The following is a 57671-nucleotide window of genomic DNA, read 5'->3' as shown; positions in this document are numbered from 1 at the left end:
AATATCCGAAGGAAAATAGAAGTAAATCCCGGTGCCCCTAAATATATCCTTACAGAAATGGGAGTTGGATATCGGATGGTGGAGGAGCTATCTGAATAAATCCTGCCATCCTTAAATCAAGTACGTACGATTCCTGCTTGTTTTATGAACTTCGTACCATCTGCATATTTCTCGCATAAAAAGACTCAACCGAATGATTCGGTTGAGTCTTTCAAGCAGGGCTACAAGGATTCGAACCTTGAGATGACGGAGTCAGAGTCCGTTGCCTTACCGTTTGGCGATAGCCCTATATCATTTAGCAGCGCGTTATTTATACGCTACATTTTGGTATTATACACGAATCATTTTCATATTGCAAGACTTATTTCGAATTTTTTGTAGTTTTATTGTAGGATTATTTTATAATTACTAATAGACTATATTCGCTCTAGGCTTGCAGGGAGAAATTGACAGAAAACAAACATTTTATATCCACCTTTCCGAAAGAATCCAAATGCTTCAGAATTCAATATATCTTCTGTGGCAAAGTATTTCCTATAATATAACAATAAGAGACCGGCCAATGCTTACAAAGCTGATCTGCCAGTCTCTTGTTTATTTATTCTTTAACCCTACATATTGAGCCCTTATACTTCAAACAGCAAATCCGCATAAGTCGGAATGGGCCAAACCTCTTTATCCACAAGCTTCTCCAACTCATCAGCCGGCACTCTTAAGGCTTCCATAGCCTCCACCACCTGGTCCTTGTAGAAAAATGCCTGCTCCTTGCCCTCCGGCATAGCACTTGCCTGCTGTTCGATTTCCTCCAGCTTTGCCAACGCCGCTTTCATTTCGACTAATTTCTTAGAGATGCTGCCTAACAGCTCCGACTGAACAGATGCATCCGCACCTGCTTCCTTTACTGCAATCACGGTATCCGCAAGGGTCTTCGTGTATCTCATAACTGCCGGAATAATCTGCTTGGAAGCCATATCGATCATGGTAAGAGCCTCAATATTAATTGTCTTCGCATATGTTTCATAGAGAACCTCTTCTCTGGATTCCAGTTCAGCCTTCGTGAAGATTGCGAATCTTTCAAATAGCTTCACCGACTTCTCCGTAGTCAGAGTATCTACAGCCTCCACCATGCTCTTAATATTGGGAAGCCCTCTTCTCTCAGCCTCTTTTACCCATTCCTCGGAATATCCGTCGCCGTTGAAGATAATTCTCTGATGCTTGTTCATGTATTCCTTTATTAAATCATGTACTGCCAAATCGAAGTCATCAGCCTTCTCCAGTATATCCGCCGCTTCGCAGAATACCTCAGCCACAATTGCATTAAGAGTAGTATTCGGACTGGCTACGGAATCAGCAGAGCCTACCATACGGAACTCAAACTTATTTCCCGTAAATGCGAAGGGTGACGTTCTGTTTCTGTCTGTAGCGTCCTTTACAAGATCAGGAAGATAGGACACGCCTGTCTTCAATACACCGCCTTCCTTGCACGTTTCCGCAATGCCTGTCTCTACAAGCTGCCTTACCACATCCTCAAGCTGTTCCCCGAGAAAAATAGAAATAATTGCCGGAGGCGCTTCATTGGCTCCAAGCCTATGGTCGTTTCCTACATCCGACGCACTCTGGCGAAGCAAATCACCGTGAGTGTCCACAGCCTTCATAATGCAGGCCAGCACCAGCAAGAACTGAATGTTCTCGTTGGGGGTATCGCCGGGATCGAGCAAATTCACGCCGTTATCTGTACCGAGAGACCAGTTATTGTGCTTACCGGAACCGTTCACTCCCGCAAAGGGTTTCTCATGGAGCAGACACCTGAGGTCATGGTGAATCGCCACCCTCTTCATGGTCTCCATAACAACCTGGTTATGGTCTACTGCAATATTGGCAGTTTCATAAACGGGAGCCAGCTCATGCTGCGCAGGCGCAACCTCATTGTGCTGTGTCTTAGCCGTTACTCCAAGCTTCCAAAGCTCTTCGTTCAAATCCTTCATGTACGCGCCGATGCGCTCTCTGATTACACCGAAATAGTGATCCTCCATCTCCTGTCCTTTAGGAGCCGGTGCGCCGAATAAAGTACGTCCCGCGAAGATAAGATCAGGTCTTTGTAAATATTTATCTTTATCCACAAGGAAATATTCCTGCTCCGCACCCACGCTGGCAACTACCTTCTTCGCCTGCGTATTGCCGAAAAGTCTGACGATACGAAGTGCCTGCTCACTAACCGCTTCCATTGACCTCAAAAGGGGAGTTTTCTTATCCAAAGCTTCTCCTTTATAGGAACAAAATGCCGTAGGGATACAAAGAATTACACCCGTTCCCGCTTCTTTCAAAAAGGCCGGAGAGGTAATATCCCATGCGGTATAGCCTCTCGCTTCAAAGGTAGAACGAAGTCCTCCTGAAGGAAAAGAAGATGCATCAGGCTCTCCCTTGATCAGCTCTTTGCCGGAGAATTCCATGAGCATTCTGCCCTCTTCATCCGGATGTGTCACAAAAGAATCGTGCTTTTCAGCCGTAATGCCCGTAAGCGGCTGAAACCAATGTGTATAGTGAGTGGCGCCGTTCTCCACTGCCCAGTCCTTCATCGCCTTAGCTACGACATCTGCCGCTGAGAGAGAGAGCTCCTCACCCTGCTCCATAACCTTCTTTACTTCCTTGAACACATTTTTTGGTAAACGCTCTTTCATTTTACCGAGAGTAAATACATTTTCTGCAAAAATCTTTTCCACATTAAAAACTTCGCTCATTTTTTTGCTCCCTTTCGTTTTTCATAGTTCGCCTCTCACCACCTGCGACACAACAAGGTCTCTATGGTATAAAAAAAATGCCCCAAAAAAACCTTTGGAACATCCTCGTTCAAGATACCTTATACCGGAAGGTTTCCCTTCGTTTTCTATAAGATACTCTATTGTCTGCAAAATTGCAACCCCCTATTTTCAACTTTATTGAATATTGTAAAAAACAAGTCATTTTCCGTCGGTTTACTGTTCACATTGTACAATATGAAAGAATTGCGAGTCAATCCTTTTTTTGACCGGCTTTTTACGTTACTGTTCACTCCGTTCTCAGCAACGCATGATTTCTATATGTAAATTAGCTCCGCGAAGCAGAAATCATCTCTTGCATTACGTTCTTACGTAGCTTAACAGTAAGTGTTAAGCTACTGTGCGAACAATAACTTTTTTACAGACGGTCCTTTTCTTCTTTAGGCGCTTCTATTCTAAGAATATCGTTTTTCTCTGCCATGCCCGTCAGCTCTACGTATAACACCTGCTTCGAATGAGGCGCACTCTCCACTGCTTCCCCGTCCTGCGTGGTAAGGGACAACACCGTAACCGGTACATTTGTGCCATCCGGCTTCATTATTTCAATAGCATCGCCTACACAGAACTTATTGCGCTGCGTAATGCGGACACGACTCCTATCATCTACTTCTTCCACAGTTCCTAAATAGATATATTCGTTCACATACGTATTGGAATCATAAATCTGAGTATTTTCATCCGTCTTACCAAAATAAAAGCCGGTGGTAAACTGGCGGTAGGTACATTTGGCGATTTCCGCCTTATACCATTCCATATTGGTAAGATATTTTTCCTCCGACTCCAGATAATCGTCAATCGCCTTCCGATATGTCCTCGCTACCGTTGCCACATAGAGCGCTGTTTTCATTCTTCCTTCTATCTTAAAGCTGTCGATACCCGCCTCTATCATTTCAGGAATATGCTCTATCATACACAAATCCTTGGAGTTAAAAATGTAGGTACCCCTTTCATTTTCATATACCGGCATGTATTCCCCCGGCCTTTTTTCCTCCACTATCGAATATTTCCAGCGGCACGGATGGGTACAGGCTCCCCGGTTAGCGTCCCTGCCCGTAAAATAGCTGCTGAGCAGGCATCTGCCCGAATAAGAAATGCACATCGCTCCATGAATAAAGCTTTCTATTTCCAACTCCGCCGGAACCTTATTTCTTATTTCTCTTATCTCCGCCAAAGAAAGCTCTCTTGCTGAAACGACACGCTTTGCTCCTTGTGCATACCAATATTTAAAGGTTTCATAATTGGTATTATTGGCCTGCGTAGAAACATGAATATCTATCTCAGGACAAATTTCCCTCGCCATCATAAAAACGCCCGGATCCGCAATAATGAGCGCGTCCGGTCTTATCTTTTTAAGCTCATGAAAATATTCTCTTACACCATCCAAGTCCTCATTGTGCGCCAGTATATTAGCCGTAACATGGACCTTCGCTCCATGAGCATGAGCAAACTTTATCCCTTCTGCCATGTCCTCCATACTGAAGTTCTTTGCTTTAGCACGAAGCCCGAAGGCCTCTCCACCGATATATACGGCATCGGCGCCATAAGCAACCGCCGTTTTCAGCACTTCCAGACTCCCTGCCGGAATCAAAAGCTCTGGTTTTTTCATTAAATAATCAATCCTTTCTTCCTTGCGCCACACACAATGCTTCATCTTTTTCGCAATGTGTTCTCCGCACTTACATACATCTACAATTTCACACTTACGGTAACGCCGTCTCCCACTTGAAGAATCGCTGTTTCAAGCTGCTCGTTATGCTTCAGTTCATAAAGGTACTCCCGCATTCTGGAATGAATCGTTCTATCCCTTCTAGTCACCGCAAAGCGCGACTCGATAATGTCCCCATCCTGCAGGACGTTATCCGAGACCAGCAGCCCGCCCGTCTTCAGCAACCGCAATATATCAGGCAAAAAATGAATATACTGCCCCTTTGCAGCATCCATAAAAATAAAATCATAGCTTCCCTCAAGCTCTCGTAAAATCTCCGTCGCGTCACCCTCCAGCAACGTAATAGCGTCTTCTTTCCCCGCCCTTTTGAAATTTTCCTTCGCTATAGGAATCCTCTTCTCATACTTTTCTATCGTCGTTATCTTACAGCCTTCCGGCGCATATTCGCTCATAAGAAGTGCGGAAAAACCGATTGCCGTCCCCACCTCCAGAATATCCTGCGGCCTGTTCACCGCCAATAGTAACCGAAGCAGGCTCTGCATCTGTGTACGGATTACCGGCACATTCGTCTTCTTACACTCATCCTCTATTTCATTCAAAAGCTCCGTATTTCCTCTGTCAAAAGAGTTAATAAAAGTGCTGATTCTTTCATCTGTAATCATTTCTTCACTTACTCCGCATCCGTGGCATCTTCCGGAGTCTCCGAACCTTCTGCACCTGCATCCCCCGCTGTTCCTTCCGGCGTGTCAGCTTCCGAAGCTCCTTCTGCAGCGGAAACTCCCGATGAAGCCTCTTCAGATTTATCTCCGGCAGACATGATTTCCAGCATCTCCTTAACCGTCATATCGCTGCTCAGCTCATAAATTCCCGGTTTGAGTTCCCCATGATACTCAGAAATCAATTCCTGTGCATAGAACACTTTCGAGTCATTAATCAGACCCTTCTCTTCCAGCACCTCTCCGATATCCATGGTACCGGCTTCTTCCGTAATAGCTATACTAATAACTTTCGCATTCCCCTCCGCCGCTACCGGCTCTTCAGTAAAAATACGATATCCAAAGTTATAAGCATCCGTCGCATATTTATAAGTGAACATAACCACCACTATTATAATGACTATCTTCAATGCCGTATCAAATACAGTCCCTATCAATTGTTTGGTATTCATATTTATAACTATGCTCCTTTCAAACCGCTCCACAGCTTAGACAGTTGCGAAACTCGTAACCCTTGCCAATTTTATGTACCAGTTTCGCAACCGCCGCCTTGCCAAAGCCTTATTGAAAATCCAGTTCTTTTACTATCAGCTCGGTGGCCTCCTGCATCATTCTGCAGAAGGAGGTCTCCGCCGCCAAAAAATCCGACACAAGCGGAATCTCCCTCAGGCTCTCATACTCTTTATCCAATTCCTCCATGCGCTCTAAAAGATCTTCCGCTTCCTCTTCGTTCTGAAACATAAAATTCTTACGCCTGAACTCATTGACCTTCAAATACAGCTCCGGCTGCATCTTTATCTTTTTAAGCTGCATAACATATTCACAGTATTCAGTTGATTCTCTGACCGCACCCACAAATTCCATGGCTGCGCCCTGCATACTGTTATCCGTCATCTCTTCTCACACTCCATACTTAAACTTCCATAATAATCGGAAGAATCATCGGCCTGCGCTTCGTCTTTTTCCAAACGTAGTCGCTGAGGGAATCCTTAATATTAGACTTAATTTTCCCCCAATCGCTGACTCCTCTGCCCAGACAGCCGTGAACTGCATCGTCCACCACCTTCCTAGCCTCTTCCATCAGTTGATCGGATTCTCTCACATATACGAATCCTCTCGAAACGATATCCGGTCCCGATACCAGTTGATCGGAATGCTGATCCAGCGCTAAAACAACGATGAGAATGCCGTCCTCCGCAAGATGCTGACGGTCTCTCAGCACAATATTTCCTACGTCTCCGACGCCCAATCCATCTACAAGGACCTCTCCTACCGGAACTTTTCCGCTTACCTTCGCTTCATCCTTATCCATCTCCAGCACATCGCCGGAACGCAAAATGAATATATTTTCCTTCGCAATACCAAGCTCACTTGCAATCTTGGCCTGCGCCTTCAAATGTTTGTATTCACCATGAACAGGAATAGCATATTGGGGATGTACCAAGGTATAAATAAGCTTGATTTCTTCTCTGCAGGCATGTCCTGATACATGGACATCTTGGAAAATTACATCAGCTCCTTTTACAAGCAGCTCATTGATAACATTTGTTACTGCCTTCTCATTTCCCGGAATCGGGTTGGATGAGAAGATAACCGTATCGCCGGGGCAAATAGATATCTTCTTATGAATATTTCCCGCCATTCGGCTCAACGCCGCCATGCTTTCTCCCTGACTTCCCGTAGTGATGATAACTGTCTTCTCCGCAGGATAGTTCTTAAGCTGCTCGATGTCGATCAGCGTCTTATCCGGAATATCCAAATAACCAAGAGTGGTCGCCGTCTCGATGATATTTACCATACTTCGGCCTTCCACTACAACTTTTCTGTCAAATTTGTACGCAGAATTGATGATCTGCTGCACGCGGTCTACATTGGAAGCAAAGGTAGCGACGATAATACGCGTATCCATATGCTCTGTAAAAATCGTATCGAAAGTTTTTCCCACCGTCTTTTCGGATTGGGTAAACCCCGGACGCTCCGCGTTGGTACTGTCGCACATAAGCGCCAGAACACCTTTTTTCCCTATTTCTGCAAATCTCTGCAAATCGATAGCATCCCCGAATACCGGAGTATAATCTACTTTAAAGTCTCCCGTATGCACTACGATTCCCGCAGGAGAATAAATAGCAAGTGCAGCGGCATCTACAATGCTATGGTTCGTTTTAATAAATTCTATACGGAACTGTCCTAAATTGATGGATTGACCAAATTTAACGACTTTTCTTTTGGTGTTTCCAACGAGGTTATGCTCCTTTAGCTTATTTTCTATAATACCCATGGTCAGTTTCGTCGCATAGATAGGAACGTTGACTTCACGCAGCACATAAGGCAGCGCACCAATATGGTCCTCATGCCCGTGGGTAATCATAAAGCCTTTTACTTTATCGATATTATCCTTCAAATAGGTGGTATCCGGTATTACCAAATCGATTCCCAGCATATCATCGTCCGGGAACGAAAGACCGCAGTCCACCACAACAATACTGTCTTCATATTCGAAGGCAGTAATATTCATACCAATCTGCTCCAAGCCACCTAACGGAATTATCTTTAGCTTGGAAACATTCACATTTTCACTTTTTTTCAATCAATTTTTCCTCCACATTCTGCACAGTACCCGTAGAGTTTTACTTCATGATCTACCACATGGAATCCGGTCGTCCTTGTAATCTTTTCTTCCAATTCCTCGAGTAAGTCGTCCTCAAAGGAATTCACTTTACCACAATTTATGCAAATCAAATGATGGTGATGGTGTTTTGCCGTACCCCTTCCCACATTTCCGATTTCATAACGAACAAAACCGTCGTCCAAATTGATGCGATCAATTAAATGCAGCTCTAAAAGTATCTGTATCGTTCTATAAACAGTAGCAAGCCCTATCTCGGGATAGTCTGCTTTTACCATTTCATAAATTTCTTCCGCGGTCAGATGTCTGTCGGGGCATGCAGCAAGAGCTTCCAATACAAGAAGCCTCTGGGTAGTTACCTTTAAACCTTTATCCTTCAACAACTGTTTAAACTGCTCTCTATCCACTCCCATTTGCTATCATCCCTTGTAACTGTCCAGTACCGTCACAGTTACCCTCCCCTTTACAACTGTCTTAAGACAGCTTTCTGCCTCGGTCGCCTTTCCTTATTTTTCCATCAGGAAAGTTCAATATCCTCCAGTATATTTTCAAAAACTGCTGCAACGGCATTAAGCTCCGTATCATCTTCCACGATTTCATAAATCGCCTCGGGCTCCTCCGGTGCAGAGATATCTTTCAAAATCAATGCGTCACTGTCTCCCTCTTCCTGCTCTGTCACAAGAATGTACTGACAGCCTCCTATCTTCGTCTGTTCCAACACATAAAATTCAACCGGCTCCTCGTTCTCCGGTTTAAAAATTATTTTATCCACTACTTGTTCTCCTCGTTCTTACGGTAATCCAAATACCCTTGCAATATAAAGCATGCAGCAATTCTATCCACATGCTCCTTCCTATGCTCCCGCCGTATTCCGGCTTCCTTCATTACTCTGTCTGCCGCAACGGTAGTGAGCCTCTCGTCCCACATCTTGACAGGCAGCCCTGTTCTGCGTTCCAGCATATCCTTGAAATCCATGGAAAGCTCCACACGTACGCCCAGCGTATCGTTCATATTCTTTGGAAGCCCCAGCACGATTTCTTCTACTTCATATTCTGCAATCAGCTCCTCTATGCGAGCCAATGTCCTTCGTAATTTATTCTCTTCTTTTCTCTCTATGATTTCAATGCCCTGAGCAGTGAGAAGCAAAGCGTCGCTGATTGCCACTCCTACCGTCTTCGACCCGAAATCCAAGCCCATGATACGCATGGATTCACCCTTTTATATCCTTCCACAAATGTTCTTTACTCGTTTTTCCAGTGTTTCGCCTCGATATATTTCGTAAGCAGCTCTTCTACCAGCTCGTCTCTTTCTACTTTCATGATAAGGCTTCTCGCACTTCTATGGCTTGTAATATATGTGGGGTCTCCGGACATAATATACCCTACGATCTGATTCACCGGATTATATCCTTTTTCCGTCAATGCTTCATATACCGTGGCCAAGACTACTTCCACGCCTGTCTCCGGCTCGGTCTCCACGCTAAAAAATTGTGTATTTCCAAAATCCTGCATATAATCACGCCCTTATCTATTGTCGCCAGTTAACTCTTTCTAATCACCATATTACCCTATTCGTTCAGAAAATTCAATCAATTTACATTAATTTAATGATTGCTTATTTATTTTATCGGATGTTTTTCCGTGTTTTCTACTCAATGAACAGCATGTCCTCCTGCAAGAAGCCTGCAGCTTTTCCCTTTATCAATCGGTTAGACAGGCCGGCCTCACCCCGCTTCGCCACTTTAACATATTGCCTGGTATGTCCCGTCTGATAGCATACTCCGTCTATCACTTTTTCTTCCTCGAACAGCACCTCTACTTCTTCTCCTATGTAGTCGGTCCTATAATCCTGAGAATATTCCTTTTCCATGGAAAGCAGAAGGTTGCTCCTTCTTGTCTTTTCTTCATCCGGCACCTGCTCCTTCATTTCTGCCGCACGGGTACCTTTCCTTTTGGAATATTTGAAAATGTGCATTTCATAAAGCTTTATTTTTTCCAGGTATTTTCTTGTGATATCAAATTCTTCCTGCGTTTCTCCGGGAAAACCTACAATGACGTCCGTGGTAATGGCCGGACGGTCGAATATTTGGCGCAGCAGCTCCACTTTTTCGTAGTATTCCCCCGAGGTGTATTTCCTATTCATCCTTTTGAGAGTCTCGTCGCAGCCGCTTTGAAGGGATAGATGGAAATGCGGGCAGAATTTGGGAAGCGCTCTTAGCCTGGCAGCAAACTCCTGCGTAACGATTCCTGGCTCCAGCGAGCCTAAACGGATTCTTTCGATTCCGTCCACTCCGTGGATGCTCTCTATAAGCGCAAGCAGGGCCGGTTCACCGAAATCTGTTCCATAGGAACTGATATGAATCCCGGTCAGCACCACCTCTTTATATCCTCTTCCGGCAAGTCCGGTTATTTCCTCCAGAATATCCTCTTCTTTTCTGCTTCTTACCCTGCCTCTCGCATAAGGGATAATGCAATAGGAACAAAATTGGTTGCACCCGTCCTGAATCTTAATATAGGCTCGGGTATTTCCAGAAGTCTGTTTTAGCTGCATATTTTCAAATTCTTTTGTTTTTCCTATGTCAATTATCGTTGTATCGTCAAGGGTCTTAAAGCTGGTGCTCGTTTTTTCGTTTGTTTCTCCGCTTTTTTCTTCCAGGAATTTTTCCAGAATGGGAAGCAGTTCTTTTTTCTTATTATTTCCGATTGCCAAGTCTACGCCTACGTCCTTCAGCACGTCTTCTTTCCCCGTTTGCACGTAACAGCCCGCCGCAACGACCACGGCCTCAGGGTTCAATTTACGCGCTTTATGAAGCATTTGTCTGCTTTTTCGATCCGCGATATTGGTAACTGTACACGTATTTACGATATATATATCCGCCCATTCATCAAATGATACAATTTTGTATCCTTTTTCTTGTAACATTTGTTGCATTACGTCCATTTCATATCCGTTGACTTTACAGCCCAGGTTATGTAATGCTACACATTTCATATTATTCCTCACTTTTTTTGTATTGTTTTAGCATTGACTTTTACCGGCTCACCCGTTAGTATAATAAACAGAAGGTATGAAAACATCAAGGAGGTAGAAACCAATGAAAACAGTTCAGATTTCTTTAAATTCTATTGATAAGGTAAAATCTTTTGTAAATGATATCACAAAATTCGATTATGATTTTGATTTAGTATCCGGCAGATATGTTATTGACGCAAAGTCCATTATGGGCATCTTCAGCTTGGATCTGTCAAAACCGATCGACCTGAATGTTCATGCAGAAGACAATGCAGAAGAAGTACTCAATGCATTAAAGCCTTACATGATTTAATAATTGCTGGTATCAAACTTAGCAATTACTCAGCATAAGCTGAACAATATGACAAAGTAATGAAGAGCATTCGGAAATTAATCCGAATGCTTTTTTATGTAATAGGAAAGCGCTCCTATCACATAAACAATACATGCGCTCCTACGCGCGCGGAACAAAAGCTGTGCTGCCAAGGTACTTGACCACTGGCGTGAACGAAGCACACTTTTGTTCACGTTTTTCATTTCTATCTTACAATGATCAGTTCGTCATTCTTAAGCGCAGTCTCCACCAGCTCGGCAATTTTCTCTTCCAGATTTTCTTCATGCTTCTTTATAATATTCAGATTCGGCTTAGTCACCGGATGCTTTGCCACAAAAATCGTGCAACAGTCCTCGTAGGGAAGTATGGAGGTCTCATACGTATTGATTTTCTCCGATAGTTCTACGATTTCCATCTTATCGAAGCCGATAAGCGGCCGGTATACCGGCATTGTGCATACTTCGTTGGTCGCCGCAAGGCTTTGCATTGTCTGGGAAGCGACTTGTCCGATGCTCTCACCTGTAATCAGTCCCAAACATCCCGTATCCTGCGCGATTTTTTCTGCGATGCGCATCATATAACGGCGCATGATAATCGTCAGCTCGTCATGAGGGCATTTTTCATAAATATAAAGCTGTATATCGGTGAAGTTGATAACATGCAGATATATAGGACCGGTATAGCGAGAAACCAGCCTTGCCAGATCTACTACCTTCTGCTTCGCTCTTTCGCTCGTATACGGAGGCGCATGGAAATATACCGCGTCGATTTTCACACCGCGCTTCGCTATCATATAGCCTGCTACCGGAGAATCGATGCCGCCCGATAAAAGAAGCATCGCTTTCCCCCCCGTGCCTACGGGCATTCCGCCGGGACCGGGAATGATATTGGAGTAAATGTATATTTTCTCTCTGATTTCAATGTGCAGCATAATATCGGGCTTATGCACGTCCACCCGCATCTTGGGGCAATTATCCAGAATTATGCCGCCCATTTCGCTGTTGATTTCCATTGAGGTCAAAGGATAATTCTTCCTCGCCCTTCTGGCGCATACCTTAAAGGTCTTATCCTTTTCGGGATACACTTCCCCGATGTATTTTAAAACATCCTCACCAAGCTTTTCAAATCCTTCGTCTTCCACATAGACAACAGGGCATATGCCTGAAATTCCAAATACCGTCTTTAGGTTGTCCACTACTTCGTCGAAGTCAAATTCGGATAAGGCCTCTACATATATTCTTCCCTCCGTACGGTAGACTTTAAATTCACCGTCACATCTTTTTACCGCATATTTTATTTGCTGCACGAGAGCATCTTCAAAAATATATCGGTTTTTTCCTTTTACACCTATTTCAGCATATTTTATTAAAAAAGCTGTAAACATAAGTATTCCTCCATAAACATTCTTTACTCATTCCTGTCACCGCCTGAAAATCGGGGAAACCGAACAAATGGGACAATTGGAAATCTTTTGTTTCCAATCTTTCTGCCCGCGGCCGTTATGCCGCGGGTCCTATATCTTCACTGTCAATGCCTCGTATATTTGCGAAGCATCGGTATTATATCATACATCGCCTGTAAAGTATAATCGATTTCCTCCGCAGTTGTAAAGACCGAAAAACTGAAACGTAAGGTGGATTCCAACAATTCTTTTTCCAACCCGATAGCTTTGAGCGTCGCAGAGGGCTGTGGCTTGCGTGCCGAGCACGCACTTCCCGCCGACACGTAGATTCCCCTGTCCTCCAAGGCATGCAAAAGCACCTCACTTCTAATTCCTCTCACCGATACGCTGACCACGTGGGGCGCACTGTCCCTTCCTGTCAATCCGTTGACGGTGACATTATCCAGCTTCGTAACTCCGTCTGTGAATAGCTGCTTCAGACCATACAGCTTATTCACTTCTGCTTCCAAATCAGTATAAATCATTTCTACAGCTTTCCCAAGACCTGCGATTCCCGGTACGTTCTCCGTCCCGGAACGAATGCCGCTTTGCTGTCCGCCTCCAAAAATAATCGGTTTTATTTTGATGTTTTCCTGAATATATAAAAATCCCACGCCTTTCGGACCATGAATTTTATGTCCGCTGGCGGAAAGCATATCGATATTCATCTTCTTGGGATAAATACGGAATTTACCGAAGCCCTGAACCGCATCCACATGGAACAGCGCATTAGGATTTACTTTCTTAATGAGAGCTCCCGCCTCCTCTATTGGCTGCAATGCACCGATCTCATTATTCGTATGCATGATAGATACGAGTATCGTATCTTTCGTCAACGCTCTGCGCAAATCCTCCAAGCTTATGACTCCATTTTGATCCACCGGCAGATAGGTCACATGGAAGCCTTGTTCTTCCAAATGTTTCATCGCCTGCATAATTCCGGGATGCTCTATCTCCGTGGTTATCAGCCGCCTGCCCGCTCTATGGTTTGCAAGAGCGCTTCCTATAAGGGCGATGTTGTCGGATTCCGTTCCTCCTGAAGTAAAGTAGATTTCCTTTTCATTCACCTTCAAGGCTTTCGCAATAGTTTCTTTGGCATACCGGATATAAGTTTCCGCCTGTACTCCCTTCAAATGCAGGCTGGACGGGTTCCCGTAGTCCCTGCACATCGCTTGCGTCATCAAGGCCGCCACATCGTCAAAGCATCTTGTCGTAGCCGAATTATCTAAATATACTTCCATAATGTCTGCTATCTCCTCACGTACTATTATATGCTAAAGCCTATAAACTCGGCTTTATACCTATACTATATGCCTATTCCTCCAATTGGTACATTATCCACGCGAGGACTGTGAACCCTGCGGTCTCCGTCCGAAGAATGCGTTTGCCCAGAGTAACAGGGACGATTCCGCTTTCCACCGCTTCTCCTATCTCGCTTTCCTCGAAGCCTCCTTCGGGGCCGATAAATATCGCTACGGACTGTTCCTTTTTCAACGAAGAAATGATGTCCTTGGTTTTTTGCATCCCTTCCGCCAGCTCATAAGGAATGAGGCGCACCTCTATATCTGCGGCGTAACGGACCGCCTCCTTCATCGTCATGACCTCCTTGACCTGAGGGACGATGCTCCTTTTACTCTGCTTCGCTGCGGACTCCGCAATTGCCTGCCAGCGCTCCCTTTTTGCCTTCGCCTTCTTTTCATCCAGCTTTACCACCGCACGTTTGGCAGATACGGGTATTATCTCATGTACACCGAGCTCCACTGCTTTTTGTATGATGAGCTCCATTTTATCCGCTTTGGGAAGTCCTTGAAAAAGGTATACCTTGGAGGGAAGCTCCATGCCCTCCTCCTTTACGAAACGAAGCCTGCATACAATCTGCTCTTCCTCCATCGCCTCGATTCCACAGCGATATTCCCTTTCATCCACGCCGCTTCGCACAGAAAGCTCTTCTCCCACCTTCATACGCAGGACGTTTTTGATATGCTTTACATCGTTTCCCGTTATGATTATCGTATTCCCTTGTATTTGCGATGGGTCTACAAAAAAACTATACATATAAAAACCATGCCTTTCCCGGTTTATCCATTATTGCTTTTATTCTTGCTGTTACTGCGGGACGTTTGACTTTTGTGCGGTTACCGACACCCATTCCCCCTGGTAGGTAACCTCCAGAACATGAAGGCCTGCTGCCTCCACCGCTTCTGTTACCGTCGTCTCCTTATCATCTATGATGCCTGAGGTTATATAGATTCCGCCCGGCTTAAGCTGATTTATGATGACCGGAGTCAGCGGCACGAGCACGTCCGCCAGAATATTTGCAACCACAATATCATAGCACTCATATCCAACTTTGTCCTGCACTTCTTTTTCCGTAATAATATTTCCTATCATCACATTGAATTTTTCAGGTAAAATATGATTCGCCTTTATATTTTCTCTGGTAGCCTCTATCGCGCAGGGGTCAAGATCGGTTCCTATCGCCTCTTTCGCACCGAACATAAGTGACAGGATAGCCAGAATACCGCTTCCGGTTCCCACATCCAGAAGTCTTGTCTCCGGCGTAAGGTATTTCTTAAGCTGGCGGATACAAAGCTGTGTGGTCTCGTGCATTCCTGTTCCGAATGCCGTTCCGGGGTCAATGTGGAGAATCATTTTGTCTTTGTCCTCTGCCTTCACTTCTTCCCATGACGGAATAACGAGCACATCGTCGATATAGAACTGGTGGAAGTATTGCTTCCAGTTATTGATCCAGTCGATGTCCTCCGTTCTGTCCACCGCTACCGTGCCTTCGCCGATTTCCATGAACATGCGCAGGTCCTCAAGCTCGCTCTTCACCGATTGAAGAATCTGCTCCCCCGTAGTATTCCCTCCGTTTACCTTTAAGGTCCCATCTTCGTTTTCTTCCACAAAAAAGCTTAGGTATGCCACACCGTCGTCTTCCTGTGTCTCCGGAAGGATATCCACAAACATCTGCTCCTTTTCCGCCGCCGTAAGCGGTACCTTATCCTCTATCTGCGCACCTTCTAAGCCGATGTCATACAAAGAGCTTATAATAATGTCTTCTGCTTCCGTCAATGTCTTGATCCTGAATTTCGTCCACCTCATATTATCATCCATGCCTTTCCATAATCTTTTTCTATGCTATATTACAGCATTTTTATATTGTGGCATCGCAGTATTGCAGCATTGCCGTATCGTAGCATCGCCATATCGCAACATTACCGTATCGTGGCATCGCCGTATCGTATCATTGCTGTATTATAGCATGCTAACACAATATGTTATCTGCTGCAACTGACGTTTTTCAAGCGTTTCTAAGCTATGATAACACTTTTTTCAACTTTTATAAAGGCATGAATCGTTGCCGACGCAAACGACTGACAATAATTTACAAAAAACTACGCATTTCTGCGATAGACAAGCGTTAGCACGATATTATATAATATCTGTGTAGTTTATTATTTTTAATGTTTACATATTAAAATAAAAATTAAAAGGAATTGTGCAAATGAAGAAAAATAACAAATATTTATTTTATGCTCTTTTTTTATGTATTCCTCTTGTTTTTACAGCTTGCGGTAAAAATAAAGCAGACGAATTGCCTCTGGGCGAAGTGAACGAAGTTCCGGCAGAGCCGGAAGTTGTGACGGAATCGGAGGAAGTGGTAGAAGAGCCTGAGGAAGAAGGACTCCCTATTATCGAAGACAGAGAAGTGGTGAATGGTAAGATGCAGAGCTATCTCACCGGTCAATGGATCGATGAGAAAATAGCTACCAGACGCCCCCTGGCTGTCATGATACCTAACAATACGCCGGCGATGCCTCAATACGGTCTCTCAAAGGCGGGTATCATTTATGAGGCACCCGTAGAAGGACGTATCACCAGACTGATGGCTATCTTTGAAGATTATGACGAGCTGGATCATATCGGTCCTGTTCGCAGCAGCCGCGATTATTACATCTATGTCGCTATGGGCTACGAAGCGATTTACTGCAACTGGGGCCTTGCCAGACCTTATGTGGAAGAGCTCATTAACAGAGATACGGTGCAGAATATCAGCGCTGCCGTTGTGGGTATTCACAATCCTTCCGATGAGGCATTCGGCAGAATCAGCAGACCTGGTTATGCTACCGAGTTTACCGGATATCTATTTATGGACGGCTTGAACAAAGCTATCGAACGCCATGAATACGAGACTCAGTACGATGAAAATTATGTTCCGCAGTTTACCTTTATTGCCGATGATAACCGCGCAGAATATGCGGAAAATGATGATGTAACTCTCATCTATCCCGGAGGAAAGGAAAACAATGCCGGCGGCTACGGCGCATACAATCCGTATTTCGAATACAATTCTTCCGATAAGCTCTACTATCGTTTTCAGGACGATAAGGAGCAAATCGACGAATACAACAAGGAGCAGCTCGCTGTGTCCAATGTAGTACTTCAATATTGTCACGGAGAGGTGCGGGATGAGAAAGATTATCTTGCCTTCGGGGTACACGGAGAAGGAGAGGCTCTTATTTTTACAAACGGGAAGGTCATCGAGGGAACTTGGAAACGCTATGATGGTGACAATACCCCTGCTAAGTTCTATGATAAAGATGATAACGAGATTATCTTCAATCAGGGAAAAACCTGGATTTGTAATATTTGGAAGGAATATGGGGAATTTGTAGAATATGAATAGGATTTTTTAGAGGCGGTGCGCTTCTGACTAAAAAGCCGGGCGGATGTATGAGTCAATCATCATCCTCCCGGCTTTTTATAACCATAAATTTATTTCCAGAACTTCTTTTTCTTATCCTTCACTTCTTCCGGCTCGGGACTATTATTCTGAGTCGTGCGCAGAGTACTTCCCGTTTCCGCATCAAACTGCTTCAGCAGCTCCTTCGCCTCGTTAGAAAGCTTATCAGGCACTTGCACTACCAGCGTTACATAGTGATCTCCACGCACTTCCTTATTGCGAAGTGACGGTACGCCTTTGCCTTTTAAGCGGATCTTTGTATCGGTCTGTGTTCCAGCCTTTACGTCGTAGATGACCTTGCCGTCCACTGTGTCGATAACTATTTCGCCGCCTAATGCTGCAACCGGAAAGGACATCGGTACGGTAGAATATATATTATATTCCTGACGCTGGAATATGGGATGCCTTCCAACTACAACCTCGGCAAGAAGGTCTCCTCTCGGCCCGCCGTTGGTTCCCGGTTCGCCCTTATCCCTTATGCGCACGCTCTGGCCATTGTCGATACCGGCAGGAATGGATATCTTGATCTTCTTCCTGTTAGCAATATAGCCGCTTCCATGACAATCCACACATTTTTCTTTGACCACCTTGCCGGTTCCGTTACAATCCGGACAAGTCTGCACATTTCTCACCGTTCCAAAGAAGGACTGTTGCGTAAACACTACTTGGCCCTTGCCTCCGCACTTAGGGCAGGTCTCCGGGCTGGTTCCCGGCTTTGCTCCGCTGCCGTGGCAAGTAGTACATTCATCTTTGAGCGTAAGCTCCACTTCCTTTTCCACGCCGAATACGGCTTCTTCAAAAGTGATGCGTACGCTGGTTCGTATGTTCGCGCCCTTCATAGGTCCGCTGTTCGTTCTTCCCCGGCGGCTGCCGCCGAAGAAATCCCCGAAAATATCTCCAAAAATATCTCCGAAATCAGCGCTGTTAAAATCAAAGCCGCCGAAACCGCCTGCACCGCCTTCGAATGCTGCATGGCCGTATTGGTCGTATTGACGTTTCTTCTCCGGGTCGCTAAGTACGGCATATGCCTCCGAAGCCTCTTTAAACTTCTTTTCTGCCTCTTTATCGCCCGGATTCATATCTGGGTGATACTTCTTAGCCAGAACTCGATATGCTTTTTTCACCGCAGCTTCATCTGCATTTTTATCTACTCCGAGAACTTCGTAGTAGTCTCGTTTTTGCTCTGCCATAACTAACTCCTCTTTATCGCTTTAAAGATTTTACTTATAAAAAATATGAATAAGTCCACTTTCTTAGACATATCGTTCTAAGTATATAACAATTTCATCTTTATTGCATCAAATATATAACCTATAAAATATTAAATTTTTAAGCAAGATATGAAGTTCCTCTTATCAGAGGATTCCCTCTTATAAGGAGAACTTCATATTTTATCCGGAGGTTACTTCTCCATATTGCTTATTTTATATTTATACTTCTCGGTAATCTCCGTCTACCACATCGTCAGCCGGAGCAGAATCTGCATCTGCATTCATGTTCATATCAGGACCTGCCGCTCCCTGTGCCTGCTCATAAACCTTTGCGAATAATGCCTGCGCATCTGTCATCAGTTTCTCCTTTGCAGCTTTCATCTCATCGATGTCACTGTCGGACATTTCCTGGTCCTTCGTTCTCTCAAGAATTGCCTTCAACGCTTCCAGATCGGCTTCTACCGTACTCTTTGCGGATGCATCGATCTTGTCGCCTACATCTGCCAAAGCTTTTTCTGTCTGGAATACAAAGGAATCCGCTTCGTTTCTCGTGTCGATAGCTTCTTTTTTCTTCTTATCCTGCGCTTCGTATTCTGCCGCTTCCTTTATCGCTTTATCTATGTCGGTATCGGACATGTTGGAGCCTGCGGTAATGGTTATGTGCTGCTCTTTTCCGGTTCCTAAATCCTTAGCGGATACATTTACGATACCGTTAGCATCGATATCGAAGGTAACCTCGATCTGAGGAATTCCGCGCATTGCAGGAGGAATACCGTCCAGTCTGAATTGTCCGAGAGATTTGTTATCCTTGGCAAACTGTCTTTCACCCTGAACTACGTTGATATCTACTGCTGTCTGATTATCTGCCGCTGTGGAGAAAATCTGGCTCTTCTTTGTAGGAATCGTCGTATTTCTCTCGATTAATCTCGTAGCAACACCGCCCATTGTCTCAATAGACAGAGAAAGAGGAGTAACATCGAGAAGAAGAATCTCACCTGCGCCTGTATCTCCTGCAAGCTTGCCGCCCTGAATGGAAGCGCCCAAAGCAACGCATTCATCCGGGTTAAGGCTCTTATTCGGTTCCTGTCCGGTAAGCTGTTTTACCTTCTCCTGAACTGCCGGAATACGTGTAGAGCCACCAACCAAAAGCACTTTTCCTATTTCAGAATTGGTAAGTCCGGCATCCTTCATCGCGTTTTGAACGGGAGCTGCCGTTCTCTCTACGAGGTCATGTGTCAACTCATCGAATTTGGCTCTTGTAAGGTTCATATCGAAATGCTTAGGGCCTTCTGCCGTAGCTGTAATGAACGGAAGGTTAATGTTCGTGGTTGTTGCGGAAGATAATTCCTTCTTCGCCTTTTCTGCTGCTTCCTTTAATCTCTGAAGCGCCATCTTATCATTCGATAAGTCAACGCCTTCCTGCTTCTTGAACTCAGCCAGCATCCAGTCGATCACTTTCTGGTCGAAGTCATCACCGCCAAGACGGGTATCACCGTTCGTAGCGAGAACCTCGATAACGCCGTCGCCTATTTCAATGATGGAAACGTCGAAGGTACCGCCTCCCAAATCATATACCATGATTTTTTGTTCTTTTTCGTTATCCAATCCGTATGCGAGCGCTGCTGCCGTAGGCTCGTTGATGATACGTTTAACATCCAGGCCTGCAATCTTACCGGCATCCTTTGTCGCCTGACGCTGTGCGTCGTTGAAGTAAGCAGGAACGGTAATAACCGCTTCCGTAACCTTTTCTCCAAGGTAACTCTCTGCATCCGCTTTTAACTTCTGAAGAATCATCGCGGAAATCTGCTGGGGAGAGTATTTCTTGTCGTCGATGGTGCAACCCCTATCGGTACCCATCTCTCTTTTAATAGAAGCGATTGTCTTCTCGGCATTGGTCACTGCCTGACGCTTTGCAGGCTCACCTACGAGCCTCTCTCCTGTCTTTGTAAAAGCTACAACAGACGGTGTCGTTCTTGCGCCTTCTGTATTCGCGATGACGGTAGGTTTACCGCCTTCCATAACTGCTACGCAGCTATTTGTTGTTCCTAAATCGATACCTATAATTTTGCTCATGATTAAGCCCTCCTAAATATATTGTTCAATTGATTTGCTCGTTAATTTATTCGCTGTCTGTCGCTTAGTTTACAACAGCTACCATGCTGTGTCTTACTACCGTATCTCTATACATATAGCCTTTTAATAGCTCCTGCGCGATAATTCCTGTTTCGTATTCTTCACTCTCCACCTGCATTACCGCATTATGATATTCCGGATTGAACTCCTGACCTATCGCTTCTATCGGCTTTACTCCCAAGCTATCGAGCTCTGTCATGAGCTGCTTATAAATCATCTGCATTCCTTCCGCGAAGGCGCTTCCTTTCTCTTCCTCAGGAATGGTCGCCAGACCTCTTTCGAAGTTATCCACCACCGGAAGTATTTTCTCTATAATGCTTCTGGCTCCGGTCTCGAACATCATCGTCTTTTCCTTATCCGTCCGCTTTCTGAAATTGTCGAATTCCGCCATCTGGCGTCTTACTCTGTCCTCCAACTCATCTACCTTTTGTTTCAGGACTTCCTGTTTCTTATCTTTCTTTTTGAAGAAGCCTTTGCCGGCATTTTCTTCACATTCTTCGCCTTCTTCATCTTCCAGCGTACCCTCAGCCTCTTCGGCCTGCATCTCTCCCTGACCTTCCAGAGAAATGTCTTCCGGCAGGATCTCCTTATCTTCCGATTCCCCGCCGTCGATTATGATCTTCTTATCCAACGTTTCTTCCTTATTCAATGTGTCCTGGATATCTTGATTGTTTATATCTTTCTGTTCTGCCACTTCATTTATTCCTTTCTTTCCTACTTTTTATTTCTTTTACTTATTCTCGCTTCTTATATAAATCATCCAATTGGTGCTTCAGCGTCTTTAATGTCCCTACTACCTTATCGTAGTCCATACGCTTCGGCCCGATGATACCAATGGTTCCTTTCATTCCCTCTTCCAGCTCATAGGTCGCCGTTACGACGCTGCAATCCTTCATGGACTGTACCGGCGTCTCATCGCCGATATATATCTGAATGCCGGTGTTGTTTTCATCCGACAATCTCTCTTCCACCAGCTCTTCCAAAAGCTTTTTTTCTTCGAATGCAGTGATCAGTTCGCTGGCTTTCTGATTGTCTGCAAGCTCGGGATACCTGAAAATATTATTCGCTCCGCTCGTATATATCTCCAAATCCTCATCTGCTTTGATCGATTCGGCTATAGCGTCAATAACTTCTCCTATAATCGTGCTGTGTATGCCTGCCTGCTGCTTCATCGCTGTAATCATGCTCAGATTTATTTCTTCCAAAGTTAATCCATTCAAATGAGTGTTAAGAAGGATGTTTAATTTCAAAAGTGTCTCGCTGTCCAGTTCCTCCTCCACCTGAAGCATGTTATTCTTAATTACATTGCCCTCTACAACGCTAACCACCAAAAGCTGGTGCGCATCCACACGGGAGAGCTGTATAAATTTCAGCTTGTTGCGATGGTACTGGGGTGCCGAAATCATCGTGGCATAATTGGTATTCTGCGCCAAGACCTTCGCTACCTGTTTCAGAAGATGATCCATCTTATCTTCCTTTTCCAACAGAATGCCTTTCAGTTCTTCTACCTCCCGCTCCTTCTCCTCCATCATCTGATCTACGTATAAGCGGTAGCCCTTGTCTGAGGGAATCCTTCCTGCCGAGGTGTGGGGCTGGATAATATATCCGAGCTCTTCTAAATCTGCCATCTCATTTCTTATGGTAGCCGAACTCAAATTCAAATCCGTATATTTGGAAATCGTCCTGCTGCCTACCGGTTCTCCGGTCTCAAGATAGTTGCGGATAATGGCCTGCATAATTTTTATTTTTCTCTCATCAAGCTGCACTTCATTATCCTCCCATCTTTATAGCCATGCTTTTTCAAAATATAAAGACCTTTTGTCTCTTGTTAGCACTCAACATCTTGGAGTGCTAATACCTTCTTACCATAAAATATCACTTACCCTATACAATGTCAACAGATAACTTCAAAATTATTTATAAAAAAAATATGAACAGATAATTCCAACCGGAATTTTCTGTTCATATATAAAAGTCTTACGCATTAATGTAAAACAAAAGTGTGCTGCGCATCTATCTTTATTTCATAGGAGCACTTTCCTATGAAATAAAAATAATGTATTAAATAAAGAAGCTTCCTGAAATATCACCGTTAAACACGTAATATGAGATGCTTTCTTCCGGTTTCACATAAAGCTCCAATGACTTATAAGCTTCGTCGCTCTTGTGCAAATCGTATTTCCAAACATCCTCTGCTATTTTCGTAAGGTCCTCTATACTGTAGGACTTTCCGGAAAACTGCAGATTGACTATTTGTTTAGCGCCGGTCTTCTTCGCTGGAGTTTTTGCTGCAGTCTTTGTCACTGCTTTCGTCTCCTTCTTAGCAGGCGCTTTCTTCGCAGCAGGCTTAGCCGTCTTCTTCGCAGCCGTGTTTGCTGCCTTCGCTGTCTTTGTCGTCTTAATTTCTTCTTTCTTCGCCGGTTCCTTCTCCGATGTCACAACTGCCGCAGAAATTCCTGCGGTCTCCGCATTTACAGTAGATTTAACGGTTGATGTCTTCTTCGTCTCTGTCATAGGTTTTTCTCCTTTCACATTCGATGATATCGAATTCCGATCCTATCGAATTCCGAACTGCACCGAACTCACAAATACACTCTAAATACCACATTCTCCCAATCCCATTTATAAAAGTTTACCGTAGTTTGACTGTCTTGTCAACTCTTTAGCAAAGTAGAGCGATAAGTCAAAACTATTTTACTTTTAACAAAAGTTGAGATACCAACCGTTCCAGCAACAGGCCTATGCTGACAGCCCCTTGCCGGCAACACCGCTTTTGTTACGCGCGTAGCCGCTCATACATTTTTTATGTAATAGGGTCCCCTTCCTATTATATAAAAAACTGACATGCTGCCATGTCAGTTTTCAAAACTATTTTAGATGGTTGCTCACAGTATCCCTAGGCACCGGCGAATATCATAAAGTAGGCCAGAACAAGAATTCCCAGCACGATTCTATACCATCCGAATATCTTAAAGTCATGCTTTCTTATATACCCCATAAAGAAGCGGATTACGATGATGGACACTACGAAAGCCACTATCATACCTACCGCAAGAATCGTCCACTCCGATGTCGTGTATACGAGTCCATACTTCACAAGTTTTAAAAGGCTGGCTCCGAACATTACCGGAATAGAGAGGAAAAAGGTGAATTCCGCCGCTATCGTTCTGGATACGCCCAGAAGCAAGGCTCCTATGATTGTTGCCCCTGAACGAGAGGTTCCAGGAAATATTGCTGCAATTAGCTGCCAAATTCCAATGATAGCGGCAACCTTGTAAGTGATCTGTGAAAAATCTGTAATCCTCGGGGCTGCTTTCTTACTTATATTCCTATTCTCGACTACGATAAACAGAATACCGAATACGATGAGTACAATTGCCACGCATGTATAATTATAAAAAAGCTCGTCAAACAAATCGTCGAACAAAACACCCACAATTGCCGCCGGTATGCAGGCAACCAATATTTTAAACCAGAGAGTGAAAATATCCTTTTTAATATGCGGTTCTTTTTTCAAATCGAAAGGGAATATCTTATCCCAGAACAGAATCACTACCGCCATAATCGCTCCAAGCTGTATAACTACCAAAAACATTTTCCAAAATTCGGGCGATACGTCCAGCGAAACAAATTCGTTCAGCAAAATCATATGCCCCGTGCTGCTGATGGGCAGCCACTCCGTAATACCTTCCACGATACCGAACAGCACCGCTTTCAAGATTTCTATCATTATCAAACCTCCTCCGACAGATACGCTGCTTTTTATACCTGCCATCCATCCGTTTCATCATATATTAATATATAACGAAAGCTTTCATTTTATTTCTTCATTCTCTCTTATGATAAATATTCCAGCAGTTCCGCATAGCTCTCCTGAGCATCCTTGTAGCCTTCCTCGTACAAAGCTTTCAGTTTCTCTGCGTCCTTCTCTACCCTTCCGACCTCGCTTATCCTCTTCGGGCGGATTACGAAGGCTTTCCCTTCCTTTTCCTGCTCCTCCAAATATCTTAAGGTATCGTTGTACTCCTTATGTCTTTCCTTCATCAGTTCGTATACCTTAGGATGTCTGACATAGCGTGCTTTTATGAGCGAAAGGCTGGAAGAGGGCTTTCTGTGATAGCCTGTCTCCTTCGTAAGTATTACCACATTTTTCTCATTTCCGTCGGAAATGGACTTTTTTATAGGAATGGAATCTGCAGCGCCTCCGTCCAGATACAGCTCATTCCCGATCTTCACGTTGCGGGATACGAGGGGCATGGAACTGGAAGCCCGTACTGCCTGAATATCTCTATGCATATCCTGAAGCTGCAGGTACTCCGCCTCTCCCGTCCTTATATTAGTCACCACCGCATAAGCCTTACCTTCATATTTATTAAAGGTATCGTAATCATAAGGATCCAGATAATTCGGTATCAAATCATAACACATATCCGTCCCGAACAAATCCCCTGTCGTAAAAAAGTTATAAGGACTGCAATATCTCTTATTATCCAGATAATTTATCCCTATGCGATATCCCCTCTTCTTCTGCTTCGATAAAAAGTTGCATAAATGGCATGCTCCTGCCGACACTCCGTAGCATGAGGAGAACTCCATTTCCTTATCGAGAAAAAAATCCAAAACACCGGCGGTATAAATCCCCTTCATGCCGCCGCCTTCCAAAACAAGACCAGCCTGATACATTATAATACTCCTCCCTTATATAACAATTTAACGGTACTCTGCTTCCACGAATTTCCGAAGAGCCGCCAAAGAACGTTCTACCTTCTCCGTATCGATGCAATATGCCATACGGAAATAACCGGGACATCCAAAGCTGTCACCCGGAACAAGAATCAAGTCATAGTTCTTCGCCTTTTGGCAGAAAATCTTTGCATCCTCTTCCAGCGCCTTCGGGAAGATATAGAAGGTACCGCCCGGCTTCACGCAGGTGAATCCCAAATCGGTAAGCTCTTTATATAAAAGATTCATATTCGTTTCATACACCGATAAATCAGAGGTCTCATAAAGTACCTCCGCCACCGCAAGCTGTATAATAGAGGAGGGGCAGTTATGTCCGATTCCTCTGGAAATCTGGCCGCACATATTGACAATGGTCTCCGCGTCGCTGCACGAAGGGTTTACTGCGATATATCCGATTCGCTCGCCGGGAATGGACAACGACTTAGAATAAGAATAGCAGCTAATGGTATTATCATATACCTTAGACACGTAGATATCCTCCACGTCCGCAAACACGATTTCCCTATAGGGTTCGTCGGAAATCAGGTAAATATCATGACCATATTCTTCCGATCTCTTCGTCATAATCTCCGCAAGCTTCTCCAAGGTCTCTTTCGTATAAACGATGCCCGAGGGGTTATTCGGCGTGTTGATCAGAACTGCCATCACGTTTTCATTAAGCATGTCTTCAAAGCGCTCAAAATTAATCTGGAAGGTTTCCGTATTAGGAGGCACTACCTTGAGCACAGCGCCGCTTAAATCGATATAGGGATGATATTCCGGGAAAAACGGCGCAAAGGTCAGCACCTCATCTCCGGGTACCGTAATCGCGCGGACCGCATGGGAGATAGCCCCTGCTGCTCCGGCTGTCATGAATATATGTTTATATGTATAGTTCATGTTAAATCTCTTATTTAAGGACTCCGCAACCTTTTCCTTCACGGAGGTGATTCCAAGGCTGGGACTGTATCCGTGAAGTGCCATCGGGTCACACTTTTCAAGCAAGTCTACCATCGCCTGCCTGAACTTCTCCGGGGCGGGCACAGAAGGGTTGCCGAGGCTGTAATCGAACACATTCTCATAACCGATTTCTTTTCCTCTCGCCGTGGCATATTCGGACAGCTCTCTAATAACGGATTTCGCACCTAACATATCTTTATACTTTGCTGCAATCATTCTATTGTTATTCTCCTTTCCAAGCTTACATTGGATTTTTCCTGTCATTTTTATCTTTGATTATTCTATCACAATTTTTTAGATTGCGGTATAACTATCTTTCCGTATTATGTTTTTCGTGACACAGCTTTTGCTTGGTGCACACCGGCGCAGGAAAAAGCCACCGCCCTTGATATATCTAAGCGATAGCTTTTTTAATTTCTTCATTAATTTATTTTAATTAAACTATTTCCCGCTATACCAGCTTCACCGCAGAAGCGATCAGCTGCATCTTACCGTGGAGTTCAATCAGTCCGAAATCTGCAGGGAGGACAAAATGGTCGCCTTTTTGAATGAGCTGGCCATTGATAAGACCGTCTCCTTCTATGACGCTCATGTTCATGAAGGGATAGTCCTGGCTTATGGTGAAGTCCTTCGCTACCTCCAGCTTCCAGACCGTGTAATATTCGTTTGATACGAGAACGTTCATGGAATTTACATTCAAGTCCAGAGTGTTTTCCATATCGCTTTCTATATCATGTGAGGGAACGGTGATCACATCCATGCTTTTATCCAAGTGAAGCCTTCTGGGCTTCCCGTTCTGCATTCTGCCATAATCGTAAAGCCGATAAGTAATGTCGCTGCTCTGCTGCGTTTCCAATATCATAAGGCCGCCTTTAATCGCATGGACGGTTCCCGGATCGATTTGGATGAAATCACCTCTGCGCACCGGAACTTCCCGAAGGAACTGTTCCCATTCGCCCTTTTTAATCATTTCCTCCATCTGTTCCTTCGTCTTGGCATTATGCCCTATGACCAGGCTGGCATCCTCATCGCAGTCCACCACATACCAGCATTCCGTCTTGCCGAGGCTTCCATCTTCATGGGCATCCGCATAGGCATCGTCCGGATGAACCTGAATGCTTAAATCCTGCTTCGCGTCAATCATCTTCACCAGCAAAGGAAAATTCTCCGCATCGTAATTACCGAACAGCCCGGGAAGTTTTTTCCACAAGTAGGAAAGCCTTTTACCCTTGTAAAAGCCCTCTTTCACCTCGCAGTCCCCATGAGGATGTGCACTGACCCCCCATCGCTCATCTCCCCAAACCATCTGTTTATAAATAGGATTTAAAAATAATATCTGTCTCATCAGCTTATTGATACTGAGTTCCTTTCCGTTTGTCTCCATGATCTTCTGATACCAGAAAGCTGAATCCTTTACCGTGCGCTTCTGCGTCTCGAAATCCACGTGGACAATTCCAAAGCGTTCGGTATATCCTTTATCCCATTCAAAATTATCTAAAAATGTCCAGAGGAAGTACCCCCTCACATCTGCACCGTCGTCGCATGCCTTTTGAAGTGCGGATAAATACATATCCAGAAAATAGATTCTGTTCGGATCATGCACCCTGCCGTCCAGAGAAACCATATCATGACAAGACATGCCATTTTCCGTAATATACATCGGATGCTCATATCTTTCATAGAGAAATCTTATTCCCCAGTAAAAAGCTTCGGGTGTTACCGGCCAGCCGGCGGCAGTCTTCGCATAGCCCGGTTTCCTGTTCTCAAACACCGGCTCTGCGTCTGCTCCTGCGCTTACCATGTACCCATTATATATGTTTTGTCCCATAAAATCCAGAGGCTGCGATATTAATTTCATATCCTCCTTCGTGATCTCAGGCAGATATTCCTTATATTTCTCCAGTCCCTCTTCCGGGTAGCGCCCCAAGAATACCGGGTCGGAGAACCATGCCACATTCCACGTCCATCGCTCCAGCGGATTATAAAAGCCAAACAACGCCTTTTTTGCCGCCTCGACATCTGCCTCACTGTCCGTCTTCGGATAAGCCATGCCACAAGTAGGAGCATATCCTATTTTTATAGGCCGCTTTGCATATTTGCGCAAGCTGATAACCCCCCTGCCATGAGCCTTAAGCACGTTATGCGCCATTTGAAAAACATCTTTAACAGGCAGCTTCAACCCCGGCGCATGCTCTCCCGTAAGATTGCCCAGACCGACAAAGCACTGGGGTTCGTTCAGCGTAATAAAATATTCGCACAAATCAGAAAAGTTTTCCGCTACAATCCTGGCATATTCCGCAAACCAACCGGCACTTTCTTCGTTTAACCAGCCGCCTTTGTCCTGTAAAGTCTGGGGGAATTCCCAGTGATATAAGGTGAGATACGGTTCAATTTCGTTCTTCTTCATTTCAAGAATCATATCCCGATACAGCGCAATTGCCTTTTCGTTCACCATTCCCGTGCCCTCAGGCATGATCCGCGCCCAATTGAGGGAAAAGCGGTATGCCTTTACTCCCATAAGCCGCATGAGAGCAAAGTCTTCTTTATATCTATGTATATGGTCACAGGCCACTTTCGCATTCTGCCCGTCCGCAATTCTGCCCTCCTCCGCAAAGGTGTCCCATATGGTTTTTCCGCCCCCGTCTCCCCAATCTCTTCCTTCTATCTGATAGGCGCTGCTGGCCACGCCCCAAACAAAATCATCACGAAACATTTCTGACCCTCCGTTTTGTCCTGCTGCTTGTAAATTTCACGGATGGTCCATTTTCCTATACGATAAATCTTCCGATAGACTGGTCTAACGCATCCGCTTCTTTTTTCAGTAATTCAACATCCTTTGCCAAATCGGAAACGATCGTAACCTGATCATCTAACGTAGCGGTCACTTCCTCGGTAGCCACTGCCGACTGTTCCGAGACCACGGAAATGCTGTGAATTGAATCCTGAACCTGATCCTTCTCCACATTGATCTCCTGCATGCTGTCTGCAATATGCTTAAGGCCGTCCACAAGGTTCTCCACGCAGCGGTTAATCTCCCCGAATACCTGGATCGTCTCCTCTAAAGACGTGGCCTGAGCGAAAATGATCGTCTCCGCTTCCCTGGCCGACTTCGTCGTTCTCCTTGTAGTCTCGCCGATGTTCTCGACGATGTCCTTAATGCTCTTGCCCGCCTGCATGGATTCATCCGCAAGCTTTCTGATCTCCTCTGCGACCACCGCGAAGCCTCTCCCATTTTCTCCTGCCCTTGCCGCTTCTATGGACGCATTCAGGGAAAGCAGGTTCGTCTGTCTGGCAATGCTGTTGATCGTGTCGATGAAGCCCTCGATTTCCGTAGAGCGTTCCTGCACGTCATTGATATTCTCTACCAGTACCTTGGTAATGGCTACCGTCGTCTCCGACTTTTTGTTCAGCTCATCCACGATGACACGACCCTGCTCTACCGCTGCGGTGGCCCTGTCTACCGTATTACTCATATCTCCCGCACCTTCACAGGCTCCATCGATTTTCACCGCGAAATCCGACATCCTGCAGTTGCTGTTATCCGCTTCCTTCGCCTGGGTCTGTACCCCTGCGGCCACTTCGTCTACCGCTGTAGAAATTTCCTTGATGGAGGTGTTGATAGTTACCGACTTCACCGACACGCCATCTGCCATTTCCTTTACTTTATTTCCAAATATCTGCATATCCTTCATGAGCGTCCGCATACTTTCCAGCATGTCGTTCAAGCCTTTGGCAAGAAGGCTGAATTCGTCTTTTCTGTTGATCCGGAATTCCTGGGTCAGATCTCCGCCCGCCACTTCGTTCAGGCCTTTGGTGATAACCTTAACAGACCGGCTCATACCTGCCGCTATCCTGCCTCCTATGAGGAAGGCGATGATGCACGCAAGCAATACCATAACGACGCTCAGATTGCGTATCGAGTTTACTTCTTTTACAATGTTATTCTGAGGAATCAGCCCGCACAGCATGATTCCGGTGTTCCCTACCGGCGAAAATACATATAAATAAGTTTCTCCGTTATATTTGACATAGCGGTCTCCTGCTTCTTTTGCATTCAGGCTTTCCGTATAGAAATCCTTATCCGTGAACACAGCCGCCGTCCCATCCGGAAGCAAAGCTCCCGTTCCTGCTTCTGCCTGCTGCACACGCACAATTTCACGGCCGTCAGGAGATATCAGCGCTTTGATACTGTTCTTACCGAAGTCCATTTGATTCAGCATTTCTTCTATGGTCTGTGTGGTGATATCCAGTACCAGATAGGTATTCGCCTTTAAGAACTTCTGAAAAAAGGCAAGACCGTACCTTTCCTGTGAAATGGATAAGCGCCCATCCAGAAAGGAATGATAGCCGAACCATCCGTTTTTGCGCGTCGTGTTTTCCTTGAAATACTGCCCCTCGGCCGATTCCATGAATCCCTCATAGACGTTATCCCCCATGCTTCCCGATATAGAAGTGAGATAGGTTCCGTTCTCGGGGATGATGGAATAACTGTATAAGTACTGCACGCTGGCCTTTACCTGAAGAAGATTCTTCTTCGCGTCCCGCCAGTACTGCATCGCTTTGCTGTCATTCTGTTTGTAATACACCTCGTAATAGGACGACATATCATCTCCTACTACCATTTCCAGAGCCTTTGAAGACACGTTGCCCGTGAGCAGATTACAGTACATGCTCATAGCTGATATGGTGCTTACGGAGGAATCCTCCACCTTTTGCTTTATAACGCCGGAAGCGGTCTTATAAGACACGAAGCCAAGTACGATAATGAACGCGATGGGAACGAGAAAAGCCCTGATCAGGGTTCCCATTATGCTCGTATTAGAAAATGTGCCGAGCGTTATTTTACTTTTTATGCCGCCCTTAGTTTGGCCGTTATGTTTACGATTGCTTTCCTTATTCCCCTTAAGCTCCGACATAACCGCGCTTAGTTTTTTCGAACTTTTTCGAAAGTCTACTTTGTTTAAGTTGATTTTCGGCAAATCCAGCTTTTTTCCATTCCCCTTTTTCCCCTCGGCGGTCCATCCCGCTATCGTTCTTTTTCCTGTCCCCATGACATCCTCCTATCGTGAACCAATCACTGATACGAGATAAAACGGAACCGCCGGATTTTTGCTGTTTTCCACGATGGTAATTTCCACCGTATGTACTGTATTCTCCAAGTTTTCCGCAACCGTATCAATGTATAGGCAATCGCCCCAGTCCTCGTCAAAATTTCCGTCCAGAAGAAAACTTCTTTCTTCCTTACCGTCTATTATGACACGAGCTACCGGTGCTGGTTTCCTTATAGATTTCCGATATTGAACGGCAATTATCGTGCCCTCAATTTCGAATACTATTTTATCATTTATACCGCTTGCAATCCACCCTTTTTGGAAAATATGTGAATTTTTTTCGTTTTTTTTCGAATCTTTTGTAAATCCATCACATTCAGGGGAACAATTGTCGTTCCTATACCGTACAGAATGCCCATATCTGTTTCTCGTCAGCGGTTCCGGCAATTTCCCTTTATAGAATGGGGGTTCTTCTTCGCTGCGGCACTCATACACTCCTTCCAAGAATTCTATGACGGCCCTCGCTACCAGTTCATGCCCCAAATCATTAGGATGTAAATCGTCCGGTGTAATGCTTCGTACCGGTATTTCTCCCGAAGCTACTTTTCCATAAAGCGCCTCCTTCATGCTGATGCAGGGAAGCCCATAGGCTTTGCCGATCTTCTCATGCTCCTTTTGCGCATTCTCTCCATTGTCGTAACGCACGTTATGAAGCAGCAGCAGAGCAGGCTCTCCGTCGCTTCCGTAAATCTTTCGAACAAGACCTTCATAGGTCTCGGCAAAATGCCCATTGTTCTCATCGTTCACACTGAATTCTACGATAACGAAATCCGGCTTATGGCAAAGCAAATCTTCTTCCGCTCTCGCCGCTCCGAACTGAGAGGTAGTTCCTCCGACTCCGGCATTTACATATAGGTGCTCTGCCTCAGGAAACTTCTTCCTCCACCAGTTGTATACCAGATAAGCATAACAGGTCAAAGGTGTAGAGGACAGAGAGCCTTGGGTAATGGAGCCTCCGATAAAGCCAATTGTCAGCTTCTTTCCGCTCTGCGCCCGTTTCATCGCCTTTTTTAAGCAATGTAAATTTCCCCGGCTTACCACACCATTCCCCGCCATAATGCCTTCGCTTTCCTTCATGCCTCCTCTTCCTCCTTCCATACGGTTTCTCCAAGAGACTCGACGAATGCTGTCAGCTCCTGCGCCATCCGCTCCGCCTCGGGAATCCTGATATGTCCCGGTGTCCCGCAGCCGTTGTCCGTATAGCGAAAGTGATATACGCGAGGATCCTTCAGTTGCGTCTGCACTTGGCCGATAGCGCGATCCCAATTGGGATGGTGATTCAGGATTGTCGTCTGCAATATTATGACAGCCTGCGGATATATGATCCTTAAATCTTGTAAGAACATCTTGTAGCGCCTGCGCCAGTTAGTGCTTTTTTCACTTTCATAATCCTCAGCCATATAATCCTGAGGATGATTGTCATTCTGCCCGATTGCCACCATGACGAGATGGGGTCTGTATCGTGCGAAATCCCACCGCTTCACCGGTCCGAGAGAGGGATGGTATTGCAGCTTGTCGTAGATTTCTTCCATTCCTATGAAATCTGGTTCCATGAACCAGCCGGTACCATTGAGGAGGGCAGCACCTCCCTGCGCGATATCGTGTATCTGTGCATTCAGCCGCCGGGCCGCCATCCATGCATAGGAATAATAACTGTTGGAGTATTCACCGTTATGCACGGGGTCTTCTTTCCCAACATATTCCACAGCCTCAGACACCTCTCCGGCGGAAACACTGTCTCCGTACACTTCTATTCTCCGCGAAGGGGCAGTCCCGCACTCCTGCACGAGAGCCCCCTCCTCCACCTCCAGCCCATAGAAGACAAAGGTGTGGCAGGAATCCTGTCTTTTGAAAATCATTACGTCGTGCAAACCCTCCTCAAGATGCTCCGCTAAGGTAATCGTCGTCTTACCTTCTTCCTCAGGAAGGATTGCCTTACCCTGCCTGCCGTCTATGAGAAAGCCCAGCGAATTTTCCCAATAAGCTTTTTTATTGCTTAGAACAATGCGCAGAAAGCTTCCACTCACTTTGATTCGTATGCTGCTGCATGGATATACGAATACAGGTGCCTCCTTATTTTCAAAGTCAATTCTTCCGCAATAGGTCAGGCGCTTATCATCCGGCCTTATTATCATAGGTCATCTACTTCCTTTTCTTTCTGCCAATATGAACAGCATCCATATCCGACGCTGTAACCATGCTGCGCTCTTAACGCCTGCCGATTTCCGTATCCGATGCCGTAACCGTACTGTGCTCCTTAATATAGGGAACAATTTCCTCAAGTCTTGTAAAGGCAAGGCCTACATAGCTGTCCGCCGCGCCGTAGTAAATGGCTATTTTTCCGCTTTCCGAATCGTGAATGGTAGCGCAGGGGAAACAAACATTGGGAACAAACCCTCTTTCTTCATACCATTGCTCCGGTGTAAGAAGGAAATTTTCACACCGGTATTTCACGATGGAGGGATTGTCGATATCCAGAATCGCTCCGCCAATGGAATAAACGTATCCGTTGCACGTTCCGCTTACTCCGTGGTAGAACAAAAGCCAGCCTTCCGTCGTCTCGATAGGTGCTGCACCTCCCCCGATTTTCAGAGACTGCCACCATTCGTTACCCTTGCCCATCACGTGTCGGTGCTTACCCCAATACACCATATCGGGGCTTTCACTGACAAAGATATCGCCGAAGGGCGTATGCCCGCTGTCACTGGGGCGGCTCAGCATCATGAAATTGCCGTTTATCTTCCTCGGGAACAATACTCCGTTTCTATTGAAGGGTAAGAATGGGTTCTCTAACCTCACAAAGGTCTTGAAATCCTCGGTCTTGGCTATGCCCATTGAAGCGCCGTAAAAATCCTGACACCATATGATATAGTAGGTATCCTCTACCTTTACGAGGCGGGGATCATAGGCATATGCCGGCATGAAAGGCTTGCCTTCCTCGTCCACAAAGGGAATCTTCTCCTTATCGATATCCCAATGAATGGCATCCTTACTCCTGCCCATATAGATATATGGAATGCCGTTTGTTTGTTCTCCACGGAACACTCCGATGAACTCTTCGCCGTAAGGAATCACCGCGCTGTTGAATATTCTCGCCACGCCCTTTACCGGATTTCTCCCGATAATCGGATTTTCACTGTATCTCCATACCGGTGCGTCCGAGGGCTTTTCCTGCGGCTCCTGCCACGGAACCCCCTTTACCGGTTCACTGATCATTTTTAATTCATTCATCTTGTCGACCTCCATTTTTCGTATTTATGCATTCAAGTATTCCAGATTCTTCTGTATGAGTGAGCACCTTTGTTTTACACAGTCCGCAGACCGCAGCAAGTCCTCCGGCGTATGGAACACATAGTCCATAAGCTTGCCGATTGTAGTTACCGCCACATGCAGCCGTGTATCGCTGGATGCGTAATATATAAATATCTCCCCGTTTTCTTTCACTATCGCACCGTTGGTAAATACCACGTTAGACACGTCTCCCGTGCGTTCTTCCCCTCGCGGCCCGATCAACAGTCCTGACGGCTCCGCAATAATTCTAGAAGGATCCTTAATATCCGTAGCAAAGGCGTAAATCACATAACGAAGCCCTGCTGCCGTATTTCTCACGCCATGGGCGATATGTATCCATCCTTTTTCCGTCTTGATCGGCACTGCTCCGGCACCGTTTTTAGCCTCAGTCAGCGTATGATATTTCCTCAGGCTGACCATCTTTTCTTCTTCGATTACCGCATGCTCGATATCATCACATAAACCGAAGCCAATACCGCCGCCGGAACCGGTCTCGATAAAGTCGTCCATGGGGCGGGTGTAGAACGCATATTTCCCATCCACGAATTCCGGGTGCAGCACTACGTTTCTCTGCTGAGGAGAATTCTTCGTCACCAGATTATTCAATCTTTCCCATATTTTCAAATCCTTTGTTCTGACAATTCCTGCCGCCGCCACCGCCGCTGACAGGTCGCTTGCCGATTTATCCTTGCTCTCCGAACAGAATAGTCCGTAAATATACCCATCCTCATGTCTGGTCAGCCTCATATCGTAGACATTCGTTTCCTCCGGATATTTGTCAGGAAGGATTACTGGATAATCCAGAAACCGGAAACCCTCCGTCCCGCTGTCACTAACCGCCACTCCGAAGAAGGACTTTCTGTCATCTCCTTCGATACGGGCCACGAGATAATATTTTCCGTCTAATTCTATGGCTCCTGAATTCATTACCGCATTGACTCCCAGCCGTTTCATAAAATGCGGATTGGACTCTGCATCTAAATCGTACTGCCAAATCAGCGGAATATGCTCTCTCGTCAGCACCGGATATTTATATCTGTCATAAACGCCATTATAAAATTTCTCGTCGATTTCATTCTTTCTGTTGATTAAAGTCTCATATTTTTCAAGCTCCTCAAAGTACTTCTCATGTAGCATGTTCCATCCTCCTGATGACCTCAAAGCACATTCTGCCGTTGTGGTACGGACATTTCCACGGCTCCACGATGGGCGCCCCCTCGATAGCCCTGCCTTCCTTATCCACTTTCCAATACCATTCCGAGCCTTTTCTCTTATCCGTCACATATTCCTTTATAAAATTCCACTGGCTTTCCACTGCCTGCTTATATTCCTTCTTCTCAGTATTGTGTTCATAAGCGTTCAGAAAGCCTACCACAGACTCCGCCTGCACCCACCAGACGCGGCTTTCATCCACCACTCCCTTTTCACACTCGTTGGCAAGAGAACGTCCGTCGAAAGCCTTCTCATATACCTGCCGTGTCAGTGCCTCCAGTATAGGGCGCATCTTCTTCTCATAAGCTTCTTCCTTCAGCACCTCAAGTCCTCTGTCGATGAGCCATGCCGTCTCAATGTCATGTCCATATGAGTGCAGGTCCAGAATCGAGTTCATCTCTGTGTCGAAGAATACTTCCTGCCTGCGAAGCTCCGGATTGTATATCTTATCCGCAAAGGTATCCAGAATCCAAAGCAGCTTTTTCTTTACTTCCCCGCTTCGGCTGATCCGGTACAGCTGCGTATACGCTTCGAACACATGCAGAAGTGTATTCATGGTTTTTTCCGCAATAACTCCATTCTCGGACAGCTTATCGTTATCGATCTCTTCGAAGCTTCTATCGAAGCATTCCTTGTAGCCGAACTCATCCGTACACCGTTCTTCTATGAGCCGGAACAAGTCCGCAGCCATGGAAAGTGCTTCTTTATTCCCGCTGGCCTCATAGTAGGCGGATAGCGCATAAATCGCAAAGGCTTGATTATAAGTATGTTTTTCCGTATCCTCCGGCCTGCCGTCATAACGGGTGGACCAATAAACTCCTCCATATTTTCTATCCAGGCAATATGTCTTCATATATTCAAAACCATGCCTCGCATAACCCAATAGCTCCTCATCCTTTAACAGAAGGTAGGCATTGGCAAAAAACCATGTGATGCGGCTATTCAGAATGCATCCCTTTGCCGCCTTTTCATCCGTCTTCAAGTTATAATCCACAAAGTCATAATAGCCGCCGTTTTCATTGTCACGCAGCTTCTTCCAGAAAGGAAGGATGATTGTGGTAAGATGCTCTTTCATTTCACCAGCTAACATATGCTTCCCTCCTATCCCTTTACTGCGCCTGCCGTAAGGCCGCTGTATATTTGTTTCTGGCACAGTATGAAAACAATCAGCGCCGGAAGCAGGGAGATGATGACTCCCGCACAAATCAAGTTATACTGGCTTCCGAGAGGTCCCGTAAAGGTAAACAGCGAGGTAGCCACCGTTCCCAGTCTGGTCTTATCCTGAAGATATAGCTGAGCCATATAATATTCGTTATATGTTCCCACTCCTTTAAGTATCATGCAGGTCACGATGGCCGGCTTTAAGAGAGGGAAAAGTATCTTCGCATAAATTGTAAAATAAGAAGCACCATCCATAATTGCCGATTCATCGAGTGAAACCGAAATATTTTCAAAAAACTGTATAAAGATGTATATGGAAATAACATCCGTTCCCATCATGAGAATGATATAGCCGTATAAGTGATTGATGAATCCCAAAGAATTCATAATGGAATAAACGGAAACCTGCATCGCTACGCCGGGCAGCAAGGTTGCAAAGAGGAACAGGTTGCGCACCAGCCCGTTTCCCGGGAACTTAAAGCGGTTCAGTATATATGCGATCTGCGTTCCAAATAAAATAGAGCCTATCAGTACTAAGATAAGAACGAGCGTGGAGTTGATAAATGCCCGCCCCATATTGGCGCGATGGAACGCCTCAATAAAATTGTCGAAATTGAGCCAGCTCTCCGGCAGCGCCATCACGTTAGTGCTTTTATACTCCGGATCCGTCTTAAAGGCGGTAATTACGCAGGATACAATCGGGATTATGGCTGCAAAGGAGAAAAATACGAGGGAAAAATATTTCAAAAAAGACCATATCAATTTCTTAATTTTTAGAATTATCATCTTTTATGCCGCCCCCTTTCTTCTATTTCTATAGCGCTCCAGCTTTTTTTCACGCCTTAAGCCTGCACCGGTATTCTCATCCTCCGCATCCCGCATCGCATACTTGAAGAAGAGCTTCTGTAAAATCGTAGCGATAAAGATAATAATCAAAAGAACTACCGCCATCGCCGACGCAAGACCTACCTTCTGGCTGACATGGGCGATTTCGTTCATAATAACGAAATAGGTTCCCGTTCCGTTTCCGCCCTTGGTGATGACATATGGCGGGTCGAAAGCGCTTAAGGAGCCGGTAATGGATAAAATAACGTTGAGAGTTACAATTGTCTTGATGCTCGGCAAAATGATATACCGAAACTGCTGAAATTTATTTGCACCGTCCAGCTCAGCCGCCTCATACAGCTCCGCGTCCACAGACATGATTGCGCCAATGAAAAGCACCATGTTCTGTCCGAAGTAACGCCATACGCTTGTGGCAACCAGCGAAATATTATTGATTCGCTGATCTTTCAGCCAATACGGAAGATTTTCCAGTTCAAAGCCACACCATTGAAGAACCGTATCGAACACGAATCCTCTCGTGTAAAAAAACTTAAAGATAAATCCGATTGCAATCCCGCTGATCAGGTAGGGAAAAAACATAAAGCCCTTGAAAATGCTGCCGCCCTTTACTTTAAAGCTGAGTATGGTCGCCAGATACAGGGCGATGGCGAGCTGTACCATAGCTCCGCCTATGTAATAAAGGCTGAGCTTCAAAGCCCCGAAGCAGTCGTCCCTCTTGAATACCTGAATGTAATTGTCCAGACCTACGAACTTTCTGGGTCCGATGTATTTCATCTTATAGAAACTGAATTTAAACATTTCCGCAAAGGGAAAATAGGTAAAGGTAAACAACAGTAAAAGAGGTATAAACATAAATGCTACTATGATAATTGTCTGTTGCCCTTTTCTGCCCTTTGCCCATTTCAAAAAATGAAAGGGCTTTTTTTCTTTTGTCTGCACGACTTGTTCTGCAGCAGCCGACATACCGCATCCTCCTTATCTACTGTCTTTATTATTGCTTGGGAAATGAAAAACCGCACTTCCCAAGCAACAACTGATGCCATATGGCAATGAAATGAATCTTTAAAATTAGTTCGTTACTTCCACGCCCACTGTTTCCTGTGCGCTGGTCCACGCCTCGTTCCACTGCGCCATAATTTCGTCAAAGGTCATATCTCCGTTAGCTGCATGCTCGATAATAGACTGAATCTTGCTGTCGCCGCCGCTGTTGATGTTGAGCTCGGATTCCGCATTCAGTTCATTAAGGATATCCTCTTCACCGGCTACCGACGGTTCGTCAGCTACGAATTCTATACCGTCAAAAGCTGCGTAAAGTGCCGGATATTCACCATCCATGCTAATCGGAACGCCGCCTTCGTTATAGGCAAATCCTGATTCCTCTGTCATCCATTTTACAAATACCATAGCTGCCGCTTTGTTGTCGTCAGAAGCGTTTACGTTAATTCCATAGTTATAGTCAGGGCCTGCAGAAGCGTACTGTTTACCGCCTACTGTGATAGGGAAGGACATATATCCAATGTCATCGCCGTGGTCTCCGGCCTCTACCATCTGGGAGTATGCCCATGAGCCAAGTACCATACAACCGATTTCTCCGCTGTTTATCATGCCCTTGCAGCCTTCCCAGTCTGTGGTGGTATAGTCGTCCTCAATCAATCCGTTAGCTACCGCATCATATAATACCTTATATACCGCATAAGCATGGGTACCGTCCCCGTAGTCCTGGAAAGGATCCTGTGTATGTAAAAGCTCCTGATTCATGTACTTGCTGGAACCGGTAGCAGAGCCGTTGATATATGCATCCCATGCTCCCATGGTCCAGCCTGCCGCATAGTTGGTATACAGCGGAATCGCATCCGTATTGTCCTTAATCGCCTGCAAAGCTGCAATGAATTCCTCCGGAGTCTTGGGGATAGCCGTAATTCCTGCCTGTTCAAAAATTGCTTTGTTGTATACGATACCTTGGGCATTACCGGTGGAGGCGATGCCGTATACCGTATTGTCATACATCCACTGGTCAGCAAATCTTACTGCCTTGCTCACATCGCTCAAGCTGCCGTAAGGCACGAAATACTCGTTTAAAAGGTTCTTGTCAACTGCAGGAATCATCATGATATCTCCCCAATTGCCTGACGTCAGTCTAAGCAGTGCATCGTCTGCATAGTTGGTAACGCCCTCTACTTCTACCGTAATGTTCGGATAAGTTTCGTTGAAATCTGCAATATAGCTGTCTATCATTCCGCTGTCAATCAAGTCAGTTCTGTGGGTAAGCCATTTGATGGTAGTAGTGATATCCGTATAACTTTCTCCCAGAACGATGTTAGTATAGCTCAGTCCGCTTGCCTCAGCGGTATCCTCTGCCTCTGCAGCATCTCCGGCTTCCTTAGTAGTTTCTGCAGGCGCTGCCTCAGCCGTCTCCTCATTCGTGTTTACTGCCGCACTTTCGCTGCTTCCTCCGCCGCATGCCGCCATCGACAAAGTAAGTACTGCCGCCATGCTGAGTGCCAAAACTTTTTTCAGTTTCATAATAAGTATTCCTCCTTTTTGTTTTGCTCGTTTTCTGTATTAAGTCCCCCGGTAAAATTTATTTGCTCAGCAAATTTTACTCTGTAACTTTAATTTAATTATATTTAACTTTATTTTTTATTCATCATCTATTCTTGTTTTTAATCTTTAATTCTTGTTGTATTTGTATATTTATTCTTTTTATACAATTTTTATATCACTTTTTTATGCATTACTTATAAATTCTTTTTCTTATCAAACCTCCAAAAACTCACTTTTATTACTTATTTAGTTGTTTTTATCTTTTTATTACCTTTTTATTTAAGTAAATAATTTGTAAATTACATGTGTTTATGGTATGATTGTCGCAGGAATAGCAAAGGCCCCCTTCCCCATTCACAGACAGGAGGTTCCATATGAATTTTACCGATGATTTTGAACGCTATCTGGCCGCTTCGCCGCGCCTTTCTCCCGATAAACCCACGGACTTTTTTCTGGGCAGCAGATATGAACTGAATGAAGATACCGGTAAAGAACTGATATCCATCCTTTCCGGCGGGACCCTCGAGGCGTCTTTCCCATACTCCTTCAGCCTGAATCCCCTTAACTGCTATTTACTTCTATATACGGAGGAAGGATATGGGAAGCTGCACTTTGAGAGCAATATTTACTCATTGGAGAGCAACACTTTGTTACTTTTAAAATGCAACAAGAAATTCAAGCTGGAAATTGCTGTATCTCCGTGGAATTACAGCATCTTTTTCATCAAGGGGGATATTCTGGATTTCTATTATAATTTATTGTCCAGATACGGCTTCCCCCTTTATGCACTTCCAGATCACTCCACCGTCATACGAAATATTCAGAAGCTTTCCCTTAACAGTACAACCGGAAGTGTCCGCAACAAACTATACGATTCCCGCTTTTTGACCGATATCATCTGCGATCTTCTTATGGAAAGTATGGAAGCCGACAATCCTGAAACGAAGGTGCCGGCGTACTTGCAGGAAATGAAAGCTCTATTCGATATCGCCTATCAGGAGAATTACTCGCTGGACGAATTGGAAAACCACTTTTCTATCAGCAAGTACCGGCTATGCCGGGAATTTCATTTCCATTACGGAGAATCACCGCTGCAATATTTGAACGGAAAACGTATAGAAATCGCCAAAGATCTTCTTCTCACTACAGATTACCGCGTTCATGAAGTGGGTAGCTTAGTGGGCATCGACAACACCAACCATTTTATCTATTTATTTAAAAAAGAAACGGGCATGACTCCTCTATCCTATAAAAAGAAACTTCCGGGTATCAGCTGCAGTTCGGCCTTCGGCTAAACTGTAACAGATATTACCTGTAAACAATTTCTGCCTCTGTACATAGAATGAAAAAGACGGTACAATGTCAGTATCACTTTATTGTAAAGGGGTTCTACGGATGATTACAACATTAGCAGGAGAACATTTTTATCTTTCCATCGTAATAAGGCTTATTATCGCCATGATTATGGGCGCACTCATCGGTTTTGAGCGGGCATCAAAGAAGAGCACGGTTGGGCTGCGCACCTTTTCCATCGTCTGCGTGGCTTCCGCTCTCACGATGGTGATCAACGAATATTTAATCAGCCTCTACGGCGCAGGCGACGCTGCCCGGCTCGCCGCACAGGTCATAAGCGGCATCGGCTTTCTTGGCATGGGCAGTATTATACTCACCTCCCGCAATCAGATCCGCGGCCTGACTACCGCTGCCACCCTATGGGCTACCGCCATACTCGGTATCGCAGTCGGTGCAGGGATGATTATTCCAAGTTGTATTACCTTCGTTATCATGATGTTCATCATCACCGTTCTATCGCATATAAGCACCCATCTCGAAAAATACAACCGGATCATGACCATTTATCTGGAAGTGGATAAGAATGTGGGGTTACAGCATATTATCGATGTCTTTGCGGAAAACGGGTATGAAGTGGCTCAGCTCGTAAAGCATAAAAGCTCTCCCGAAGGGGATCTGACAGTACAGCTCGACTTGGACTTGAAAGGAAAATATCTGCATTCGGACATTATTTACAGGCTTAGCCAGTTGGAAAGTATTCATTATATTGAAGAAGTGAAAAAGTTTTCAACATAAAGAACCACGCTTTGGATAGAAATCAATTTTATCCAAAGCGTGGTTTTTCTTTAATAGAAAAGTGTTCCTGTTTAAGATATTTTCTTCCTTCTCACGCTGTCCTTGAGCACGATATGCCCCTCCACAATCGTTATTCCCTGCTTATAATATTCTCCCGATATTTTCCGCAAAAGGTTGTTGATACTCTTTCGCGCCATTTCCTTCATATCGACCTCATAAGTAGTTATTTCCACATCGCACAAGCCGGGATAAAGATAGTTATCGAAACCTACCACAGAAATATCCTCCGGCACGCGGTAGCCGTTCTCCTTCAGCTTTTTGATAAGCTGACTGGCAGCCAAGTCACAGTTGCACGCAAACGCCGTAGGCATCTCCACCGGAAGCTGTAATTCAAATCCCAGATCCGACCTGCCTGTAACCGGGTCTCTGTCTTGTACTATCCACTCCTCCCTCGTGTTCTGTCCATGCTCTAACAGCGCTTTCGCATAGCCGAAATAACGATCCGTTATGCTCCCCGTGTTCAGCAGCGTTCCCACATAGGCAATTTGCGTATGCCCCATATCGAAGAGATAATTCGTAAGCTTATACATTCCGTAATAATTATCGGTTATAATGGCATCGCATTCATGCCTTTTATCGTAAAAATCGAGATAGACCAGAGGCGTTTTTACCGAACTTCCGAGCATTTCCAAGTAATGGTCGCAAAGGAGACCGATAACGATCATACCGTCCACCTTTTCCTCCTGCAGGAGTTTGGGAAGGATTAACTCCTTTTCTTCTTCAATTCCAAGAACCTCCAACATGGTAAAACAATCCTTCTGCAAGGCTCTCTGTGCTACCTCCTGATACATCTCCCAATAAAAGGACTTATATTTATCCAGAAAACGGTCAGATACAAGCACTCCTATATTATAGCTCTTACGGCTCCTTGCCAATTTAAGCGCTGAGGGCTGCTTATAACCCATCTCCTCCGCCAGCTTTACGATCTTCTCACGGACCTCTTCGCTGACGCCCTTTTGCCCGGACAATGCTTTGGATACCGTAACCACGCTGACGTTCATCATCTCCGCAATATCAGCCATTTTAACCGTCTTTGCCATTTTTCTGCTCCTTTCATTCCCTTACAGCACTGCTTTTAAATGATATAATCTCCCTTTAAAATCTCCCCATAAATTCTCCGCCTGAATCCCGGCTTTCATCAGGGTATCTCCGTAATACTCTTCTTCCGCTCCCTCCATGCGGTATTTCATATCCGGGTCCAGTCCTCTTAAATATATTCTGCGGCTATGACAATTGGGACAGTTCAGTACTTGTATGTAAGTAACCAGAGCCTCCTTTTTATCTTTACTCACCACCGCATAGCAATCATACCGGTGATTTTCTCTGTAAGAAGCGATCCGGTAATAATCGCCGCTGCGTACCAAATCATTATATTTATGGTACATGGCTACCTGAGAGGGAATCATCTTTCTATCCTCCTCCGGTATCCTCGTCACGTCCAGCTCGTAGCCGAAGGTTCCTGCCAGCGCCACATAGCCCCTTGTTTCAAAAGGGGTAGTTCTTCCTACCGTATGGTTGGGGCAATCGGACACATGAGCTCCCATGGCCGAAAGCGGATATATGAGTGCAGTTCCCTCCTGAATCTCCAGACGCTCTATGGCATCCGTATCGTCGGAGCACCATATTTGCGGGCTGTAATAGAGCATACCGGGGTCAAACCGCGCACCGCCGCCGGAACAGTTCTCCAACAGCAGGTATGGGAACTCTTCCGTAAGGCGGTTCTGCAATTCATACAGTGCCAGCACATAACGGTGATATATCTCTCCCTGCCGGTCGGCGGGGAGCTTGGCACTTCCAATATCAGAAAGAGGACGGTTCATATCCCATTTCACATATTCGATATCAGCACTTCTGAGGATTCCTGCCACGCATTCGTACACATAGTCCCGAACGTCCTTCCTCGTTATGTCAAGAACATACTGGTTCCTTGCAAGCGCAGCTCTTCTGCCGGGTATTGCAATCGCCCAGTCCGGATGGCTTCTGTATAAATCGGAATCGGGAGAAATCATCTCCGGTTCGAACCATATGCCGAATTTCATCCCGAGCTTGTTCACTTCCTTTACGAGAAAATCCAATCCGCCTTTTAATTTCTCCTCGTTTACCTGCCAGTCGCCCAGTGCCCGGTTATCGCTGTCTCTATTCCCGAACCAGCCGTCGTCCATAACGAGCATCTCTATTCCAAGCTCTGAAGCCTGCTTCGCAATGGATAGTAATTTATCCGTATCGAAATCGAAATAAGTAGCTTCCCAGTTGTTGATGAGTATGGGCCTCTTTTTATCCTTATACTCTCCTCTTATCAGATGATTCCTATATAAGTCATGGAAGTTGCGGGTCATGCCGCCGATCCCGCCTTCCGAATATACCAAAACAGCCTCGGGTGCCTGAAAGCCCTCTCCCGAGCCAAGCTTCCAGCAAAAATCCCCGGAATTGATTCCTATCGTCAGCCGGACGCTGTCAAATTGGTTCACTTCCTCCTGAACGATAAAGTTGCCGGAATAAACAAAGTGTACCGCATAGACCTCACCCGCATCCTGGGAAGCACCTTCCGTCATCAGAGCCATAAACGGATGCTCCTGATGCCCCGGTTCTCCCCGCATGGAAGACACGGCATATTTGCCGAAGCCGATTTTCTGTCTCTGAATATGACGTTCTCTCGCCCAGGAACCATGAAGCGTTATTCGTTCAAATTCTTTGTTATCCATATCCAGGCAAGCCGACAGTACCTTGGTCAAATAGACTTCCTGCTCAGAAACGTTCTCCACATAAACACTTCTCGTTATTACATCAACATCCTCAAAAGCAGTATACATAAGCGTTACGGCAAGTCCCAGCGCTTTATCCTCGCATAGAATTTCCAAAGTGGTACATTCCTGTTCTCCCCCGAAGGTAGCCGGCAAGCCGGTAAGACCCGGCTTCCCCGCATATATTTTGTGAGAAACTGCGGAAAGGCTCACACCCCGGTGCCCTTCCCGGGAAACCGCATCGATACATCCGTCTCTGTAATCCCCCAAACCGTGTCCCGGATATTCCATAGGAAAGGAGTCCATAAAAGAACACTTATCCCTATCGTTTCCCGATGGTACAAAGGGGGCTTCTTTCGTCCGGAGCAGATAGGTCACATCATGATCTTTCAGCCTGCTTCCATAATATACATGTCCGAGAAAGTTATCCTCATCCACCACTGCCATAACATAGGAAGTATTCGGTGTATCTAATTTAAAAACGCGCTTCGCCGCATGGGCGTTCTGCGGCTCCAAATCATAATGTCTTATTCCCATAACGTTCTCCTAAATATTTTTAAGTTAAAATAAAGTAATTTTAATTAAATTATAAATTAAATATGGGCAATGTCAACCTTATTTCACATTATTTATTATTTTTATATTACCATCCGGCATTCCATACCGCGAGACCAAAATTGCGCTTTCATGCAATTTTAAGAGGATTCCAATCGCCAAAATGTAGTTTTATCGCATTTTGTGTACATACATGTTACTTTTTTCCAAGGGCCGAACGATAATATTTTTATTCGTTATCGCTATAGGCCAGTGCACAGCGAACCGCTTTCTTCCATCCCTTTAACAATTTCTCTCTTTCCTCCTCTTGCATGGACGAAAGAAAGGTCCTTCCCAGCTGCCAGTTTTCTCGAATCTCGTCTTTATCCTTATAGAATCCGGTAGCCAGCCCGGCCAGATAAGCCGCACCTAAAGCCGTAGTCTCAATACATTTCGGCCTGTATACCGTTGCATCGATAATGTCAGCCTGAAATTTCATCAGGAAATGGTTGGCACAAGCCCCTCCATCCACCTTCAGTTCCTTCAGCCGTATTCCCGAATCCTCTTCCATGGCCCGCAGCACGTCTGCCGTCTGGTAAGCGATGGATTCCAAGGTCGCACGGACAAAATGCTCTTTTTTACACCCCCGTGTAATACCAACTACCGTCCCTCTCGTATACTGGTTCCAGTAAGGAGCACCCAACCCCGCAAAAGCAGGGACAATATATACTCCATTGGTATTTGGCACCATATCCGCATATTCCTCTGACTGTGAGGATTTCCCTAACATCCGCATCTCATCCCGCAGCCATTGCACCGCGGCTCCGGCTACGAATACACTTCCCTCCAATGCATATTCCACTTCGTCTCCGGTGCTTGCGGCAATCGTGGTAAGCAGGCCATGTTTCGATACTGTGGCCTTATGCCCTGTATTCATCAGGAGAAAACAACCTGTACCATATGTATTTTTCACCTGGCCGGATTCGAAGCAGCACTGTCCGAACAAAGCGGCCTGCTGGTCTCCCGCCGCGCCCGCTATGGGGATATTTCCTCCCAGAATTCCCTTATCCGTATAGCCGTAAATACAACTGGAGGGCTTTACCTCCGGCAGCATAGAGGCAGGAATGTTCAGCTTGGCAAGAAGTTCCTCATCCCAGCAAAGCTTGTGGATATTAAAAAGCATGGTACGGGAAGCATTGGTGTAATCGGTAATGTGTACCTGCCCCCTGGTCATGTTCCATATAAGCCAGGTATCCACCGTACCGAAAAGAAGCTCACCCGCCTCCGCACGTTTTCTCGCACCTTCTACGTTATCCAGTATCCACGTTATCTTCGTCGCGGAGAAATAGGCATCGGGGATAAGTCCTGTCTTCTCCCTGATAGTGTCCCCATACCCTTCTTCATTCAGTGCATCAATTCGGTCCGCTGTCCTTCGGCATTGCCATACAATCGCATTATAGACGGGCTCCCCCGTCTTCTTATCCCAGATAATCGTAGTCTCCCGCTGATTCGTAATTCCTATGCCGCTTATCTCCTCTGCACTCACACCAAGAAGCGCCATAGCCTCCGTAGCAACGGCTAACTGCGAGGACCATATTTCCATAGGATTGTGTTCTACCCAGCCGGGCACCGGATAAATCTGGTTAAATTCCTTCTGCGCAATGCTGCAGATCTTCCCTTTCTTATCGAATAAAATACACCGGGAACTGGTTGTCCCCTGATCCAATGCCATCATATACTTTTTCATGCGATCCCTCTCTTTTTCAACTCAAGTTAGTGTACGATACAAGCTTTTTTCGTTTAATTGTCTGCAGTACGCTCCACGCTTTTTGTCGCGACAACATCCACTCCCGTCCCTGCCGCATCGGATAAAATGACCTCCCCCAAAAAGATCGGAGCCTCTGCTTCCACCTCTTTCAGCGCCTCTATACATTCCATAACCTTTCCTTTGGGAATATCGTATCTGGTCTTCACCGGCACCACAGCCTGTCTGCCTCCCCGCACCCGCACCGTAGTCGTTACGATTCTCGTAGGGTCGGTCAGTTCTTTACGAGCATATTCCTCTCCTCTGCCGCAAGAGTTCCCCTTCACATCCAACGTGCCATCCTCCCGAACCGTTACCGTGAGCATACATCCCACCGGGCACCGGACACATATTAATTCCCTCTTATCCAAGCCTTCTGTCTTTTCAAAGCCATCTTTCCTCTCAGAGCCGTCTTCCCTTTCAAGTCCGCTTTTTCTCTCAAGCCCTTCTGCTTTCTCCATATTAGCAATCCCACCCTTTCCAATACATGCCAGCCTCTTCTTTAAAGCCTTTCCACCCTGTCCGCCGAAATAACTCCCCCTATTCCTCTTCTATTGATATAGTAATTGATTTTAAATCAGAAAACTTCTCCAATTCACTTTTCTTTAATTTAATCTGCTCCATTTCTCCCGGAAGTAAAACACGCTTTTTCTGTTTTATGACAATTTTGTCATTAAAGTAAACCGTCAGAAAAACATTCCGGTACACATTTCCCACACGGAATCTAACCACCTGCTCCTTTTCCATATATTCCACCCGCAGAAGGGAAGGCACAGTATAGCGTACACCCCCTTCGCATTTTATAGCCACAGTTTCTGCTCTTACAGAACGCTTTTCTTTCACATACGCGGCAGCATGCTCTCCGGCAGCATAGGACTCCTCCGATACATGATCCACCAAGTCATGAACGTGAAGCACATTTCCGCAAGCGAACACTCCTTCCACGCTCGTCTCCAGGCTTTCGTTCACCACAGGGCCCGCCGTCACAGGATTCAGAGCTACGCCCAGACCCGCTGACAGCTCGTTCTCCGGTATAAGTCCGCAGGAAAGCAGAAGGGTGTCGCAGCTTATATATTCCTCTGTGCCCGGGATAGGCTTCCTATTATTGTCCACTTCTGCTACGGTCACTCCCTTTACTCTTTCCTTCCCATCTATGTGGATGACCGTATGGCTTAGCTTAAGGGGAATGTTATAGTCTTCCAGACACTGCACGATATTCCTCTTAAGGCCGCCGGAATAGGGCATCAGCTCCGCCACCAGCTTAACCTTCGCTCCTTCCAGCGTCATCCTTCTTGCCATAATCAGGCCGATGTCACCGGAACCCAGTATCACAACTTCCTTCCCCGGCATCCTTCCTTCTATATTCACATAGTGCTGGGCCGTCCCCGCCGAGTAGATGCCCGCCGGACGATAGCCCGGAATATTCAAGGCTCCTCTGGAACGTTCTCTGCATCCCATGGCCAGAACTACTGCCTTCGCCTCTATTGTAAAAAGACCGTCTTTCTTATTCATCGCAGTGACGAGTTTCTTATCCTTTTCAGCAGAAATATCCACAACGATGGTGTGCAACAGACAAGGTATCCCCAACGCCTCCGCCTGGCTGATATATCTTTGTGCGTATTCCGGTCCGGTCAGCTCCTCCTTGAAGGTGTGCAGTCCAAATCCGTTGTGGATACACTGATTCAGAATTCCGCCTAATTCTTCATCCCGCTCCAGCACAAGAACATTCTCTATCCCGTCTTTACGGGCTGCTACTGCTGCCGCCAGCCCCGCCGGTCCTCCTCCTACGATTAAAATATCCGCCTTTTTATCCATCCCTTCTCATTTCTCCTTCCACGCTCTAAGCGCTTCCTATATCTTCTTTGTCATATCCTGTAAGGAATCTGGATTCTCCGCCCGATTTCGTAATCTCTCCCACATCCGTTCCCAACTCCCGAGCCAGAATCTCCACTGTCTTCGGTGCGCAGAATCCGGACTGGCAGCGCCCCATACCCGCTCTTGTACGCCGCTTTACACCATCCAGCGTAGTTGCACCAAGCGGCCTGTGTATGGCATCCATAATCTCTCCTTCTGTGACCAGCTCACAGCGGCAGATTATATTGGCATATGCAGGATTTTTCGCTATCAGTTCCTTTCGTTCTCCTTCGTCAGCATCCGCCATTGCGCGGATTCCTTGCCTATGCACCTTAAAGTCCGCCTTTTTGGGCACAGGCAGAAGTTCCTGCACGATTTCTGCAACATACTCTCCGATGGCGGGCGCACAGGTGAGACCCGGCGATTCAATTCCCGCTACATCAATGAAGCCGGGGGCACCTTCCACTTCTCCGATTACGAAATCACCAGAGGATTCATGAGCGCGCAGTCCCGCAAAGGAAGTGATGACCTTCTCCTCAGGCACCCTCTGAATACTCAGTCCGCCCCTTTTCAGCAAATCGCCCAGTCCCTCTCCCGTAGTATTCGTACCTTCCTTATCCTCGATATCTACAGCAGTAGGCCCCATCATCAGGTTGCCATGCACGGTAGGAGTTACCAGCACACCTTTTCCGTACCGGGTGGGAAGCTGGAAAATAGTATGGGAAACATAACTTCCCGCCGATTTATCGAACAGGCAGTATTCTCCTTTTCTTGGTATGATATTCAGTTTCCTTTCACTCACCATGTTATGAAGCGCGTCTGCGTAAAGTCCTGCAGCGTTAACGACGATTCGGCTTTCGAACACCCCTTTGGAGGTCTTAAGCAAATACCCCTCCTGTGTTCTCTCTATTTGCAGAACTTCTGTATTCAAGTGGAATTCCACACCGTTCTCGCAGGCATTTTCCGCCAGTGCGATAGTAAGCCCGAAGGGGCATACGATGCCGCCGGCAGGAGCGTACAATGCAGCCACTGCCTCATCTGAAATATTAGGCTCCATAGCCCGCAGCTCCTGCACCTCGATGATGCGCAGCCCTTCCACGCCGTTTTGCTGTCCTTTTTCCAGAAGTCTTCGCAGTTTATCCCTATCCTTCTCATCGAAACAAAGCACCAGCGTACCATTCTTCTTAAAAGAAAAGTCCAGCTCTCTGGAAAGTTGCTCCATTTTCCTATTGCCCAAGACGTTCAGCCTCGCCTTAAGCGTTCCCGGCTCCGCGTCATGCCCTGCATGAACGATTCCGCTGTTGGCCTTAGAAGTACCTTCGCAAATATCAGACGCCCGTTCCAGTACCGCTGTTTTCCCTGCATACTCATAGCGGGACAATTCTCTCGCGATGGCCGCACCGGTTACGCCCGCTCCTATTACAATGACATCATACATTTTTATACCCCGTGTCCGCTTTTACAGACTCAAAATCAATAGGTGAAAGAATTTTCTTTTAACCTTCAAAACATGCCGCTGCCCGGCACAAGCAATATGGTAACTTTATCATATCATTTTCGGCGCTATTTTTCGATACCATTTTGACAAAGGAATATTCGTGTGTTATTCTTCTATATGGTTTTATTACGTTACCAATTAAGACGAAACATAAATGAAAGAAATCTTTTTTAAATTTCACAAAATAGAAAGCGCATGGAACTATGAGCATTGAAATAGTATTACAGCAAATGGCAATTATCTTTATCCTTATTATGACAGGAGCGTTGCTTTACAGCAGATCAATGATTTCCGACGAAACCTCGAAACAGATATCGGCGCTTATCATAAACCTCTGCAATCCGGCGCTGTTAATCTGCTCCGTCTTTGATGCCGGACCGAAGGCCTCGAATTCCGACCTCCTTACGGGCGCTTTCATCGTGCTTCTGGCATATGCCGTACTCATATTGTGCGGACATCTGATTCCCCATATCCTGCACATTCCGGGCAAAGACCATTTTGCATATAGGCTGATTACTATTTACGGCAACGTAGGTTTCATCGGTATTCCTCTTGCCATGGCCCTTCTTGGCTCAGGCTCACTGATTTATGTATCCCTAAACAACCTTGTATACAATATACTAATTTATACGCATGGCCTTTCCACCATTAAGGCCGCAGCAGTTGAAAGCACAAGCTGCAATCTTTCCGGCAATGCTTCCCCTTTTGCGCCGAAAAAGGAAATTGCAGAAGGCTATGCCCGGGCTCTACTTAAAGTAACAAAAAAATTCGTGAATGCAGGTACCGTTTCCGCTGTCATAACTATCGTTCTGTATATAAGCGATGTCAGCATTCCCGTCCTCCTTTCGGACACTCTTACTCACGTGGGGCGCTCCACTACCTTCTTATCTATGCTCATACTGGGAGTATCGGTAGCGCAGATGCCTTTGTCCGATATTTTTTCCCATAAGAAACTATATGTCTTCGCTGCGCTTCGTATGGTCATCGTTCCTGTACTCTGCGTATTCTTGTTCCGGCTTTTCACAGACAACGTTCTCATTATCAGCACAACCGCTCTGATGCTTGCCGTACCGGCAGGAAACATGCCTCTCATACTGTGCAAGCAGAATAATCTGGATAGCGCTGTCATTTCCAGAGGTATTATTCTTTCCACCCTGCTCTCCTTTTTTACGATACCTATCGTGACTTTATTCGTATAAAACTGCATCTCTATGTAATTTGGACTATCCGGTTTAGCCCAATCCTGGGCACAATTCCTTCGGCCTCATTCCTTGCATTTCACATCTGCAATATCAGTATCTATTTCACCCTCCTTCGAAGAATACTCAGAAAAAACAGCAAGCTCGTATAACCTCTTTTACTATTTCAATACAATTTTTGTCATGCAAAAAATGTTGAAAATTGTAATTTTATGGCAGCAAAAAAAGCAATTCGCATATTATAAATTGAAAGGGGTGATTTTATGCTTAACAAGGAAAAAATCAAAAAACAATTCGAAGGAAAAACAGAAGAAGAATCATTAAGAATACTAGCCGAGCAGTATAATATATCATGGACGCTTCAGCCAACATCATGTAAATTTTGGTTCACTAAAGTTTTCACTTATTGTTCTGAAAGTCAATTAGAGTATCAATTAAATCTTTTTTTATGGTTTATTAATTTTATAGTTGTCCCTATTACAAACTCTTGTTTCAATGAAGAGGCCACTGTTTTGCTAGGATGCACCTGCCCTTGTGGTCACAAACAGACAATCCTTTATTTTACACTCTCCCCTAATGCTTAGCAAGTCACAAGAGGGGCAGGTTACTTACCTGTCCCTTTCTGATTTCCGGTCTGGCAACTTGAGCTGCTTCGGTATCGTTCCAATGGCATCTTTTCGCGTTTGGTTCAATTGAAAATAGACAACCGCCTCTCAAAAGAGGACGATTGTCTACTGTACTATTAGTTTTGTTCCGTTTCTTTTTTCACTCCTGCTCTCTTACCGGTTACCACAAATAATATAACACCTGCTGTTACGGTAAAAATAGAGATGAATTGCGAAGTGGACAGCGTCCCTACCGTTCCTCTCAGCAAATCGCCTCTGTAATATTCTAAGACGAATCTGCCGATGCTGTACAATATGAGATATAAGGCTCCGACCTGCCCGTCGGCTTTTTTCCTCTTTGCAAACCATATCAATATAAGGAAGTGAATGAAATTGAGGCCGCTGGATATCAACTGTGTAGGCACGAGATTCACGCCGTTAGGCGCATATCTGGATGTGTGAAATACGATGCCGAGAGGACTGTTCGTCTCTTGTCCGTAGCAGCAGCCTGCCAGAAGGCACCCTATTCGTCCGAAGCCCTGTGCTAATGCTACTGAGGGAATCAGCAAATCGAAATAAGCGAGAAACTTCAATTTCTTAATTTTACAATAAATCATCGCCGCTAAAATTCCGCCGATGATTCCTCCGTATACTACCCATCCGTCAGAAAAATCCAGCAGAAGGCTCGGATCAGCGATAATACTCTTTATACTGGTCAGGAAAAACAAAAGCTTGGAACCGGAGAATCCTCCCAGTACGCACCATATAACAAAGTTAAATATGTGCTCAGGGTCCAGCCCCTTCTTCTTCGCTCTGTATTCTCCCACAAAATATGCCGCCAATATACCAATGGCTATCATCAGACCATACCCGTATACCGTGACTGGCCCTATGGAAATTAATTCATTTCTCATTCTTCTTAAACGTCTCCTATTCTGTTGTTATTCCCTCACCTCATAAGATTGCCGCGACTTAAGAAAATATTCTTGCGTTCTTTAGTGTAACACAGTTAGGACAAGGTTTCAATGTAACTTTATTCGTGCGGAAATGATTTTTCGGATTTTCCTACATAAAATCTGCGCCTTGTACCAGTTTGGAATAATCGTTACAAGGCGCATTTCTTATTTTATTTCTATGAATATTATTGAAGGAATCATTCCACGATCAATTCTCTCGTGGAAACCTTTTTTATCTTTCCCGCAACTATATAAGAAAACAGGAAAAACACAGTAACAACAATAGCTACCGGTACCGCAATTGTCAAAAAATTATATCTCGTATGGAATATGCTGATCCCCATCTGCTTAAGGATGGCTACCATCATAGGATCATTCAGCCATAAATTCAAACAAATTCCGACGGCTGCACCAATCAAAGAGACAAATACAAAGCGAAGTGCAAATTGTATTCTCAGCATACCCGTTGTAAAGCCGCAGGCTTTATATATCCCAATATCTTTTCTTTCCTTTAAGAAAGTTCTGCCGCTTACCATAAGCGAAGAAACCGCGATCACTGCGATTGAAATAACATAAATAATGAAGAATATTCCCTCTATTGCAGTAATAACGACCAACAACATAGGGTCAGTTTCTTTTTCTGAATTATCTGTAAATGTCATTTTTCCCGCATAGGAAGCGTATTTTTTCTCCAGTTCAGAAACAATGTCCTTCGCTGTACTGCTGTCGGAAAGCACGTATTCATAAATATTATATTCATAATCCGGTTTTAAACGTTTCATACCTTCCGTATTCATACAGAAAATCTTTCCCACATCGTTGGCGCATTGATAAGTTCCTACGATCAAGTAATCCGCCTCTTCTTCTCCATATCCAATGGCAACTTCATCTCCTATCCCTTTCCCCAATATATCTGATACAAGCTCCGTTACAACAATCTCATTCTCATAAAGAGGTATTCTTCCGTCAATTATCGTATCGAGCTTTTGCACACTTCCGTCAACCCTGCCTGCAAAATTGTATCCATCTATCAAGAAATAGTACTGATTCTTATTTTCGGATTCCTCTATTCCGCCCCGGTCCGCTATCACTTCTTCAATTTCTTTCTGCAGCTCGGGATAATGCCCATAATCCACGATAATATCTGCATTTATCCACCCAAAAAGCCTATACAGCCAATCCACATTCGCCATTTGCCCGAAGGCGGTAACCGCAATCATGAAAAAGGTCAGAATACAGCTGATAATACCAATTCCGATATATTGCTTCGCATTAGAGGTAAGCTGCCGAAACGCCAGTCGGCTTTTAAATCCTCTTTTTGTCTTCCCCGTTACCGGCATCTGCATCCTATCCGAAAAATAAACGCTATCCCTTCCTCCTGAAATTGCCCTCACCGGAGAGATGGACGCAAGCTTCTTCGTCTTAATCAAAACATAAAGACAAGCCAGCGCAAGCACGAACATGAGCAAAGGAATACTTATTCCAAGATTCAGCTCCCGAGAGGCAAGAACCCCGGAAATAGGGGTAAAAATATCGATTAAAAATCCGGTCGCCGGTATGCTCGCCGCCGTACCCAAAACAATTCCCGTGATTCCCGAAAGCACATATTGCAAGATCAATATCAGCCGCAATTTCCACTTTGTAAACCCTTGGGATTTCAAGACACCAAAAGAAACATATTCCATTTCTATGGTGGATACTACGCTGTGCCCCATAATCACTAAAACGACAATAAACAAAAGAACGGAAAACAACACCAGTATTCCTGCCAATATGTGATTCAGAAGCATTGTATAGGTTCTGGATTCTCCTATGGTCAGCGCTACGTCTGCAGCGCTCATAAATCCCGATACATCATCAATATTTTTTCTCAGCTGGTAAATATCATCTTTCCATTCTTCCTGTGCATGTATATAAATGCATTGGTATAATATTACTCCTTTCTCCCCTCCCTGCTCTATATCCTCAGAATGAAGCCGTTCTTCGTAAAGTTCTTTGAAATCCTGGCTGTTCATAAGAGCATTTTTTATGCCCATGATGAAGGCTCCCGCAAGGGGTTCTTCAATAAATCCTGCTATTTTGAATCCCTGCTCCTTGCCCCCCGCATCGATATATACCATATCACCGACCGCACATCCGTAATTCTGCACGAAGCTTACCGGCAAAAGTATTTCCCCTTTCTCAGGTGTCCGGTTCTCTTCCAAAAACTCATCCAAATCTTCACTGTACTGATTGTAACGGTGTTCTCTGTTATCATAATCAAAGAACAGCATTCTGTCGGTACGTTCTCCGTCAACAAATACCCCAGTAGAATAAAGCGCCTTCAGAACCTCTACCGAGTCCACACCTTCGCATTCTTTGATCGTTTCCGCCATCTCTTCCGTATAATTATCTTCTTTTACCGCAGACATGCTATCCGGCATGTTCACTTCCTGATAAGCCTCCTCCAGACGCCTGTCAGAATTGGTCACGACGCTGATTACTGTGGTAAGTACGAGAGAAAGTATAAAAATCAATACAAGAGTACTGATAAAATTCCCTTTTTTATTCCTTATATTCGCTTTGAGCAGTGTGAAAATTTCCATCGCGCACCTCCTACCATGACATGGAGGAAAGCCATGCGTTTACCTGCTTTTCTCTGCTCTTAAATTCTTCATCCGAAATATTCTCCTTATATCCGGGCAGTGAGAGCTCCCCTAACACCTTACCGTCTTCCAGATAAATGATCCGGCTGCCGCGGACGGCTGCACGGATATCATGAGTTACCATTAATACGCTCTGCCCTTCATTGTTTATCGCAGTAAGCAAGTCCAGCACCTCCCTGGAAGTCCTTTTATTCAGCGCACCTGTAGGTTCATCCGCAAATAAAAGCTTAGGCTCATTGATCAAAGCTCTCGCAATTGCTGCCCGCTGTGCTTCACCGCCGGATACCTGGGAGGGAAGCCGTTTGAACGCTTCGTATATCCCCATTTTCTTTAACAGCTCCTGTGCATATTTATTAACCTCAGGCGCCGTTCTTTTTTTTCCTAGATAGCCGGGAACCGCCACATTTTCAAACATATTCAGATTACTAACAAGATGAATCTGCTGAAAAACAAAACCAAAATCACCGTGCCTAAGCCCCGTCAGTTTATTCTCATTAAATTTTGCAATATCCTTTCCTTCATAAAGTACCGCGCCGGCAGTAGCCCTATCCATCCCGCTGAGACAATAAAGAAGTGTGGATTTCCCCGAACCGGATGCTCCCATAATAATCGTAAAATCGCCTTCATATATGTCCAGATCTATTCCGTTCAGTACATGATTCTGGGTGCCCTCACTGGCATAGCTTTTACAAAGTCCTTTTGTACTCAGAATTACTTTTCTTTCCATAACTTTCCTCCATAAAGAATTTCTTTGCTTCTATCTGTTTTATCATTCTTACTATAAGGCAAAAGTTATTAAGAAGTCCTTAAATATAATATCAGATTTTACGCGAATTGTAGACTATTTTGTATACTTAATGTAACTTTCGGCATCGGATTATATTGACTAATATACACTAAATATTCAAATTATTGTACCTCTATCACGGTATAATATTAAAACCCAAACCATAATTTATTTCATGATTTGGGCTTTATATTACTCTTAACCTAAATATATTTTTTCTTTTTCCTTCAAATATAAATACCAATATCTTAATAAATAATTATTATCTATCCTATTTAAGAAGATTCTCCTACATTAATTATATTTTTTTATACTCTTCATTTGTTATCTCTTCATAATTTTCATTATTTT

50 protein-coding genes and 1 tRNA gene (1 of these 51 running past the window's edge) are annotated in these 57671 nt (G+C 45.1%); 7 read left to right on the top strand and 44 right to left on the bottom strand.

Annotated elements, in window-relative coordinates:
* Window positions 1–99: the final stretch of a response regulator transcription factor gene (locus CC90_RS0118715; protein ID WP_031392242.1), read on the top strand. 609 nt of this gene lie to the left of the window's left edge; 99 of the gene's 708 nt are visible here — the last part of the coding sequence; the start codon falls outside the window, past its left edge; it ends in the stop codon at window positions 97–99.
* A 117-nt stretch (window positions 100–216) separates the two neighbouring features.
* Here the strand turns inward: CC90_RS0118715 and CC90_RS0118710 are convergent.
* The 12 genes from CC90_RS0118710 to mtaB all read right to left on the bottom strand — a co-directional run bounded on the left by CC90_RS0118710 (window position 217) and on the right by mtaB (window position 10815).
* Window positions 217–288 (bottom strand) — tRNA-Gln (locus CC90_RS0118710).
* Window positions 289–626: 338 nt separating this feature from the next.
* Entirely contained in the window at window positions 627–2738 is a 2112-nt protein-coding gene (locus tag CC90_RS0118705) for a glutamine synthetase III family protein (protein ID WP_031392241.1), read from the bottom strand.
* 436 nt (window positions 2739–3174) lie between these two features.
* On the bottom strand, window positions 3175–4422 hold the full coding sequence (locus tag CC90_RS0118700; protein WP_031392240.1) for a peptidase U32 family protein: 1248 nt from the start codon (window positions 4420–4422) through the stop codon (window positions 3175–3177).
* A gap of 80 nt (window positions 4423–4502) precedes the next feature.
* A complete protein-coding gene (locus CC90_RS0118695; RefSeq protein ID WP_031392239.1) occupies window positions 4503–5144 on the bottom strand; it encodes an O-methyltransferase in 642 nt (213 codons plus the stop codon).
* Between the two features lie 8 nt (window positions 5145–5152).
* Window positions 5153–5650: an endolytic transglycosylase MltG gene (locus CC90_RS23370; protein WP_051869776.1), complete on the bottom strand. Its 498-nt coding sequence runs from the start codon at window positions 5648–5650 to the stop codon at window positions 5153–5155.
* A 109-nt stretch (window positions 5651–5759) separates the two neighbouring features.
* Complete coding sequence (locus CC90_RS0118685; protein ID WP_031392237.1) at window positions 5760–6092, bottom strand: YlbF family regulator; 333 nt, start codon at window positions 6090–6092, stop codon at window positions 5760–5762.
* Between the two features lie 19 nt (window positions 6093–6111).
* On the bottom strand, window positions 6112–7785 hold the full coding sequence (locus tag CC90_RS0118680) for a ribonuclease J (RefSeq protein ID WP_031392236.1): 1674 nt from the start codon (window positions 7783–7785) through the stop codon (window positions 6112–6114).
* On the bottom strand, window positions 7782–8237 hold the full coding sequence (locus tag CC90_RS0118675) for a Fur family transcriptional regulator (RefSeq protein ID WP_031392235.1): 456 nt from the start codon (window positions 8235–8237) through the stop codon (window positions 7782–7784). Before CC90_RS0118675 ends, CC90_RS0118680 begins: the two co-directional genes overlap by 4 nt.
* Window positions 8238–8341: 104 nt before the next feature.
* Window positions 8342–8596: a DUF1292 domain-containing protein gene (locus tag CC90_RS0118670; RefSeq protein ID WP_031392234.1), complete on the bottom strand. Its 255-nt coding sequence runs from the start codon at window positions 8594–8596 to the stop codon at window positions 8342–8344.
* Entirely contained in the window at window positions 8596–9030 is a 435-nt protein-coding gene (ruvX, locus tag CC90_RS0118665; protein ID WP_031392233.1) for a Holliday junction resolvase RuvX, read from the bottom strand. Before ruvX ends, CC90_RS0118670 begins: the two co-directional genes overlap by 1 nt.
* A 35-nt stretch (window positions 9031–9065) precedes the next feature.
* Entirely contained in the window at window positions 9066–9335 is a 270-nt protein-coding gene (locus CC90_RS0118660) for an IreB family regulatory phosphoprotein (protein ID WP_031392232.1), read from the bottom strand.
* Between the two features lie 136 nt (window positions 9336–9471).
* Window positions 9472–10815: a tRNA (N(6)-L-threonylcarbamoyladenosine(37)-C(2))-methylthiotransferase MtaB gene (gene mtaB, locus CC90_RS0118655; protein ID WP_031392231.1), complete on the bottom strand. Its 1344-nt coding sequence runs from the start codon at window positions 10813–10815 to the stop codon at window positions 9472–9474.
* Window positions 10816–10918: 103 nt separating this feature from the next.
* Between mtaB and CC90_RS0118650 the strand changes: the two genes are divergently transcribed.
* Entirely contained in the window at window positions 10919–11149 is a 231-nt protein-coding gene (locus CC90_RS0118650; protein WP_031392230.1) for an HPr family phosphocarrier protein, read from the top strand.
* Window positions 11150–11375: 226 nt separating this feature from the next.
* On the opposite strand, the gene thiI is transcribed toward CC90_RS0118650, so the two are convergent.
* The 4 genes from thiI to prmA all read right to left on the bottom strand — a co-directional run bounded on the left by thiI (window position 11376) and on the right by prmA (window position 15716).
* On the bottom strand, window positions 11376–12554 hold the full coding sequence (gene thiI, locus CC90_RS0118645; RefSeq protein WP_031392229.1) for a tRNA uracil 4-sulfurtransferase ThiI: 1179 nt from the start codon (window positions 12552–12554) through the stop codon (window positions 11376–11378).
* Between the two features lie 143 nt (window positions 12555–12697).
* Window positions 12698–13852 (bottom strand): cysteine desulfurase family protein, encoded by a 1155-nt coding sequence (locus tag CC90_RS0118640; protein WP_031392228.1) that lies wholly within the window; start codon window positions 13850–13852, stop codon window positions 12698–12700.
* Window positions 13853–13925: 73 nt separating this feature from the next.
* Entirely contained in the window at window positions 13926–14666 is a 741-nt protein-coding gene (locus CC90_RS0118635; RefSeq protein ID WP_031392227.1) for a 16S rRNA (uracil(1498)-N(3))-methyltransferase, read from the bottom strand.
* Between the two features lie 51 nt (window positions 14667–14717).
* Window positions 14718–15716 carry a 50S ribosomal protein L11 methyltransferase gene (gene prmA, locus CC90_RS0118630; protein WP_031392226.1) on the bottom strand — a complete coding sequence of 333 codons (999 nt, stop codon included), beginning with the start codon at window positions 15714–15716 and terminating at the stop codon, window positions 14718–14720.
* A 403-nt stretch (window positions 15717–16119) separates the two neighbouring features.
* On the opposite strand from prmA, the gene CC90_RS0118625 reads away from it, so the two are divergent.
* On the top strand, window positions 16120–17301 hold the full coding sequence (locus CC90_RS0118625; RefSeq protein ID WP_035315843.1) for a DUF3048 domain-containing protein: 1182 nt from the start codon (window positions 16120–16122) through the stop codon (window positions 17299–17301).
* A gap of 89 nt (window positions 17302–17390) precedes the next feature.
* On the opposite strand, the gene dnaJ is transcribed toward CC90_RS0118625, so the two are convergent.
* From dnaJ to CC90_RS0118535, 19 genes are all read right to left on the bottom strand, one after another.
* Window positions 17391–18548 carry a molecular chaperone DnaJ gene (gene dnaJ, locus CC90_RS0118620; RefSeq protein WP_031392224.1) on the bottom strand — a complete coding sequence of 386 codons (1158 nt, stop codon included), beginning with the start codon at window positions 18546–18548 and terminating at the stop codon, window positions 17391–17393.
* Window positions 18549–18788: 240 nt separating this feature from the next.
* Window positions 18789–20642 carry a molecular chaperone DnaK gene (gene dnaK, locus CC90_RS0118615; protein WP_031392223.1) on the bottom strand — a complete coding sequence of 618 codons (1854 nt, stop codon included), beginning with the start codon at window positions 20640–20642 and terminating at the stop codon, window positions 18789–18791.
* A gap of 64 nt (window positions 20643–20706) precedes the next feature.
* Window positions 20707–21396: a nucleotide exchange factor GrpE gene (gene grpE, locus CC90_RS0118610; RefSeq protein WP_031392222.1), complete on the bottom strand. Its 690-nt coding sequence runs from the start codon at window positions 21394–21396 to the stop codon at window positions 20707–20709.
* Window positions 21397–21436: 40 nt separating this feature from the next.
* On the bottom strand, window positions 21437–22468 hold the full coding sequence (hrcA, locus tag CC90_RS0118605; RefSeq protein WP_031392221.1) for a heat-inducible transcriptional repressor HrcA: 1032 nt from the start codon (window positions 22466–22468) through the stop codon (window positions 21437–21439).
* Window positions 22469–22763: 295 nt separating this feature from the next.
* Window positions 22764–23216, bottom strand: a complete 453-nt coding sequence (locus CC90_RS0118600) for a DUF6465 family protein (RefSeq protein WP_051869775.1) — start codon at window positions 23214–23216, stop codon at window positions 22764–22766.
* A complete protein-coding gene (locus CC90_RS24885; protein WP_278245487.1) occupies window positions 23185–23310 on the bottom strand; it encodes a hypothetical protein in 126 nt (41 codons plus the stop codon). The genes CC90_RS0118600 and CC90_RS24885 overlap by 32 nt, the downstream gene beginning before the upstream one ends.
* 288 nt (window positions 23311–23598) lie before the next feature.
* A complete protein-coding gene (locus CC90_RS0118595; RefSeq protein WP_031392219.1) occupies window positions 23599–24432 on the bottom strand; it encodes an undecaprenyl-diphosphate phosphatase in 834 nt (277 codons plus the stop codon).
* 107 nt (window positions 24433–24539) lie between these two features.
* A complete protein-coding gene (locus tag CC90_RS0118590) occupies window positions 24540–25385 on the bottom strand; it encodes a patatin-like phospholipase family protein (protein WP_031392218.1) in 846 nt (281 codons plus the stop codon).
* 27 nt (window positions 25386–25412) lie between these two features.
* Complete coding sequence (locus tag CC90_RS0118585; RefSeq protein ID WP_031392217.1) at window positions 25413–26600, bottom strand: pyridoxal phosphate-dependent aminotransferase; 1188 nt, start codon at window positions 26598–26600, stop codon at window positions 25413–25415.
* Window positions 26601–26835: 235 nt separating this feature from the next.
* A complete protein-coding gene (locus tag CC90_RS0118580) occupies window positions 26836–29097 on the bottom strand; it encodes a GH1 family beta-glucosidase (RefSeq protein WP_031392216.1) in 2262 nt (753 codons plus the stop codon).
* Window positions 29098–29152: 55 nt separating this feature from the next.
* Window positions 29153–31435: a methyl-accepting chemotaxis protein gene (locus tag CC90_RS0118575; protein ID WP_031392215.1), complete on the bottom strand. Its 2283-nt coding sequence runs from the start codon at window positions 31433–31435 to the stop codon at window positions 29153–29155.
* A 9-nt stretch (window positions 31436–31444) separates the two neighbouring features.
* Complete coding sequence (locus tag CC90_RS0118570; protein WP_242843335.1) at window positions 31445–32593, bottom strand: SGNH/GDSL hydrolase family protein; 1149 nt, start codon at window positions 32591–32593, stop codon at window positions 31445–31447.
* Window positions 32569–33630, bottom strand: coding sequence for an SGNH/GDSL hydrolase family protein (locus CC90_RS0118565; protein ID WP_031392213.1), 1062 nt, complete (start codon window positions 33628–33630; stop codon window positions 32569–32571). The genes CC90_RS0118570 and CC90_RS0118565 overlap by 25 nt, the downstream gene beginning before the upstream one ends.
* Before the next feature lie 73 nt (window positions 33631–33703).
* Window positions 33704–34726, bottom strand: a complete 1023-nt coding sequence (locus CC90_RS0118560; protein ID WP_031392212.1) for a glycoside hydrolase family 130 protein — start codon at window positions 34724–34726, stop codon at window positions 33704–33706.
* A 24-nt stretch (window positions 34727–34750) separates the two neighbouring features.
* Window positions 34751–35923, bottom strand: a complete 1173-nt coding sequence (locus tag CC90_RS0118555) for a glycoside hydrolase family 130 protein (RefSeq protein WP_031392211.1) — start codon at window positions 35921–35923, stop codon at window positions 34751–34753.
* The gene (locus tag CC90_RS0118550) at window positions 35913–37088 is read right to left on the bottom strand and encodes an AGE family epimerase/isomerase (RefSeq protein WP_031392210.1); all 1176 of its coding nucleotides are present in this window, start codon (window positions 37086–37088) and stop codon (window positions 35913–35915) included. Before CC90_RS0118550 ends, CC90_RS0118555 begins: the two co-directional genes overlap by 11 nt.
* An 11-nt stretch (window positions 37089–37099) precedes the next feature.
* A complete protein-coding gene (locus CC90_RS0118545; RefSeq protein ID WP_031392209.1) occupies window positions 37100–37945 on the bottom strand; it encodes a carbohydrate ABC transporter permease in 846 nt (281 codons plus the stop codon).
* Between the two features lie 3 nt (window positions 37946–37948).
* Window positions 37949–38968 carry a carbohydrate ABC transporter permease gene (locus tag CC90_RS0118540; RefSeq protein ID WP_031392208.1) on the bottom strand — a complete coding sequence of 340 codons (1020 nt, stop codon included), beginning with the start codon at window positions 38966–38968 and terminating at the stop codon, window positions 37949–37951.
* A gap of 105 nt (window positions 38969–39073) precedes the next feature.
* Window positions 39074–40528: an ABC transporter substrate-binding protein gene (locus tag CC90_RS0118535; RefSeq protein WP_031392207.1), complete on the bottom strand. Its 1455-nt coding sequence runs from the start codon at window positions 40526–40528 to the stop codon at window positions 39074–39076.
* A gap of 395 nt (window positions 40529–40923) precedes the next feature.
* Here CC90_RS0118535 and CC90_RS23365 point away from each other — a divergent pair, with 395 nt between their 5' ends.
* Both CC90_RS23365 and CC90_RS0118525 read left to right on the top strand, forming a co-directional pair.
* On the top strand, window positions 40924–41844 hold the full coding sequence (locus CC90_RS23365; protein WP_051869774.1) for a helix-turn-helix transcriptional regulator: 921 nt from the start codon (window positions 40924–40926) through the stop codon (window positions 41842–41844).
* 100 nt (window positions 41845–41944) lie between these two features.
* Entirely contained in the window at window positions 41945–42637 is a 693-nt protein-coding gene (locus tag CC90_RS0118525; protein WP_031392205.1) for an MgtC/SapB family protein, read from the top strand.
* Window positions 42638–42708: 71 nt separating this feature from the next.
* Here the strand turns inward: CC90_RS0118525 and CC90_RS0118520 are convergent, their stop codons facing one another.
* The 6 genes from CC90_RS0118520 to CC90_RS0118495 all read right to left on the bottom strand — a co-directional run bounded on the left by CC90_RS0118520 (window position 42709) and on the right by CC90_RS0118495 (window position 51068).
* Entirely contained in the window at window positions 42709–43737 is a 1029-nt protein-coding gene (locus CC90_RS0118520) for a LacI family DNA-binding transcriptional regulator (RefSeq protein ID WP_031392204.1), read from the bottom strand.
* 21 nt (window positions 43738–43758) lie between these two features.
* On the bottom strand, window positions 43759–45975 hold the full coding sequence (locus tag CC90_RS0118515; protein ID WP_031392203.1) for an alpha-galactosidase: 2217 nt from the start codon (window positions 45973–45975) through the stop codon (window positions 43759–43761).
* Between the two features lie 247 nt (window positions 45976–46222).
* Entirely contained in the window at window positions 46223–47719 is a 1497-nt protein-coding gene (gene glpK / locus CC90_RS0118510) for a glycerol kinase GlpK (protein WP_031392202.1), read from the bottom strand.
* A 53-nt stretch (window positions 47720–47772) separates the two neighbouring features.
* The gene (locus CC90_RS0118505; protein WP_031392201.1) at window positions 47773–48147 is read right to left on the bottom strand and encodes a DUF1667 domain-containing protein; all 375 of its coding nucleotides are present in this window, start codon (window positions 48145–48147) and stop codon (window positions 47773–47775) included.
* 169 nt (window positions 48148–48316) lie between these two features.
* Complete coding sequence (locus tag CC90_RS0118500) at window positions 48317–49591, bottom strand: NAD(P)/FAD-dependent oxidoreductase (RefSeq protein WP_031392200.1); 1275 nt, start codon at window positions 49589–49591, stop codon at window positions 48317–48319.
* A 25-nt stretch (window positions 49592–49616) separates the two neighbouring features.
* Window positions 49617–51068: an NAD(P)/FAD-dependent oxidoreductase gene (locus CC90_RS0118495; protein WP_031392199.1), complete on the bottom strand. Its 1452-nt coding sequence runs from the start codon at window positions 51066–51068 to the stop codon at window positions 49617–49619.
* Between the two features lie 263 nt (window positions 51069–51331).
* On the opposite strand from CC90_RS0118495, the gene CC90_RS0118490 reads away from it, so the two are divergent.
* Window positions 51332–52327, top strand: a complete 996-nt coding sequence (locus CC90_RS0118490; protein WP_031392198.1) for an AEC family transporter — start codon at window positions 51332–51334, stop codon at window positions 52325–52327.
* A gap of 263 nt (window positions 52328–52590) precedes the next feature.
* Window positions 52591–52911: a hypothetical protein gene (locus CC90_RS0118485; RefSeq protein ID WP_031392197.1), complete on the top strand. Its 321-nt coding sequence runs from the start codon at window positions 52591–52593 to the stop codon at window positions 52909–52911.
* Between the two features lie 158 nt (window positions 52912–53069).
* Here CC90_RS0118485 and CC90_RS0118480 read toward each other — a convergent pair whose 3' ends face one another.
* The 3 genes from CC90_RS0118480 to CC90_RS0118470 all read right to left on the bottom strand — a co-directional run bounded on the left by CC90_RS0118480 (window position 53070) and on the right by CC90_RS0118470 (window position 57260).
* Window positions 53070–53846: a prolipoprotein diacylglyceryl transferase gene (locus CC90_RS0118480; protein ID WP_031392196.1), complete on the bottom strand. Its 777-nt coding sequence runs from the start codon at window positions 53844–53846 to the stop codon at window positions 53070–53072.
* A 239-nt stretch (window positions 53847–54085) separates the two neighbouring features.
* Window positions 54086–56473 (bottom strand): ABC transporter permease, encoded by a 2388-nt coding sequence (locus tag CC90_RS0118475; protein ID WP_031392195.1) that lies wholly within the window; start codon window positions 56471–56473, stop codon window positions 54086–54088.
* Window positions 56474–56483: 10 nt separating this feature from the next.
* A complete protein-coding gene (locus CC90_RS0118470) occupies window positions 56484–57260 on the bottom strand; it encodes an ABC transporter ATP-binding protein (protein WP_031392194.1) in 777 nt (258 codons plus the stop codon).
* Between the last annotated feature and the right edge of the window lie 411 nt (window positions 57261–57671).

The organism is Kineothrix alysoides (assembly GCF_000732725.1).
Classification (GTDB): domain Bacteria; phylum Bacillota; class Clostridia; order Lachnospirales; family Lachnospiraceae; genus Kineothrix; species Kineothrix alysoides.
Note: the sequence above shows the minus strand (reverse complement) of the source record. Positions and strands in the feature narration are given on the sequence as shown.

Excerpts from the sequence above, each read along its gene's own strand:
- CC90_RS0118705 (WP_031392241.1), bottom strand. The coding sequence starts at position 2,738 with ATGAGCGAAGTTTTTAATGTGGAAAAGATTTTTGCAGAAAATGTATTT.
- CC90_RS0118700 (WP_031392240.1), bottom strand. The coding sequence starts at position 4,422 with ATGAAAAAACCAGAGCTTTTGATTCCGGCAGGGAGTCTGGAAGTGCTG.
- CC90_RS0118695 (WP_031392239.1), bottom strand. The coding sequence starts at position 5,144 with ATGATTACAGATGAAAGAATCAGCACTTTTATTAACTCTTTTGACAGA.
- CC90_RS23370 (WP_051869776.1), bottom strand. The coding sequence starts at position 5,650 with ATGAATACCAAACAATTGATAGGGACTGTATTTGATACGGCATTGAAG.
- CC90_RS0118685 (WP_031392237.1), bottom strand. The coding sequence starts at position 6,092 with ATGACGGATAACAGTATGCAGGGCGCAGCCATGGAATTTGTGGGTGCG.
- CC90_RS0118675 (WP_031392235.1), bottom strand. The coding sequence starts at position 8,237 with ATGGGAGTGGATAGAGAGCAGTTTAAACAGTTGTTGAAGGATAAAGGT.
- ruvX (WP_031392233.1), bottom strand. The coding sequence starts at position 9,030 with ATGCGTATCATGGGCTTGGATTTCGGGTCGAAGACGGTAGGAGTGGCA.
- CC90_RS0118660 (WP_031392232.1), bottom strand. The coding sequence starts at position 9,335 with ATGCAGGATTTTGGAAATACACAATTTTTTAGCGTGGAGACCGAGCCG.
- mtaB (WP_031392231.1), bottom strand. The coding sequence starts at position 10,815 with ATGAAATGTGTAGCATTACATAACCTGGGCTGTAAAGTCAACGGATAT.
- CC90_RS0118650 (WP_031392230.1), top strand. The coding sequence starts at position 10,919 with ATGAAAACAGTTCAGATTTCTTTAAATTCTATTGATAAGGTAAAATCT.
- thiI (WP_031392229.1), bottom strand. The coding sequence starts at position 12,554 with ATGTTTACAGCTTTTTTAATAAAATATGCTGAAATAGGTGTAAAAGGA.
- CC90_RS0118640 (WP_031392228.1), bottom strand. The coding sequence starts at position 13,852 with ATGGAAGTATATTTAGATAATTCGGCTACGACAAGATGCTTTGACGAT.
- CC90_RS0118635 (WP_031392227.1), bottom strand. The coding sequence starts at position 14,666 with ATGTATAGTTTTTTTGTAGACCCATCGCAAATACAAGGGAATACGATA.
- prmA (WP_031392226.1), bottom strand. The coding sequence starts at position 15,716 with ATGAGGTGGACGAAATTCAGGATCAAGACATTGACGGAAGCAGAAGAC.
- CC90_RS0118625 (WP_035315843.1), top strand. The coding sequence starts at position 16,120 with ATGAAGAAAAATAACAAATATTTATTTTATGCTCTTTTTTTATGTATT.
- dnaJ (WP_031392224.1), bottom strand. The coding sequence starts at position 18,548 with ATGGCAGAGCAAAAACGAGACTACTACGAAGTTCTCGGAGTAGATAAA.
- dnaK (WP_031392223.1), bottom strand. The coding sequence starts at position 20,642 with ATGAGCAAAATTATAGGTATCGATTTAGGAACAACAAATAGCTGCGTA.
- CC90_RS0118600 (WP_051869775.1), bottom strand. The coding sequence starts at position 23,216 with ATGACAGAGACGAAGAAGACATCAACCGTTAAATCTACTGTAAATGCG.
- CC90_RS24885 (WP_278245487.1), bottom strand. The coding sequence starts at position 23,310 with ATGTGGTATTTAGAGTGTATTTGTGAGTTCGGTGCAGTTCGGAATTCG.
- CC90_RS0118595 (WP_031392219.1), bottom strand. The coding sequence starts at position 24,432 with ATGATAGAAATCTTGAAAGCGGTGCTGTTCGGTATCGTGGAAGGTATT.
- CC90_RS0118590 (WP_031392218.1), bottom strand. The coding sequence starts at position 25,385 with ATGTATCAGGCTGGTCTTGTTTTGGAAGGCGGCGGCATGAAGGGGATT.
- CC90_RS0118585 (WP_031392217.1), bottom strand. The coding sequence starts at position 26,600 with ATGATTGCAGCAAAGTATAAAGATATGTTAGGTGCGAAATCCGTTATT.
- CC90_RS0118580 (WP_031392216.1), bottom strand. The coding sequence starts at position 29,097 with ATGTTTCGTGATGATTTTGTTTGGGGCGTGGCCAGCAGCGCCTATCAG.
- CC90_RS0118575 (WP_031392215.1), bottom strand. The coding sequence starts at position 31,435 with ATGGGGACAGGAAAAAGAACGATAGCGGGATGGACCGCCGAGGGGAAA.
- CC90_RS0118570 (WP_242843335.1), bottom strand. The coding sequence starts at position 32,593 with ATGGAAGGAGGAAGAGGAGGCATGAAGGAAAGCGAAGGCATTATGGCG.
- CC90_RS0118565 (WP_031392213.1), bottom strand. The coding sequence starts at position 33,630 with ATGATAATAAGGCCGGATGATAAGCGCCTGACCTATTGCGGAAGAATT.
- CC90_RS0118560 (WP_031392212.1), bottom strand. The coding sequence starts at position 34,726 with ATGAATGAATTAAAAATGATCAGTGAACCGGTAAAGGGGGTTCCGTGG.
- CC90_RS0118555 (WP_031392211.1), bottom strand. The coding sequence starts at position 35,923 with ATGCTACATGAGAAGTACTTTGAGGAGCTTGAAAAATATGAGACTTTA.
- CC90_RS0118550 (WP_031392210.1), bottom strand. The coding sequence starts at position 37,088 with ATGTTAGCTGGTGAAATGAAAGAGCATCTTACCACAATCATCCTTCCT.
- CC90_RS0118545 (WP_031392209.1), bottom strand. The coding sequence starts at position 37,945 with ATGATAATTCTAAAAATTAAGAAATTGATATGGTCTTTTTTGAAATAT.
- CC90_RS0118540 (WP_031392208.1), bottom strand. The coding sequence starts at position 38,968 with ATGTCGGCTGCTGCAGAACAAGTCGTGCAGACAAAAGAAAAAAAGCCC.
- CC90_RS0118535 (WP_031392207.1), bottom strand. The coding sequence starts at position 40,528 with ATGAAACTGAAAAAAGTTTTGGCACTCAGCATGGCGGCAGTACTTACT.
- CC90_RS23365 (WP_051869774.1), top strand. The coding sequence starts at position 40,924 with ATGAATTTTACCGATGATTTTGAACGCTATCTGGCCGCTTCGCCGCGC.
- CC90_RS0118525 (WP_031392205.1), top strand. The coding sequence starts at position 41,945 with ATGATTACAACATTAGCAGGAGAACATTTTTATCTTTCCATCGTAATA.
- CC90_RS0118520 (WP_031392204.1), bottom strand. The coding sequence starts at position 43,737 with ATGGCAAAGACGGTTAAAATGGCTGATATTGCGGAGATGATGAACGTC.
- CC90_RS0118515 (WP_031392203.1), bottom strand. The coding sequence starts at position 45,975 with ATGGGAATAAGACATTATGATTTGGAGCCGCAGAACGCCCATGCGGCG.
- glpK (WP_031392202.1), bottom strand. The coding sequence starts at position 47,719 with ATGAAAAAGTATATGATGGCATTGGATCAGGGGACAACCAGTTCCCGG.
- CC90_RS0118500 (WP_031392200.1), bottom strand. The coding sequence starts at position 49,591 with ATGGATAAAAAGGCGGATATTTTAATCGTAGGAGGAGGACCGGCGGGG.
- CC90_RS0118495 (WP_031392199.1), bottom strand. The coding sequence starts at position 51,068 with ATGTATGATGTCATTGTAATAGGAGCGGGCGTAACCGGTGCGGCCATC.
- CC90_RS0118490 (WP_031392198.1), top strand. The coding sequence starts at position 51,332 with ATGAGCATTGAAATAGTATTACAGCAAATGGCAATTATCTTTATCCTT.
- CC90_RS0118485 (WP_031392197.1), top strand. The coding sequence starts at position 52,591 with ATGCTTAACAAGGAAAAAATCAAAAAACAATTCGAAGGAAAAACAGAA.
- CC90_RS0118480 (WP_031392196.1), bottom strand. The coding sequence starts at position 53,846 with ATGAGAAATGAATTAATTTCCATAGGGCCAGTCACGGTATACGGGTAT.
- CC90_RS0118475 (WP_031392195.1), bottom strand. The coding sequence starts at position 56,473 with ATGGAAATTTTCACACTGCTCAAAGCGAATATAAGGAATAAAAAAGGG.
- CC90_RS0118470 (WP_031392194.1), bottom strand. The coding sequence starts at position 57,260 with ATGGAAAGAAAAGTAATTCTGAGTACAAAAGGACTTTGTAAAAGCTAT.